The following is a 57,671-nucleotide window of genomic DNA, read 5'->3' as shown; positions in this document are numbered from 1 at the left end:
CCGCCCTGGCTACCCCACTGGAAAGCACGCCGGTCAGCGCCAAACTCGACGAAGGCATCAAGGCCCGCGACGGCGGCAACGCCAGCGCCGCCCCACTGGTGGCGGAAGTCACCGTGCCCGGTCGCTATCGCCTGACCTTCACCGGGGCCGAAGTCAGCTTTGTCGACAACGCACGTGGCGAGCCGGAGCCGGTGCTGATGTTCAGCAGCTCCAGCGCCGTGGCCGACGAAACCATTGCCGGTAAGGTCCAGGCCTGGTTGCTGCCGGAAAAAGCCCAGGACGACACGCGTCCCTACGACAGCAACGACATTGATGACGCCCTGCTCGCCCGCAGCACCAAGGTCAACCTGACCCACGTGCCCAGCGTCGAACCGCTGAATACCTTGCACGCCTTCAAGTTCAAGGCCCCGGCAGGCCGTGCGGTGTATGTACGCGTGCCCGCCAACCTGGAAGCCATCGGCGGCTATCTGGCGAAGAATCCTACGGCGTCGCTGATCAGCATGCCGGCGTACCCGCGCACCCTTCAGTTCCTGTCTGACGGCGCCTTGCTCAGCCTCAACGGTGAAAAACGCCTGGGCTTTATGGCCCGTGGTGTACCCGGCGCCCATGTAGAAATCGCCCGCTTGCTGCCCAACCAGCTGCAACACCTGGTGGACCAGAGCAGCGGCAGCTTTGCCCGGCCGAATTTCGGCAATGAGTATTTCGATCGCATGGTCGAGCGTCAGTCGTTGGATATCCCGCTGTCATCCAATGACCCGGCGAAAACCGTCTACGACAATGTCGACCTCAGCCGCTACCTCACCGCCAATGGCGGCCGGCGCGGCATTTTCGTGCTCAAGCTCAGCCCGCAGGATGACCCGGCCCCGCGCACGTTCGAGTACGACCGCAGCAGCACCAGCGACCTGCGTTTTATCGTGGTGACGGACTTGGGCATCATCGCCAAGCGTTCCAGCGATGGCAGCCACGATGTGTATGTGCAGTCCATCGGCAATGGTTCGCCAGTCGCCGACGCGCAAGTCGACATCATCGGCCGCAACGGTTTGCCGGTGAGCAGCGGCCACACTGACGGCGAAGGCCACGCGCATTTCGCCAAGCTCGATGAACTGCGCCGTGAGAACACGCCGCTGATGTATGTGGTCACTCGCGGCAATGACCAGTCGTTCCTGCCGATCGCCCGCCAGTCCCAGCAGTTGGATTTGTCGCGTTTCGACGTAGGCGGTTTGGAAGAGGACGGCGCGATTGATCGCCTCAGCGCCTACCTGTTTACCGACCGTGGCCTGTACCGGCCGGGCGAAACGGCACATCTGGGCATGATTGTGCGCAGCGGCAACTGGAAGGGCGCACTGCAAGGCTTGCCGGTGGAGCTGCAAATCACCGACCCGCGCGGGCTGGAGGTGATTCGCCAGCCGCTGAAGCTGTCCGCCAGCGGTTTTGAGACCTTTGATTTCCCCAGCAGCGAAGTCGCCCCCGCCGGGGAGTACACCGCGACCCTGCAGTTGATTGGCGAAAAGCAAACCCGCACCGACCTGGGCAGCGTCAACTTCAAGGTCCGCGACTTCGAGCCGGACCGCATGAAGGTCAGCTTGAGCCTGCATGACACGCCTGTTCAGGGTTGGATTCCACCGGACCAGGTGGTGGCCAAGGTCACCGCCATGCACCTGTTCGGCGCTCCGGCATCAGGGCGTCGTGTCACCGCGAAGATGTCCCTGAGCCCGACGCTCGCAGCGTTTGACCGTTACCCGGATTACCGTTTCCGCCTCAACGATGCCCTGGAAGAGGCCAGCACCGAAGACCTGGCCGAAACCACCGTCGACGACAACGGCCAGGCCGTGCTCGACCTCAACCTGCAACGCTTCGCCAACAGCACCTACCGCCTGCAGGTGATGACCCAGGTGTTCGAGGCCGAAGGCGGCCGTAATGTCGCGGCGCAAAGTGCCTTGCTGGTGTCGTCCGCACCTTATCTGGTCGGTGTGAAAAGTCAGGATTCGCTGTCGTACGTCGCCAAGGATGCGCCGCGCCAGGTGCAATGGCTGGCCGTCGCGCCGGACCTTACGCCGGTGGCGGTGGACGGCCTGACCAGCGAAGTGGTCGAACACCGTTATGTGTCGGTGCTGGTGAAACAGTCCAACGGCACCTACAAGTACGAGTCGCGCATCAAGAACATCAGCCAGCCCGCCTCGCCGCTGGCGATGACGAAAGAAGGCGCCAAGCAGACGTTGAACACGTCAGCGCCGGGCGATTTCACCCTGCAACTGAAAGACGCCAACGGCAACCTGCTCAACCAAATCGACTACAGCGTGGCCGGACGTGGCAACACGTCGCGCTCGCTGGAACGCAATGCCGAACTGCAATTGCGCCTGGATAAACGCAGTTACGCCACCGGTGATGAGATCGCCATCAGCATTCGTGCCCCGTATACCGGTGCCGGCTTGATCACCATCGAACGCGACAAGGTCTACACCCAGCAATGGTTCAAAGCCGACAGCACCAACAGCGTGCAGCACATCCGCGTACCTGCGGGGCTTGAGGGCAATGCCTACGTCAACGTGCAGTTTGTGCGCGATATGGGTTCGGCCGAGGTGTACATGAGCCCGCTGTCCTACGGCGTGGTGCCGTTCAGCATCAACCTGGATGCCCGACGCATGGCATTGAAGGTTGAAGGCCCTGCGAAGATTGAGCCGGGGCAGACGCTGGATATCAAGGTCAACGCTGACCGTCCGGGCCGCGCGGTGGTGTACGCGGTAGACGAAGGCATCCTGCAAGTGGCGCGCTACCAGACGCCGGACCCGCTGGGCTTCTTCTTCCAGAAGCGTGCGCTGGAGGTCGGCACCAGTCAGATCCTTGACCTGATCCTGCCGGAATTCAGCCGCCTGCTCAGTGGGGCAGCGCCCGGTGGCGATACGGAAGGCGCCCTGGCCAATCATCTCAACCCGTTCAAGCGTAAACATCAGCCGCCGGTGGCTTGGTGGTCCGGGCTGGTGGACTTACCGGCCGGTGAAACCGTGCTGCATTACCAGGTGCCGGACAGTTTCAACGGCAAGCTGCACCTGTTCGCGGTGGCAGTGGACAGCGACAGTGTCGGCGTCAGCGAAGCCAATACCGAGGTGCGCGGGCCGATCGTGATCACGCCAAACGTGCCGGCCTTTGTGGCGCCGGGGGATGTGTTCAACGTCAGCGCCGGGGTGTTCAGTAACCTCGACGCGGCGGCGGACGTGAAGTTTGAAGTGCAGACCAGCGCTGGCCTGGTTGTGCAGGGCGACAAGGGCAATACCTTGTCGCTGCAACCGCGCAAGGAAGGCACAGCCGAGTTCAAGATCAAGGTCGGCGACACCCTCGGCTCGGCAGACCTGCGTTTTGTCGCAGTGCTGCCGGACGGCAAACGTATCCAGGTGGCGGAAACCACCTCGATCCGCCCTCTGAGCGAACATCGCGTTGCCCTGAGCCTGGGCCGCTTCGACAGCGCCAGCAAGGAGCTCAAACCCACTCGCGAGCTGTTCAGCCAACTGCGCGACGTGCAACTGGGCGTGGCCGCCTCGCCGCTGGTATGGGCCAACGGCCTCAAGCATTACCTGGATGACTACGGCTACGCCTGCACCGAGCAACTGGTGTCCAAAGCCATGCCGGCATTGATCTGGGGCGGCAATGCACCCGAGGCCGAACAAGCCTTCGGCAGCGCGGTACGCATGCTGCGCCAACGCCAGAACCAGGCCGGCGGCTTTGGTTTGTGGGCGGCCAACCCGGACGTGGCACCGTACGCCAGCCTCTACGCCACCGACTTCCTCATCGAAGCCAAGGAACGCGGGTTGCCAGTGCCGGAGGACCTGCTGGTGCGCTCGAATGCGTATCTGACAGACCTGGCCAATGGTCCTAGCGAAGGCCTGTCGGAATTGCGCAACCGTGCCTACGCCAGTTACCTGTTGAGCCGTCAGGGGATTCTGGTAAGTGGTGCGTTGAGCGATATCCGCGAACGCTACGAAAGCTACTTCAAGGACAGCTGGCAGAACGACTTGGGCGCCGCTTACCTGGCGGCCAGTTACAAGCTGCTCAAGCAGGATCGCCAGGCCGATACGCTGTTCCGCAAAATCCCATGGCGTTCGCTTGTGGATAAGTGGGACAGCGATGGCCTGTATTACGACCCGCTGGTGCACGACGCCGAACACCTGCACCTGCTGGCGCGCCACTTCCCTGAGCTGATGGACGATGTGCCTACGGCGTTGCTGGATAAACTCGGCAAGCGCCTCAACGAACAGCGTTACAACTCGCTGTCGGCGGCCCTGTTGCTGCGCGCGCTGGACAACTACGGCCAGCGTGCGCAAAACGACATGACCCTCAAGGCCACCGCTTGGCTGGGTGACAAGCAACAGCAATTGCTGGAGATGGCCGGTCAGCCGCCGCGCGCCGCCGTGCCGGGCAACACGCAAAAACTGGTGATGGAAAAATCTGACGGTCCGGCCGCGTTCTACATGCTCAGCGAAGCCGGTTTCGACAAGGGCGCCAAGCTCAAGCCGATCAATAACGGGCTGGAAATCATCCACGAATACCTCGACCTCAAGGGCGAGCCGGTGAGCAAGGTCGCCGTGGGTGATGAGTTCCTGGTGCGCCTGCGCCTGCGGGCTACCGACCGCGATCAGGTGCAGCAAGTGGCCGTGGTCGACCTGCTGCCCGGTGGCGTCGAGCCTGTGTATAACTTGCCGCCGGAGCCGGAAGCCGCCAGCAGCGAGGAAAGTGAGGGTGAAGAGTCCGAGTACGTCGAAGAAGACAGCCAGGAAGAACAAAGCTGGCAAGCGCCCATCGGTGAAACCGAACTGAGCAACTGGCAGCCGGAGTATGTGGACGTGCGTGATGATCGGGTGGTGTTGTACGGCACCGCACTGCGTGATGTCGGCACGTTCGTGTACCGCGTGCGCGCCACCAACGCCGGTACCTTCAACACGCCACCGGCCTACGCCGAAGGCATGTACGAAACCACCCTGCAAGGGCGCGGCAAAGTAGGCCAGCTTGAAATTACCAAGCCTTAAACACCTGACGCCGCCGCTGCTCGCAGCGGTGGTGGTGCTGGCGGGGTTGCGGCTGTGGCCCCATGCCCCGCTCGAGCAGACTGTGACCTCATCGCGGGTGGTACTGGCCGACGACGGTTCGCTGCTGCGCATGACGTTGGCGGATGACGGGCAATACCGCTTATGGCTACCGCTGGAGCGGATCTCTCCTTCACTGGTCGAAGCCTTGTTGCTCAAGGAAGACCGCAATTTCTACTGGCACCCGGGGATCAATCCCCCGGCATTGCTGCGCGCCGCCATGGCCACCTACAGCGGTGGCCAGCGCCAGGGCGGCTCGACCTTGAGCATGCAATTGGCACGGCGCTTGTGGGACCTGAACACACGCCAGGTGCCAGGCAAATTGCAGCAGATGGCGTTGGCGCTGTGGCTGGAAGCACGCTACAGCAAGCACGACATCCTGGAGGCCTACCTGAACCTGGCGCCCATGGGCGGCAATATCGAAGGGGCCGAGGCGGCGAGTCGTATCTATTTCGGCAAGTCGGCGGCGCAGCTGTCGTTGTCCGAGGCGCTGGCGCTGGCGGTGATTCCCCAGCAGCCAGGCCGGCGCGCACGCTTCGGGCCGTCGCTGCAAAACGCCCGCCTGCGCTTGATGAACGACTGGCGCGAGACTTATCCACAAGACCCGCGTAATGACAGTCTGCTGCAATTGCCCCTCGAAGCGCGCAACCGCCAGCAGATCCCGTTCCTGGCACCGCACCTGAGTGAACAGCTGCTGGCCTCCCAGGTCGGTAATGAACTGAACAGCACCCTCAACCTGCCGTTGCAACAATTGCTCGAACGCCTGATCACCGGCTTTATCGCCGAGCGACGCAGTACGGGTGTGGAAAACGCCACGGCGATCCTGATCGACAGCCGCGACCAGAGCGTCAAAGCGCTGGTGGGTTCGGCGGATTACTTATCCACAGGCATCCACGGGCAGGTCAACGGCGTGCTGTCGCGACGCTCGCCCGGTTCCACGCTCAAACCGTTTCTGTATGGGCTTGCGCTCGATCAAGGGGTGATCCACCCCATGAGCATCCTCAAAGACCTGCCGAGTAACTTCGGCTACTTCCAGCCAGAAAACTTCGACGGCAGTTTTGTCGGCCCGCTGACAGCGCGAGATGCCCTGATCCGTAGTCGCAACATCCCGGCAGTGTGGCTGGCCAGCCAAGTCAAGTCGCCGTCCTTGTACGGGCTGCTGCAACGCGCCGGAATCAAAGGCCTGCGCGACGAAAGCCATTACGGCCTGGCCTTGGCCCTGGGTGGCGGTGAGATGACCCCGGAAGAACTGGCGCAGCTGTATGTGATGCTGGCTGGCGATGGGCACCTGCGCCCGTTGCGCTATGTGCAGGAACAGCCCCAGACCACGGGCGCCCCACTGCTCACGCCCCAGGCGGCCTTTATGGTGCGCGACATGCTGCGGCGCAACCCACGCCCGGATGGCCTGCCGGGCCGTCACTGGCGCACCGCGTGGAAAACCGGCACCTCCTGGGGCTTTCACGATGCGTGGAGCGCCGGCCTGGTCGGCCCCTATGTGTTGGTGGTGTGGGTGGGTAACTTCGACGGCCGACCGAACCCGGCGTTTATCGGTGCCAAGACCGCTGCGCCGCTGTTCTTCCGCATCGCCGACGCCCTGCCCCTGGCCTTACCCACGGTGGTGATCAAGCCTGACAAGCCGCCCGCTGGACTGGTGCGCATCGACGTCTGCGCCGCCTCCGGTGAACTGCCCAACCGCTGGTGCCCGCAAACCCGCAAGACCTGGTACATCCCGGGCGTGTCGCCGATTCGCGTGTCCAACCTGCACCGCCCGGTGCTGATCGACACCCGCACCGGCAAGGCCGCATGCCCGCCGTTCGAGGCGCAATACACCCGCGAAGAAGTCTTCGAATTCTGGCCCAGCGACGTGCAACGCCTGTACCGCGCCGCCGGACTGCCAAGGCGCACACCGCCCAACGTGATGAAAAACTGCCAGCCCAACCGCGTCAGTGATTCAAGCGAAGCACCGCAGATCCGTTCGCCGTTGACCCAGGTGAGCTATCAGTTGCGCCTGTCCCAGCCGCAGGAAAGCATCCCGCTGAATGCCAACGCCGCCAGCGATGCGGCGATGCTGTATTGGTTTGCTGATCAAACCTTGATCGGCCAAGGCCCGCCGCAAACCACGCTGAACTGGCGGCCGGGCAAGTCGGGGGAATATAGGTTGCGGGTTACGGATGATCAGGGGCGCAGTGCGGGTCGGGGGTTGAAGGTGGAGTTTGTGCCGTGATGAGGCGCCCCGCTTTTGCGAATGCTCTTTCATGACTGCTACCGGATGCCCCGTACCGTCCTTTTAAAGGCTAGTCTGTTCGAAGAGACTTACAAAAGGACTTATCAATGTCGCCTGATATAGCCATCAGTGCCGAAGGGCTGAGCAAGTGCTATCAGATTTATGATGCGCCGAAGGACCGCCTGCTCCAGATGGTGATGCGCGGCAGGAAACGGTATTACCGAGAGTTTTGGGCCCTTGACGATGTTTCGCTGACGGTCGCCAGAGGTGAGACCGTCGGGATCATCGGTCGCAATGGAAGTGGCAAATCTACGTTGCTGCAACTCATTTGCGGAACCCTGATGCCAACCCGTGGCACGGTTCGCGGGCAGGGGCGAATTGCCGCGTTGCTTGAGCTGGGGGCAGGCTTCAACCCGGAGTTTACCGGCAGGGAAAACGTCTATATGAACGCGGCCGTGCTGGGCCTGAGCCGTGCCGAGATCGACACCCGTTTCGCCGAAATTGCCGCTTTCGCCAATATTGGCGACTTTATCGACCAACCTATCAAAATCTACTCCAGCGGGATGATGGTGCGGTTAGCCTTCGCGGTTTCGGTCTGTGTAGAGCCCGATATTCTGATCGTCGATGAAGCACTCTCGGTAGGCGATGCGTCTTTCCAGTTCAAATGCCTGAACCGCCTGGAAGATTTGACCGCGAAGGGCACCACACTGTTGTTCGTGTCCCATGACATGAGCATGGTCAAACGCTTTTGTCATCGCGTCATTTATTTACGCCAAGGCCGAGTCATTGCCAGCGGGGCACCCGACGAAATGGCGGAGTTGTATCTGCTCGACATGCGCGACGAGCAACGCCAATGGGCCAGCGGCGGCGAAATCCCGGTAACGCGAAAACTATTTATGGGAGCCCATGAGGGCATTGCCTTCGGTACCAAAGAAGGGCACATCCTTTCTGCCTGCTTTACCAACACGCAGGAGATGTCATCGAGTTACATGCACGGCGACGAAATCGAGATGCATGTCGAGGTATTGCTCCATGAGGCCATCACCCGTCCCAACATCAGTTTCACCATCCAGGAAGCGAAATTGCTGGTAATCGGAGGGGAAAACTTCGCACTACAGCCGGGCCCCGCCGAAAACGGATGGCGCCATGCAGCGATCACTGTGCGCTTTGCGGCCAACCTTTGTGCCGGACGCTACCATGTCACCCTGAAACTGCTGCAGGGCGAAGCTGAGCACACCTCGCAACTCATAGAGAAGCAGGTAGCACCGTTGGCATTTGACATGCTGCCGAATCAGAAGAGCTTTCTGGGTTTGGTTGACCTTGGCCTGGAACGTGCCAGGCATAACGTCAATGAATGACTAAGCTCCGTAATGGACTAAGCAGTAGCGGAATCATGGAGAAAGGACTTTGGCAGTGTTCATAAAAGATCCCGCTTGGCAGGTCGCGATATTCGGTACCTTCGATGTAGAGAACTACGGCGATCTATTGTTTCCCGTTATCGCGCAAGCGCAACTGACCCAACGATTAGGCGCGGTCGAGTTGCACCGTTTTTCATACAATGCGAAAAGCCCCCCCCATTGGCCTTACACCGTCACCTCGGTAAACGATCTTCCTGAGGTGGCCGCGCAACTCGACGGCGTTCTTATCGGCGGTGGCTTCATTATCCGTTTCGATAAGGTGGTCGCCCACGGCTACATGCCTCCGAATTCAGGTATCCATCATCCCACGGGCTACTGGCTATCGCCGGCGCTGATTGCCCATCAGCATGGAGTCCCGGTGATCTGGAACGCCCCGGGGATGCATTGCAACGATATTCCCGAGTGGGGCAAGCCGTTGCTCAAAATGGCGTTGGAGTACAGCCCATGCATACGAGTGCGCGACGAACCTTCACGGAAAAGCCTGAACGGCCTCAGCCCTGCCGCCGATATCCAAGTGCTGCCGGACACAGCCTTCGGCCTGCCGGACTTGATCGACGAGCAACATCCCAGTAAGGCTTTCGCCGAGTTGCGTGAAGCTTATGGGCTAGATAAACCGTATATCGTGATCCAGCCGATTCATGTGGTCGAGCCACTGTTGCAGCTGTTCGAGAAACATCCGCAGGTGCTTTCCGGCTATCGGCTGCTGGTTCTTCCAATAGGCCCGGTATTGGGCGACCACCCACTGTTAGTGTCCAGCCGTATTCCCGGCACGCTCACCCTGCCCTTCTGGCCAGCCCCATTATTGCTGGCAGAAATCCTCGGCCACGCTCAAGCAGTCATAGGCCATAGCTACCACTTGGCTATCAGTGCATTGGTATTTGGCGTTCCGGTGTTTTCCACTGCTGACCTGGGTACTGGCAAATACACCGCGTTGGCGAATATGGCTCAGATGCACGCCCTTCCACAGGCAGAGGAACTGACGGAGCACTGGTTCCGCTCGCGCTTAGGCAAACGTGAGCCAAGCGCTGCGATAACGGCGATGAGGGTCGAGCTGGCCAGCTATTGGGACCACGTTGCGACCATCATCACCCAAGGGAAGACCACGGCTTGCGAAGGTCTCAATCGATTCTGGCAGTATCTGCCTACTCTGCTGGAAAACGGCAATCCCTCCCCTGCGCCATCGATCGCCGCGTCAACACCTACGCTCGATTTCTTGAACATCGAGCTCAACGCCCGGCAACAACAGATCTACCAGCTCACCGAGCAGCTCACCGCAATGCAGAACTCGAACAGCTATAAACTCACAGCACCACTGCGCTCACTGCGACGTGGTCTCAGCAAATGGAGGGCCCAATAAGTGCGACCTATCCTGAACTTGTCGGCGCTCAGAATGGGCTCGCTGGAAACCGCCCCCTATTCCTGGGCCGAAATAACCAATCTGTATTCCGCAGAGGATGCCGCCGCGCTCGCGGCTACTTATCCCCATGATCACTTCAAGACTGTCACCGGTTATGGCGGCGAAAAGAACTATGACTACGAGGCCCGTGCCCTGCTGCCCATGGGTGGCGACGCTATTGCCTACGAGTCGGAACTGAGCGAAGCCTGGCGGCGCCTGGCCAGGGACCTGTGCAGTGCAGCCTACCGCGACGCTCTTGGCGCCCTGACTGATCAGGATCTGAGGCAGGCCCCCATGGAGGTCAACGTGTTTCACTACGGCGCAGGGGCGAGCTTAGGCCCGCATCCCGACTTACCGGATAAACGCGTTACCCATATTCTCTATTTCAACGAGTCCTGGGATCCCGCCTATGGTGGGTGCCTGAACATTCTGCGCGGCAAGGACCCCGAGGCAGTGGTGGCACTGGTCGAGCCTCTGGTGGGAAATTCTGCCGTGCTGGTACGTTCGGACCACTCCTGGCACGCAGTCTCACCCGTCGTACCCAGCCAGACCGTCTCACGCAGAAGCGTGACGGTCACCTTTTACCAGCAAGGCTCCCGGAGCTCGATGTGGCCTGAGGGTGACAACACACCCCTGCACCGCTACCCGGTCGACTGATCAGGAAGGGGCTTGAGGGATAGCGAAGTCTATAAACACCTAAAAGCCCCGCACCTGCGACGCCGTCTCGGGACGCAGGTGCTGCTGACGGTGCCCTTACTGCAGTTGTGTCACGAGGGAACGTCCGATGCGGTCCGCGTTCGCCATGATTGTCAACGTGTGAGATTTTTCGGTAAGGCTGGGCAGGCAGGCGCCGTCCACAACATGTACGCCAGGCAGCCCCTCCACTTGGCCCAAAACATCCGTTTGACCGATCCTAGGGTTCGAATGCATGGGGAGGGTTCCAGCGTAGTGGATGTCCGCTCCGGGTTTGGCGCAGGTAAAGCTCATGGGCATCAGAACCGCCCCCATTTTCCAGTAGATGCGACGCAGCTTCGCCTCTGCAGCGCTCATAAGCGCCGGCACCTCTGGCTGGAAGTCTCCACTGATCTTCAATGAACCATCAGCATTCAAGACTGCCGTGTTTTTGGACAAATGACCGGGCAGAAAGACATTGCCGACAAGACAGGCACTCAGCAGATTGTTCAATAACTCAATGCTGTATCGCTTGCCCATTGGCATTCGGTTGACAAATTCGGTCATGGGCAAGCCCGTCGTACTGAACGTTGAGCCAAAAGCCGTAGCGCTCTCCGTCAGCTTGAGCGCAAACGATAGCTGACCCAATCCGAATGCTGGCACTCTAGGGGCACCGAGCAATTTCGGTAGCCATAGCAAAAACGCTGCTGTCGGCGACGAGAGCAAAGGCAATGGGCCTGAATGATTCAAATGCTTAAGGGCTATCCGGGTCGTGGCCAGTGTGCCAGCGGCTAGCAATAAACGTGTACCCGAGTAGCGTTGCAAGGAACAGGGGTCGGTAACGGTCCAGGCCCCATCGTGTTTCAGCAAATCATCGACCAAAAAACCTTGAACGTGCCGAAAGCCTGGGTACTGCTTGAGTTTCGAGAGCTCTTGCGACGCACTGTACAGCGCCTGATTTTGACAGTTCCACAAACAGTTTCCCGATAGATCACAGGCTTGACGCTCTCCAATAGGCTGGCTCAAAACCGCCACTCTGGAACGACCTAGTCGAAACCCCAGATCAGGAAAAGTGTGCGACTGGCGAGTGTAGTTATCCAGCAGTCGCTGGTGCAGCCTGTCCAATGGCAAGGGCGGCTGCGACCATTCATCCAGACCAAAGTAGCTGGAAAGATCATCCTCGACCTGACCGCTGATACCCATCCGGCGCGAGACTGTTTCATAAGACTTCTCCAGCTCGCGGTAGTCGATGGGAAGGCTGGAAAACTCACTGGCGGGCAGCCGCGCGACCCCGCAGCCCCAGGCATTCGAAAGCCCGCCGGTTGCCAATGATCCTACACCGATGAAATTATCGGTTTTAATGCGATTGCCCGCGCTGAACCCCTTGAAGACATGAGCATGAGCAGGCGTTTTGAGCTTGGGGGAGATTGCGTCCAACTGATTCAACGCATGGAAATCTTCGCCGATCATCCATTTCCACTGATGCTCATCGTTCATTCTGCTCGCCAGAAATGGACGCTGCGGTACTGCCGATGAGCCTGCATCGCGCTGAGCATCCACCATGAGGACCTTCAGGCCCGCTTTAACCAACGGATAGGCTGCCGAGGTACCTGCGGGCCCACTGCCGACAATGATCACATCAAACTCAGACGTCACGTGCAGGCTCACTGTTCAGAAACAGCCGACAAACGAAGGGGCGGACCACCAGCTTCGGGATATGCCACGCAAGCTCTTTAACCAAGGTAAATCCCAATGCTGCTATCGCGCAGGCAAAGCTGCGAGGCTGCACCGTGCCGATAAAGGTCGTGGCTCCCTGGGTGCTGGCTTCGGCGATGCTGAGCGCAACCTGGAGGCGCCAGGACAGCTCCTTACCCTGAGGCGTCTTCAAGATATTCGGATTATCCAAGAGGGTCAGTAGTATCGGCCAGCGCACCAACAAGCGTGACGCCATGATTGAGCACGTTTTGTTCGCCCGCTCCAGTACCCTCACGTACCGACTGATCAAGCTGATGCGAGCTGGTTTTTTTAGTAAGTAACTCAACAGTACAACCGCTTCCTGAATGAGCAATCGCCGTTGGCCATGACCAGAGCGATGCATACCATGACTAATGGGCCGCAACTCAATGCCCAGTTTCGTCAGGGAACTCTCAGTATTTATGAGTGGCAGATTGATCAGTGAAAAAATTCGCTCCAGCCCCAACCGGGTACTGATTGTTTGCCCGAGCAGCAATACAAGCGCCCTGAGTAAGACCACGGGCACCGGAAATGGAAAGCGGATGGCTTGAACCCGATAAAGAGCTATCGATTTGAGAAAGTGGGTGAAGGTAATAGGTTGTACCGCGCCGACATTGAAAATTTCGCCGTTGATATCGTCGCGATCCACTACAGCCAAAATCGACGCTGCCAGATCGTCGACATGAATAGGCTGGATGCGAGGCGCCGGCATAAAAACCGGAAAAAATGGGAACTGGCGTACCGACTTTGCCAACACCCCAAAGAGCCCGAACTCCGGGCCGCCATACACCTGCCCAGGACGAATCACGCTGCCTCCGGCAGCCAACACAGCCTGCTCGATACGCCATTTTGTTAAGCCATAAACGCTGGACGCCGCAGGATCAGCCGTCTGGCTAGAGATAAAAATAAACTTGGCTGAGGCTTGATGGGCACTTTGGATCAGTGCTTGAGCCGCCTGTACCTCATCATCTGCACTCATGTGAGCACCCGTAGAGGTGTCGGCCGCCAGATGAATAATAGCTTTTGCACCTGAAGGGCAATCAGGGGCGGGGCCGAGTAAGTCATAGGGGACCCATGAATAGGCCGTAGAGCAGGGTCGACGCGTAGCGCAGATAACGTCGAACCCGCGTGTGGACGCCAAAGCTGTCAATTGCTGTCCGATATAGCCTGTCGCCCCGGTAATGAGTAGCTTCATTGCTATAGGCCTTTGGCTTGATCAGAGGAGGCAGGATCATGCTTGTCGGAATGAAATACGAACAACTTACTCACCCAGTAAGTCATCAGCACGCACGCCACGTCAGAGATAAATTTCAACGAGGTCGGGCTATCAACAAAATGCATTCCCACGCCCAGCAATGCCGATGCCATTGGAATATTGATAGCGAGCAGCGAAAAATAGCGTAACGCCTGGGACTGACGACTGCGGTGGGTCGACTGGAACGTGAAGTGACGATGCAGAAAAAACGCAAAGACCCCAGCTATCACTTTACCGGCAACATTGGAGAGCACCGGTTGATCGTTGAATAGCGACAGTAGCAACAAAAAAGAGCCCATATCCAGCGCGTAAGCCATGACTTGAATGGCGCCATACCGAATAAAGGTCAAGACTTTCTCCTGATAACCACGATGTGATGAAGCCCGAGCAAGCGTCTCACCGGATAAAGCAATTTTTCAGTCAATTTTATCAAGGGGATCAAGAGGTCAGGCAGCAATTGCCGGAAATTTAGTCCTCCCGAAATAAGGTATCGGGGATAATTGCTGCACACTTCTTCAGCGACGATCTCCAAGTCCGGGTACTTGAGCTCAAAGACGTCTCTGTCACGAACAAAAACGATATAGCTAAGCGCTTGGTTGGCGCCGTTCATGGGCCCTGCTGACGGGGTTTCCCAAGTAGGGAAACGCTTGTCGAACCCTTCGGACGTGAACAGACGCTTATAGATGAAAGACGCCAGACACCCGTGGTAAGGCTCGATCAAAATAGCCCCACCACCTGGCTTGAGCGTTCTTTGAAGCTCCGCGAAAAACCGATCAGGGTGCGGAAAATGATGAAAACAATTTTGACCATAAAAAGCCCTGACCGAACCGTCCTCCAGGCTCATTGCCTCAGCGTTCAATGCCCTGTCCAATTGCTCGGTAAAAACGATATCCGTAGCAAGCACTTCAGGATACGAATTACGCATCGGAGCAATACCCGCGCCTAACTCAATCTCCAAGCCTTCGACGTTGAAGTAACGATCTGCCAAACGATGAAACGAGTGATGAAACTCGAAAAAAACCTCCCGAAGCATTCGCTTGCGCTCCAGTATTTTCTCGTGCAATTCAAGACGTTCGAGGCCGTCTACATCAAATTCATTAAGCGATGGCTCCGATAAAAGCTCTCTCAGTGTCTTCACTGTTTTATTCTCGCAATGGTATTTCTTTTACGACCGAAAAATCCCGGACTGCAATACAGAACGAGCACTTATAGACGCTTTAATCAATGCGCTTTTTTTCCCCACGCGCAAGACGCTCTCGGCGTTTCCTATGACGAGGGCGAGTGGGTACAGTCGCGATATCGTATCCTAGAAACGCCAGGATTAGCTGTATGCCCGCGAGTATCGGAAGAGCACTCAGCATGACTGTCCCGGCAGGGGTTGGAATTCCACTGTTCATTGATTGCAACCAGTGATACCCACCAAAAACAATACCAAAAACAATCATAATTATGCCGCTCGGCAACTCTAAAGATGCCAGGGACATATTTCTTAAATAATAATTATAAAACAGCCTTTTAATGAAGTTCCTAGCATGTTTGATCAGAAACTCGCCGACGATACTGGATATTTTTAGATTACTGACTTCCTCGGCATATTTCGCTTCCATTGGAACATCCACCACAACCGCTCTTAGCGTATTCAATCGGAACAATATATCTGTTTCAAAAAAATAGCGCTGACTTATTCTATCAAGCGGTAACAACTTTGCTACATCTCGGTGAATGGCCGTATAGCCGTTAGTGGGATCAAAAAGATCCCAGTAACCCGTTGAAAGTTTTGCCATTAATGACAAGATAGCGTTACCAAAAACACGCAGTCTCGGCATCGACCGCACCTGCTCCAAATCAAAAAAACGATTGCCCTTCGTATAATCTGCCTCTCCCGCCAAAATCGGGTAGACAAATAACGGGATCAAGCCGGGATCCATCTGACCGTCCCCGTCAACTTTGACGATGATGCTCGCACCATCGGTAATGGCTGCTTTATAGCCGGTCATTACCGCACCGCCGACCCCTTTATTCGACTCATGCCTCAGCACAATGACGCGAGGATCAGTAAGGTGGGCTTGCACATAGTTGCCGGAACCGTCTGGGCAGGCGTCATCCACGACATAAATGCGCCAGACGTCAGCACCTATGTCGTTGATGACCTCCAGAATGTGCGCCGTCACCTTGTAGCAAGGAATAACAACCGCAATAAGGTCTTCGTCTTCTTCGCTGCATGGTTCTACTTGTGAGTTCACGTAGGTCACCGTTTATTGCTTGAACGAAACAGACTTGAACACCAGCGGTTCTTCTGTGTGGCCCGAAGCATATATGATTGCCGTCGTCGCCTGTGCTGGAGCGGTCACGGTCATTTCATGACTCTGCCAATCACTGCTGCAGGTGTAGACCTGTATGTTTGTACTGATAAACGCACCTTGAGCGTCGTGCCAGTTGACCTGAATACGCCCTTGCGTAACCCCTGCGGAACAGCGGACAGACACACTATTCTTGTAACTTCGGCCCGCCTCTACTGTTACAGCTTGGGTCGCGGGTTCCTTTACATTCACGCTGAATATTTTTTGCGAATCATCATAAGTTAAAGGCGAAGCTAAACTCCACCCTTCCGCCGATAACAGCTCACTGTTCTTCAACATTTCCAGAGTGTACCGAGTGGTATCATTGTATCGTCGCAACTCTATCCCGCTCAGCGTAACGACCGGAAGTGAAATATGCAGGAGTAACTGTAGCTTTTCTGCTGTCAATCGAGTCGGATCTATAATCAACCAGTCGACTTTTCTTTGCCGAAAAAGCTCAGATAATTGACGCTCTGTTTTTACTGAATCAACGTCAGCCAGCCATCGCATGTTGTACCAAGACGCATAAAGCGCGTCGCTTTTAAGCCCCGCGACAAGCGGGCTGGCAAAAACTGCAACAGGACGCTGTGATGAGTTTAAAATATTTAAAATTTCCACCAGCTTTAGAATCGGCATATGATCATTTAAATAATCGTCACGCCCTTGCTTGCTAAGTACTGCATCCGGTAAAAGCTGCCCATAATAAGTGGACGATTGAATAAACCATATATTAAAGAAAACTAAAAGACCTCCAAGTGTTCCTCCCAATATCTTTATCAATTTTGGTGTATTTGAGAAAGGTAAAACAATCACTGCACACACGATCGCAAAAGAGGGAAATACGTAGCGTAGATAGGCAGTAGAGTAATAGGTGGCGATCATCGCGCCGATGCCGATTAATAAAATACCCAGCGCCCTACGATGATTTCGAAATAAAAGAATAACCGCTACCGCGGGAATGAGCAGCCACTGAAAACCAGCGGAGCCTGCCCTGCCTTCAATAAAGCGTTCAGACGCAAACGTCATCGCATATAGGGTTTTCCACGAAAAGCCCTTATCAAAAAGCGCCGGCGCTTGAAAGTCAGAGAGAGGAAACCTTGACGAGTGAAAAACCGTGTTAAAAAAAGGAAATATCGGATTTCCCGTTATGTACCAAGAAAACGCATACGGTATAGCGCCGGCGATCAAAAAGAGTAGCGTGCCCACGAGCAGCCAAGGAACCAGCCCACGCTTTGCCCAGGCCTTGTGTTGGAATAACATTGAAATTAACAGAACCGGGAGAATGCTGAGTGTTACCGCCTTGGTAGCGATGGCAAAGCCTAACAAGGTGCCCGCCAACACTAGGTTAACAAACCCCTCTCGATGATTCTGTGTGCCGTCCGACATTCTCAAAATCGAAAAGATCGCCGCTAGCGTGAACGCCGTCCACACCGACTCGATGAATAGGCTGGTTGCTTCGGAAAACACTAATGGGGTCGACAGGAAAATCAGTACTGCCCAACGGGACTGACCGCGGCTTCCCCCGGCCCAGATTACAAACTCACGAATTTGCCAGGCAACAATGAGTATAAAAAACGTATTGGTCAGGCGTGCCGCTGTTTCCCCGGCCAGCATATATACCAGGCTGTAAATCCAATCGCCGAGCATTGGCCACAGTGCCCAAATATAGGTATCTACATCAAACCCCCACTGATGGCGTTCCAGGAGATGAGCAGGGATAAACAAATGCATGGCCAGAGCGTCATGGCCCACTTCGGGCATGAAAGCGATGACCACGTACAGGGCAGCCAGGCTGCAAACAGCCAGATCGAGAGTACGGGCAACAATTGAAGGTGATTGATCGGTCGCGACTGCTTGGCAGAGCTGGAGGATAAGCGATCGCACATGCTGCCAATTGATGAGGAAGGGCAGTGACAACAACGCCGTATATGACGCCGGGTAGTTAATGGGGAAATGGGCCGCAAGCCCGACCATCGTTCCCAATATCCCGGCCCCGAGGAGTAGGTGCAGGGACCATTCGCCGGGTTTCCAGCGCCCAAGAATCTTATGGCCTAACAACGTCGATGACACGCTGAATAAAAGAACTGTCAGTAACGGCCACACTTGGCCACACGCGACGGTGACCGTCACAATCAAACCCGCCCCCACTATCAGAGGGGACATCTTGCACACTGTCGAAATGACCGCAGCGCCTATTGCAAATAACGCGATAAACTTGATGCTATTGTCCACAATCGGAAAGTTAAGGGACAAAAAGCCTGGCAGGCTAACGACCACGGTGGCTAATACAACAACTGCTATGATGAGTAACTGGACGGGTTTTCTAAACAACATGAAGCCTCTCTTATAAATCGTAGATTCAACAGAGCTCACCGGAGTATTGTTTAAACATCACGGTATCGATGGGGTGTCCAGGCCCCCCACTTACTCTCATAAATTGCTTTGTTTTTTTCAAAAAGCAGTTGTTTTTTTTCAGCCCCCAACTTATTGAATGACGCTGATAAGTGATGGTGCACAAACACATCTTCAGCGCACACCACCCGCATGCCGTTCAGTTGAACCCTACGGCAATAGTCATCGTCCTCAAAAAAACCTAATCCGTAGTCTTCACACAACCCGCCGATTTGCTCATAGCATTGACGCGTCAGCATCACGCAGAAGAATGCCAAGGTATTTATTTCGAACCATTGGCCCATCTGGTTACGCGTAATACGCCTTGCTTCAGCGTGCATTTCGCCAAGCTGGGTATAGTGTGTAGCAATGCGAGCTTCATTACCGATGTTATTGGTCACCGGGCCGATAATACCAATATCGTCGTTATCTAACAGATGGCGCATCAGGCCTTTTACCCAGCCTGCAGTGACCACCGTATCGTTGTTCAGCATCACCAGATAGTCTCCGGTCGCCGCCGCCAGCCCCACGTTATTGCCAGCCGCGAACCCCTTATTATCCTTATTGAGAATAATGGTGCGGCCTGGACCAGCAGTAACCCAGCCCGTCAGAAAAGCCGGTGTATCGTCACTGGAGTTATTGTCGACGACAATTATCTCCAGGTTGGAGTAACCACTTTTATTGACTAGGCTATCCAGACACGCCTTGGTAAGTTCCAGATTGTTATACGTCAACACGATGACGCTGACTTTCGGCATGGGCAAATTGTCAATGGCCTCACGTAAGGCGACAGCTCGATGTGTCCAGGTTTGGTTCTGGGCGAATTGTTGGCGAGACTGACGCGCCGAGTCATGCTCAGCAGGCTGCTTGAGTGCATCTCTAATGGCGGTAACAAAGTCCGTGGGATTTTCAGCAGTCTTGACCAAGCCATCGAAATGATCCAACTCTGGTAACTTTACCGACACCACAGGCTTACCTGCACTTAGATACTCGTAGGCCTTCACGGGATTTGTTGCCAATGTCAGGGGAATGACTTTGAACGGCAGAAGGCATACATCCATTGCATGAAGATAGTAGGGTAGCGACGTATATAGAACTTCCCCTGGCAGAAGTACATTCGGACAACCTTTGAAGTATTTCTTCGCGTTAACCGTATCGCAACCGATCAGCAAGACCAAACAGTGGGGAAATGCCTCGGCCACTTGCTTGACCAGTTCAAGGTCAAACCATTCAGCAATCGCACCATAGTAACCAATGATTTTTCGGCTCTGAGCATCTCGGTAAATGTGGTCAGGTGGGGTACAGAAAGCACTGTACTCTGCGGCATTGCGGATCACCGTGACGTTTTTGTTCTCCCGTTTGCCGTGATTCTCAATCCAAGTTGACGTGGCGACCAATAGATCAGCTCGGCGCATCAACGTTTTTTCAAGGTCCAGCAATTCTTGAGCAACATTTCCAAACCCCTCGTGATGGTCCATGCAGTCGTAAACCAAGGTGGAGCTGGGAATACATCGTGCGACCGGGAACCAATAGGCGTGCTGCACAATACTGTGCAGCGCCGAGACATTCGCCCACTGCAGCAACTTCGACACACCTTCGCGCAGTTGTTTTATTGCGTCAGTACTGGGAGGCGCATGGTAGATGGGCGGGGCCCCAGCCACATTCAACCGGACCTGAAATAATCCGTTCACCCCTTCGAGGGGCTCGACTTCGAAGCCCGGGATGTCGCTATCAATGAAGTTGTTCGAAATGTAGAACGTCGCCTGGCCGCTGCGGGCCAGCTCTTTGGCCAAGTTCTGTGGGCGCTGGATACGGAAATGCCAGTCGATGACGCCAAAGATGAACGCGGCGTCCTGATTTTCAAAGTCGAGGCCTACGCTGTCCGCTGGCATTGCCATTAACTCTGACAATGGCTGGCTATCCACTAACATACTGTTGCCTTTGAGCCAGCCACGAACCCTATGGGCCCACCTGCGCTTGCGGTTGGGCGCAAACGGAAGACGCGCGTAAATATAACGAGCCGAATTGAACAGAAATTTGCGTACCAGATAGCGCAGAGGTGCTCGATCCATCGCGGTTGCCCAATCGGAAAGACTCAATAGCTCGGCTTGTTTTGAGGCGAGCTGGACTTGTTGACTTTCATTTTTTTCTGACAGAACCTCTATTTCGGATATCTGCGCCTGCAGGGCCATCTCCGTTTCGTGGAGTTTGTGCGATAAGACTTGAATCTGTTGCAGGTCGCGGGCCATCTTCTCGACTAACTGGTTTAACTCGACATTACGGGCCGATAGGCGCTCATTCGACCTTTCTTTCTCCGCGTGCAATAAACCAATAATCTGGTCTCTACTTTCAATATCCCTGAGCAATTGCACGCTTTCGTTCGACTTGAGCTCTACAGCGAAGGTCAGCTTGTCCATACGCTCAAGCAAGCGATCAATCTGTTCCATTCGTTCATATCCCTTTGGCGAAACGGTTGGCCCCGAGCTCCGTGAATAAGGTCAATCAGCGCGATGATTTTGTCACATGTACATTCTGCCAATTTCTGGGCTAGGGTATCCCACTGGCGCTGACCCGCGAATTGAAACAGGTCAGCGGGAAGATATCATGTCAGCTTACGCCCAAGTTGATGACACTGACTATACGGTCAGTAACAATAGTCCGTTATATTCATCAGGTTTCATGAAATAGCCACTTTTTGTGACTCTCAATCTTGGCACTTTGCCATCATGCAGCAGGTCGACTGGATAAGTTACAGTTTGAATTGAAATTAATGTGCTTTGCTGGCGAATGCGGTCATTGTACTGCCCTAAATGGCTCGGAACGGGAATTCTAAATGATGGCGAAAATAACGGATAAAGAGTTCAATGCAGCATTACCCGTGATGCAAAAGCTTCTATGGGCAGATCCACAGGACAGGGAAAGGCTTCAAAATCAAGGCCTTAACATTACTCCCAGCAACTTTTATTCCAGCACCCCCTCGATTTCTGAAATTAAAACCTCTTATGAATATTACGAGCCGGAACCGCCTTATTTAGACTGCGGCCTCTTCGATAATGAAGCATTGCAGGCCAACCTTATCGAGCTGATTCCCTATTCGGATGAATTCGCCCCTGCTGAAATGGGAGACCAAGATACCTGCACCTCCTATTTCTGGAAAAATGGTCAATTCACTTGCACCGATGCCACCGCCTATTACGCTTTTGTAAGAAGTATCCGACCGAAAAATATTGTTGAAATCGGAAGCGGATTTTCATCGTTGATTGCCTTGGAAGCATTGAATAAAAATAAAGTCGGTCGACTGCGCTGTATCGAACCATTTCCAAGACCGTTCATCACCTCCCTTGCCGATAAAGGAACACTTGATTTACAGGCAATACGCGCTCAAGACTTGACCGCCGAAATGTTGAATTCCTGCCTGGAAGATGGCGATATCCTATTTATCGATTCGACACATACCGTAAAAACAGGCAGTGATTGTCTGCATATTTACCTTCGGCTGCTGCCGAAAATAACCAAGAAAATCTATGTGCATGTTCACGATGTTTTTCTGCCCTTCGGCCTTCCACAACGGTGGTTGATCGATCATCAAATCTATTGGACGGAGCAATATCTTCTCTTGGCGTTGATGATCGATAACCCGCGCACCAGGCTTTTGTTCGGAAGTGCATATCACCAGCACTTCAGCAATGACCTGTTGACCGAACTCATGCGAGGTCGAGCGGCCAATGGCGGTGCCAGTTTTTGGTTTGAATTCGATGGCCGCCTGCAAACACCTGAGTATTAAGCCTGGGTGATGCTTTCCCTGCACAATCGACGAACAGGGTTAACACCTGAACCACTGCCCGAGCGCTCTGAGTGGCAGCGTCCAGCGCCACGACCGACTGTCGAGCAGTGAACGGGTAGCTCGTTCATTCACTTCCAACTGCGTATCCCGCTCTGCCAGTGCGACGCGAAACCGCCCGAGTTGTTGCGTGATATCCGCCACCAGCACCTGAGCCGCCCTAAGCTCCTGCTCTTTCTGCTGGATCGTATCTGACAACTGCAGCAGTACGGAAAGCTCCGGCTGGGGGTCAATGATCAGATTGAGTCTGCCGTTCTGGTTTTTCAGTTCTTGGATCTGTTCATCTCGTTTATTGATCATCTGTCGATAATCAAGGGCTGCACGCTGGCTGACACCCGCGAGGATCGAAGGGAGCGCCTTTATATCGTCAGTGGCCAGAACTGAATAGATTTCCGCTATCGGGAGCGCCATGCGCCCCAACTCCTCCCAGCTTTGAAGGTCCAGCGCCACCAGATTTGCATTACCAAGGGAGCTGCATTCGATGTTTCGCGAACGGCTCAAGCCTATGTAGAGGACGTTGCCCTGGATGCAGATGCCCCGTGTGTAGCCGTCTAATCGCTTGCTTCGTAACAAGGTGGCGCTGCTGTCGTATTCCCGTAACTCCATGAGCTCGGAGTTGGCGAGCAGGAGATTGTCGCCAAACGGGACCAGGCTATGGGGTTGTGACAACCCATCAATCAAGCGCTCTCCGGTATGCAAATCCCGAACAAACCCGGATCGGGCGGTGCGACCCTTGTATTCACGGTGCAGGCAGAAGTCACCAAAGGCACTGAAAATGATGCGCCGCCCCCAAAGCGCAAGACAGTTAATGTGTTGCGCGTCAGTTTCGCCCGGGAATGTCCAACGATTCACGATGGCTGAGTGTTCATCCAATTGCAGAATTTCGTTCGCACTCGTCCCCACGGCATAACAAGAAGAATCGACGATCAATACGTCATGAATATCGTGAATGGATTCCCCTGTTTTCTCCGAAGTCTGGCTCCCCTTGTAGTAAACCAGGCCCTCGGGTTGAAAACCTCTTAAAAACCTTCCGTCCTTCAGACTGATACCGGTGGTGTTGAGGTCGTCCAGACGGAACACCTGACGATGGTGAATAAATAGCAACCCCCCACCATTGGGCGAAGAAACGAGCAGGTTTTCGAACAGTGCATCAGGCATGCTTAATATGTCCCTGGGCCGGGCAGTGGTTCGTTCATGAGGAGGCGTAACCGGGGTCTATTAGAACGAGCAACTGATTGATCGCCTCAACCAGCTTCGATTTGTTCGTATCAATACTCAGATCAGGACGCTCCGGCGCTTCATAAGGTGACGAGATGCCTGTGAACTCCGGTAGCAGTCCCGCTCTCGCCTTGCCATACATCCCTTTTGGGTCGCGGGCCTCGCATACGGCCAGCGAAGTGCTGACATACACCTCACGAAAGTTGCCAGCCCCTATGATTTCGCGTGCCCGCTGACGGTCATGATTAAACGGTGATATCAAGGCCGCGATAATGATCATGCCGGAAGCGTTCATCAGCTTGGCCACTTCCGCGACCCTACGGATGTTTTCCGCCCGATCCTGTGGACTGAAGCCAATATCGTTACAGAGCCCATGACGCACGTTGTCGCCATCCAGCACGAAGCACAGACGCCCCCTATCCATCAATGCCCGTTCGAGTGCATAGGCCAGGGTCGACTTCCCGGAAGCGCTTAGCCCTGTGAGCCAAATTGTCAGAGGCTTCTGGCCTAACAGTTGGCCGCGCTCTTCAGCACAAACCTGGCTGCCATGCGGTACCAGGAGGTTCGGTAGTTCATTTTTCATGAAATTACTCAATCCCGTTGCAGTGCGTAAACAGTTTAGGAGGTGTGCAATCACGTCCGAGAGGTGCCACGGAGGCTCATTGCGACTGTAGGTCGGACAGGGTTGGAGCACTCCGGGCTTTCCTCAGCAGCTGGGTCGCAGAAAAACGGGTGCCCCACAGGTTGTCCTGCCGAAATTGCTGAATGCTTGAAAGATCACTTCGGCAGGCGAGGGCCTCTTGGGCGGTTTGACGCAAGTCGGCACCCTGGTCCACTACCCAGACACCAGGCTCCTGCCCGCGATGAGCCATTTCGCCGAATCGCGTTGAAATGACGGGCAATCCAAGCGCTCGGTATTCGTAGTATTTGATAGGGTCGACAGACGCAGTTAACCGACTGAGCTTGAATGGGATTAATCCGACGGAAAACGCCGCCATGGCGGCTATGGCGTCGGCATGGGCATGCTCGGGGCATAGTTCGATATTCTCAGGCAACGCACCCGGCATGGTCGTGAACAGGGGGCCGATCAAGCGAACCTGGTTTCCCGGATTGGCACGGGCCAGCGCGATGACCAAATCCCAATCGAACCACTGACCTATTGTGCCGACATAGCCCAATACTTGTTGCTTTACCCCAAGATCAAGGCTCTCGAACGGCGCCAGGCTCTGAATGTCGCAGGCATTGCGGGCCAACTCCAAGTCGCCTGTCATGCCCTTGAGCTTGTCGTGCAGCGCCGTTGAAGACACTAGAACTCTGGATACCCGGCGAACAAGCTGCTCTTGACGGCGCTCCATAGATCGCCGTGAGATGCCTTGATAAAACGCAGGGAAATCGTCCATTGCGTCATAGATAGCATCGCTATCCGGAAACTGCGCCAGCAGTTGCAGAGCCAACTCTGAGGGCTTTCCCACCACAAACATGCAAGGCGCGCCTGCGCAAAAACCTGCCGTTTGTTTGAACACGCTACGCCACAGGTGCTTGAGTAAGAGTGTGGAACCGGGAATAGGCTCGATCGGTAGGGTACGAGGCCTACAAACGGTCAGCCAGGATGGCGTCATAACGCTGTCCTGATCAGTCACGATGGACCTGCGCCTGATGTCGCTAAACGAAGGCAAACGTGTAGGGTAAGGATCAATCCAGAGTACGGGTTCGCCAGTCTGGTCATGGTACCAATTGACGAAATGATGGGCGCGCTGGCTGAAGCTGGCCCACGGCACCGGTGACAGATAGATTAATCGCATTGTTGGAAGTATTGCCGTAACACACCAACGATACGCGCAGCAGAGTTGCCGTCACCGTAGGGCGAAACCCCACGAGCCATGCGCTGGTAAGCCTGGGGATCATCCAACAAATGTTGTGCCTCTTCAATGATAGTGTCCCGGTTGGCGCCCACGAGCTTGACCACACCAAGATCCACCGCTTCCGGCCGTTCGGTCTCCTCCCTGAGCACAAGGACCGGCTTGCCCAGCGCCGGAGCTTCCTCTTGCACACCACCGGAATCACTGATGATCAAGTAAGAGCGCTTCATAGCGGCGATAAATGGCGCGTAATCCAGGGGTGCGCACAATAGGATGTTTTGCGTCTGACCGAGCAGCCGGTACGCGACATCCTTGACGTTAGGGTTAGGGTGGACCGGGTAGAGGATCTGGATATCCGCATTCCGGTCGGCAAGAATCTTGAGCGCCTGGCAGATATTCTGGAATGGCTCGCCGAAGTTTTCACGACGATGGGCAGTCACCAGTATGAGGCGCTTGCTCGCGTCCAGCTCGATATCCAACGGTAAGGTTTGCGCAGCGGTTATCAGCAACGCATCAATCACGGTATTGCCGCTCATCGTGATATGGGATGCGGGGATGCCTTCGCGCAAAAGGTTATCTACGGCCCCTTGTGTTGGGGCAAAATGCCATCGAGTTAATTTGCCGGCAATGACCCGGTTGGCTTCCTCCGGGAACGGGTTGTGAATATCCCCGGTACGAAGGCCCGCTTCGACATGACCAAACGCGATACGTCTATAAAAACAGGCCAACGCAGCACTCATTACGGTGGTCGTGTCGCCCTGCGCCAGGACGACATCCGGTTTCTCGGACTCCAAAACCTTGTCGAGCTCAACCAAGAGCCGTGCGGTCAATGCCGTCAAGGATTGGTTGGGTCGCATGATGTCCAAATCGAGATCGGGAACAATTTTAAAGAACTTGAGTACTTGATCGAGCATGCCTCGGTGTTGGGCGGTGGCCAGCACGCGGCACTCGATATTCTTTTCTGCCCGCAAAGCAGTGATGACAGGTGCCATCTTGATAGCTTCGGGACGTGTACCAACGATGCAAAGTACCTTGCGGGTCATGCTTTTGATTCCCTATCGTTGTATCGCAAGTAACACCCTAACGGGTCCCTGACGACCCGACTAGCCAGACAGCATGTAGGACTTATCTGTTTGTTTTGACAGACAATTCCTACCGATAAACTCAACGTGCCCGATGAAGGCTGAAGTTAGTGTCAAAATAAATCATTGTGCTGATATCTTTCTGACACGTAACACCGAAAACGATGGCATTGATGATTCGATCTGCCTGCGTCAACTGCGACGCTCCTTCCTGCACATAGGACGCTCCGACACTGAAGGAGTATTGTCCTGGATGAAGGAAAGGGATCTGAACCCTCGCTTCAACCGTAATACGCTCACCTGCGTACATGAATTGCTCGGCAGTCATGCCTTCAAGTCGAGTATTGGTTGCAGCGATTTCTTCGCCCTTGAAGTTTCTGACGATGTAGCCGAATACCAATCGATCAGTCGAAGTAAGGTCGGTGTTGGAAACGGTGAATCGCAGGATGACCTCAGACCCACCCTGCACTTCCTCGATCGGCACCCTGTGCTTGTCATACAAGCGTGCGCCGATGACCTGACAGCGCTGGTCTCCGAGACGCCTGTCGATGTTGGCAATTGTCTCCTCGTCGTCGGAAGCCAAACTAGGCGCATGAACCGGCGTATTGGCCGGGACGGCAAGCACAACGGGTAACTCAAACAGCCAGTGCAAATAGTCATCGACGACTTCCTGCGAGCTACCAATACGGCGAATCCGGCCTTGATCGAGCCATATGGCCCGGTCACAGAAACGCTTAACCAGCGTACTGTCATGGGTCACCAGCAATATCGAGGTACCACGCTCCTGCAACTGGTGCAGACGGTCCATACATCGATGGACGAAATAAGCATCCCCCACTGCCAGCGCCTCATCAACGATGAGTATTTCCGGATCGATGTTAGCTTGGATCGCAAAAGCCAGCCGTACAAACATTCCACTGGAATAACTTTTTACAGGCTGGTCAATATACTCGCCAATTTCAGCAAATGCTTCGATTGCCGCATATCGATCATCTATTTCAGCCGTACTCAGCCCAAGTAATGCACCATTGAGATAAATGTTCTCACGGCCAGTAAATTCAGGGTTGAATCCAGAGCCCAACTCCAATAATGCAGCAATACGTCCATGGGTAACAATATGGCCGCTGGTCGGATTAAGTGTGCCGCAGATCATCTGCAAAAGTGTCGATTTGCCACTACCGTTACGCCCAATGATACCTACAGTTTCACCCTTTTTTATTTCGAAGCTGATGTTATCGAGCACCGGAAATATCTTGAAGTACTGTTTACGCGCCCCAGAAAAGATTTGCCACAATCGATGGGCTGGCTTTTCATAAATATGGTAGCGTTTGCTGAGTTGTTCAACTCGAATGCTGACTTCAGACGACATCGGCAAATCCCTTGCGTGTTTTCTGAAACCAGGCAAATCCCGCCCAGGCAACTATCATTGATATGGCGGTGTAAATGACCAGGCTGCTCCAATGGGGGACATGACCCCAAAACAGTACGCTACGGGCCATCTCCACAGGCAATGTTAAAGGGTTCAGTTGTAAAACAGCGGCATAACCTTCAGGGAGCGCGGAAAGAGGATAGAAAATCGGGGATAAGAAGAGCATGGCAGTGGTAATTATGCCAACCACTTGGCCAATATCGCGCAAGTACACGCTTAACGATGCAAGAAACCAGCTGATGCCCAGCGTCAGCAGACCAAGGGGCAGCAGCACCAGTGGAAGCAGTAAAACCGTCACATGAGGGATCCCAAATAAGGCGACGTAGAACACCAGCCATGCCAATAGGCTCACCGCCGTGTGAAATAAGGCTGCCCCCAGCGAAACAATGGGCAGTATTTCCAGGGGGAAAACAATTTTTTTGACGTAATTGGTATTCGCCAATATCAGGCCAGGTGCCCGATTCACGCACTCGGAAAAAAGATTGAATGTCAAAAGACCTGCGAATAATACCAGTGCGAACTCACTTTTGGAGTCAGAGCCACCGGACCAGCGGGCTTTAAATACGACACTGAAGACGAAGGTATAAACCAGAAGCATGAATACAGGGATGAAGAATGACCAGAAGATACCTAACATCGACCCTTTGTAGCGTCCCACAATTTCTCTGTGAATCAACGCTTTAGTCAAATGTCGGTGGACGAAAAGGCTTCTTATCATTGCTGCTGGAGATAAGCTGAACGACTGCATCTTTTATTCAATCCTTGATCTAGTTCGATTGCATGCCCTAGTTCGGGACGCTTATGAAGAATGGATCGATATAAGTTTTCTGATGTTACATTGATATCAAAGGGCCAGACATCTATTGAAAAAGTCCCAGAGCGTAGCATTGTCTGACGAGTTAATCACATGCATAGGCAAGGATGATTGTGATGTGATTATCGTCAACTATAACGCCGGCGTATTTCTCGTGAGCTGTGTGGACTCCGCATTTGCGGCCGGCGCTTCAAAAGTGATTGTCGTGGACAACAACTCCCACGATGACAGCCTGAAATCCATCGAAGAGCCGCAGCGCGCTGATAATTCATTATTGATTATTCGAAACTCAGCCAATCTCGGTTTTGCCGCAGGGTGCAATATCGGAACTCACTACTCCACCGCACCCAATATTTTTTTCCTGAACCCCGACTGTGTACTGGCAAACGACGCGCTGGGCTGCCTGCTCAAGGCTTTAAACAGCTCGACTTCTGTTGGCATGGTAGGCGGTTTTTTATGTAACCCCGATGGCAGTGAACAAGCTGGAGGGCGCCGAGTTTTCCCTACACCTCAACGGGCGCTACTGCGGGCGTTCGGAATGTCGAGACTGACTCGGTTTTTCCCCGCAGCATTTGCAGACTTCTTGCTGCACGAGGATCCCATCCCTTGTGCGCCCATAGAGGTCGAAGCGATTTCCGGTGCCTGTATGCTCGTCAAGCGTGAGGCAATGGAGCGCGTAGGCCTGTGGGATGAAGCCTACTTCTTGCATTGCGAGGATCTTGACTGGTGCATGCGATTTAATCGCAGTGGCTGGAAGGTGTTGTTTGTACCGTCCGCTCAGGTAATGCATGCCTACGGAGCCTGCAGTAAAGATCACCCCTACTTCATTGAATGGCACAAACACCGTGGGATGCTGATCTTCTATCGCAAATTTTTCCGCCACCAATACCCGGTGTCCCTATGGGCTGGAGTCGTTGTTGGGGTCTGGGCGCGATTCAGCATGGTCATCGCTCGCCAGGCATTCATCCATCTACGTCATTTCATAACGGCGAAAAAGAATGCCTGATTCATTGGTAGGAATACTGGGCGGCACCAGTTTGCTGGGCGAACGCATGCTTCCTTTGCTGACACAAGCAGGTTGTACCGTCAGCGCGTTGACACGCGGCAAGCTTCCGGCCTCGTCCTCTCATATTGAATGGTGTCATGCAGAACACTGGCGAGGGCTTGAACTGGATGCATTGCTATCGTTCGCGCCTATTTGGGTACTGTCCGGGTATCTGGAGCGACTTGCCATCGGCAAGCTCAAGCGTATTGTTGTCTTGTCCTCTACCAGTCGATACACCAAGGGGCAGTCGTCTGACCCGCAGGAACGCGTGTTGGTGCAACGCTTGATAGTTGCGGAAAATCACGTCCAGGCTTGGGCAAAGGAGCGAGGGATAGACTGGGTCATTCTTCGGCCCACTATGATTTATGGTTTTGGCCAAGATAAAAACGTCGCCGAAATAGCAAAGTTCATTCGCACACTGCGCTTCTTTCCACTGATAGGCGGTGGCATGGGCTTGCGACAACCCGTTCACGCAGACGATGTGGTTCAAGCATGCGTGGCAGCATTGGCACCTGCGGCCAGGTGTGGCGACTATAACCTGTCGGGTAGCGAGACCCTTCCCTACCGCGACATGGTCATCCGGATATTCCAGGCCCAGGAACTACCGGTGCGCATGCTGCCTGTGCCGGCGTTTTTTTTACGCCTGGCTATCAACCTGATGCGGGGTCTTCCACGTTACCGTCATTTGTCCAGCACCCTGGTGATGCGCATGAATCAGGATCTTGTGTTCGACCATACGGATGCAGCTGTCCACTTGGGATTTTCGCCGCGCGCCTTCCACTTGAGCGATCAAGACCTGCCGAAACATTGATGTGCCCGCCACTTCTGAAAAGGCGATTTTCCGGTTCATGGGCAATGCCCCTGCATGGCACATGCTTCAACAACAATCGCGAACACGCATTACTGCTTTATGTGCGAGGCGCCATCTCGACGTAAAAAGACTCTCCTCCTCCCGTTGCGCCCGACAACCATGCCCATTGGAAGCCCAACGTGGTAAACCCAGCGTGATCAACACCCACCGTGCCACGCGACCAGCCCGCCAGCAATTGCCCGTCCAGCGTCAGGCAGTGATAAAGCAGCTCAATGGAATGGGAACCGGTCACTCGCCCCACTTGCGTACCCAGGCGAATCCGCCCGCCCTGGTAAGTGCCGGAAATGGCATCACCTTCAACAAGGTAATGAAACACCGTACCCGCGCCAGATAGTCCTTGGGCGTTGTTGGCGACGGTGAATCGGCGGTTGTTCAGACGTTGGTGGATCAGGGAGGGGGTTTGCATCGAGGTCGCGTCCTTTCGCGGTAGCCTGGAGACCCGGGCGGGTCTCCAGGGCGTAGCGGGTTACTCCACCGTCACCGACTTCGCCAGGTTGCGCGGCTGGTCCACGTCGGTGCCCTTGAGCACGGCAACGTAGTACGACAGCAGTTGCAGCGGGATGGTGTAGAGGATCGGCGACAGGGTGTCATTGATGTGCGGCATGTTGATGACGTGGGTGCCTTCACCGTTGGTCATGCCGGCTTTCTCATCGGCGAACACCACCAGCTGGCCACCACGGGCGCGGACTTCCTGCAGGTTGGATTTGAGTTTTTCCAACAGTTCGTTGTTCGGCGCCACGGTGACCACCGGCATGTCGTCATCCACCAGGGCCAATGGGCCGTGTTTGAGCTCACCGGCCGGGTAGGCTTCGGCGTGGATGTACGAAATTTCCTTGAGCTTGAGTGAGCCTTCCATCGCCACTGGGTATTGCGCGCCACGGCCAAGGAACAGGGTGTGGTTCTTGTCGGCGAACAGTTCGGCGACTTTTTCCACGGTGCTGTCCATTGCCAGGGCTTCACCCAGGCGGGTTGGCAGGCGACGCAGTTCTTCGACCAGGGTCGCTTCGACGCCTTCGGCCAGGGTGCCGCGAACCTGGCCCAAGGACAGGGTGAGCAACAACAGGCCAACCAGTTGGGTGGTGAAGGCTTTGGTGGAGGCCACGCCGATTTCGCGACCGGCCTGGGTCAGCAGGGTCAGGTCGGATTCGCGCACCAGGGAGCTGATGCTGACGTTGCAGATGGCCAGGCTGGCCAGGAAGCCCAGCTCCTTGGCATTGCGCAGGGCCGCCAGGGTGTCGGCGGTTTCGCCGGACTGGGAGATGGTCACGAACAGGGTGTCGGGTTGCACCACCACCTTGCGGTAGCGGAACTCACTGGCGACTTCCACCTGGCACGGGATGCCGGCCAGTTCTTCCAGCCAGTAACGGGCAACCATGCCGGCGTGGTAGCTGGTACCGCAGGCCACGATCTGCACGTTGCGCACTTTGGCGAACAGTTCGGCAGCCTGCGGACCGAAGGCGTTGACCAGTACCTGGTTCTGGCTCAGGCGACCTTCCAGGGTGCGTTGCACCACGGCTGGCTGCTCGTGGATTTCCTTGAGCATGAAGTGGCGGTATTCACCTTTGTCGGCGGCTTCGGCACCGTCGCGGTATTGCACGGCTTCGCGCTCGACGGATTGACCGTTAACGTCCCAGATCTGCACGCTTTCACGGCGGATGTCGGCGATATCGCCTTCTTCCAGGTACATGAAGCGGTCGGTGACTTGGCGCAGGGCCAGTTGGTCGGAGGCGAGGAAGTTTTCACCCAGGCCCAGGCCGATCACCAACGGGCTGCCACTGCGGGCGGCAACCACGCGGTCGGGCTGGCTGGCGCTGACCACGGCCAGGCCATAGGCGCCGTGCAGTTCCTTGACCGTGGCCTTCAGGGCGACGGTCAGGTCGCCAAGGTCCTTGAGTTTATGGTTGAGCAGGTGAGCGATGACTTCGGTGTCGGTGTCCGAGGTGAACACATAACCCAAGCCTTTGAGTTGTTCACGCAGCACTTCGTGGTTTTCGATGATGCCGTTATGGACCACCGCCAGGTCACCGGAGAAGTGCGGGTGGGCATTGCGTTCGCACGGCGCACCGTGGGTCGCCCAACGGGTGTGGGCAATCCCCAGGCGACCGACCAGCGGCTCGCCAAGCAGGGCTTGCTCCAACTCGCTGACCTTGCCCGGGCGGCGCATGCGCTCGAGCTTGCCGGCATTGGTGAAGACGGCCACACCGGCGCTGTCATAGCCACGGTATTCCAGGCGCTTGAGGCCTTCGAGCAGGATGGCGGTTACGTTACGTTCAGCGACTGCGCCTACGATGCCACACATGGTGTTTCTCCTAGATGATTGCCGCGCATATCAGCGTAATGCCGCGGGCTTGGATCTGGTCGCGGGCCTCAAGCGGCAGGCGATCATCGGTGATAAGGGTATGGACGCTGCTCCAGGGCAGTTCCAGGTTGGGAATCTTGCGGCCGATCTTGTCCGATTCGACCATCACCACCACTTCACGGGCGACCTCGGCCATGACACGGCTCAGGCCCAGCAATTCGTTGAAGGTGGTGGTACCACGCTGCAAATCGATGCCGTCGGCGCCGATGAACAGTTGATCAAAGTCGTAGGATCGCAGCACTTGCTCGGCGACCTGGCCCTGAAACGAATCCGAATGCGGGTCCCAGGTGCCGCCGGTCATCAACAACACCGGCTCGTGTTCCAGTTCGCTCAAGGCGCTGGCCACGTGCAGGGAGTTGGTCATCACCACCAGGCCGGGCTGGTGGCCCAGCTCGGGGATCATCGCGGCGGTGGTGCTGCCGCTGTCGATAATGATGCGTGCGTGTTCGCGCAGGCGCATGACCGCAGCACGCGCAATCGCACGCTTGTAGACCGACACAGGTTGAGTGGCATCGCCCACCAGCTCCTGAGGCATGGTGATTGCGCCACCGTAGCGGCGCAGCAACAGGCCGTTGCTTTCCAGCGCGGCCAGGTCCTTGCGGATGGTAACTTCCGAGGTTTCGAAACGCTTGGCCAATTCGTCCACGCTGACTTCGCCCTGTTCATTGAGCAAGGTCAGGATGTTGTGGCGCCGTTGGGGTGTATTTCGTTTCGACATGGCGATGATAAGTTTCGTTTCGAAAGATAACGAAGGCAATCAAAACCTATCGGCGAAAGATCGTCAAGCAGCAAACCTCATTTTTTCAAGCTATACAAAACAAATGTGGGAGGGGGCTTGCTCCCGATCGCGGCAGATCAGTCAACTTTGCATCGACTGAACCACCGCCATCGGGAGCAAGCCCCCTTCCATATTGGCGTTATGCTGCCTGTGAAATTGTGGATAACTCAGGTCTTTTTGATTTTGACCGGGCGTTTCCAGCCGTCGATATTGCGTTGGCGGGCGCGGGCTACGGCCAGTTGGGACTTATCCACATCCTGGTTGATGGTTGAGCCCGCGGCAGTGTTCGAACCATCACCGATAGTCACTGGCGCAATCAACGAGTTATTCGAGCCGATAAATACGTCCTCACCAATAGTGGTCTGGTACTTGTTGGCACCGTCGTAGTTGCAGGTGATTGCGCCAGCGCCGATGTTGCTGCGAGCACCGATCACGGCATCACCGAGATAGGCCAAGTGGCCGGCCTTCGCATCGTCACCCATTTTCGCGTTTTTCAGCTCGACGAAATTGCCAACGTGCGCCCTGGCGCCCATCACTGTCCCCGGACGCAGCCGCGCAAACGGGCCGGCATCGCTGCCCTCCCCCATTACGGCGCCATCGATATGGCTGTTGGCCTTGATCACCGCCCCCTTGCGCAGGGTACTGTCCTTGATCACACAGTTAGGGCCGATCACCACGTCGTCTTCGATGATCACACGGCCTTCGAGGATCACGTTGATATCGATCAGCACATCGCGACCCACGCTGACTTCTCCGCGCACATCGAAGCGTGCCGGGTCGCGCAGGGTCACACCCTGGGCCATCAGGCGACGACCTTCGCGCAACTGATAGTGGCGTTCAAGCTCTGCAAGCTGCTTACGGTCGTTGGCGCCCTGCACTTCCATCGGGTCGTGGGGTTGTTCGGTGGCGACCAGCAGGCCATCGCTCACGGCCATCTCGATGACGTCGGTGAGGTAGTACTCGCCTTGGGCATTGTTGTTGGACAGACGGCTCATCCAGTCAGCGAGCTTATTGGCCGGTACTGCAAGAATGCCGGTGTTGCCTTCGGTGATCGCGCGTTGGGCCTCGCTTGCGTCCTTGTGCTCCACGATAGCCGCGACCTTGCCGTCGGCATTACGCACGATGCGCCCATAGCCGGTAGGGTCGTCCAGTTCGACGGTCAGCAGGCCCATCTGGCCAGGCACGACGTGCTTGAGGAGGCGTTGCAGGGTTTCCACTTCGATCAACGGTACGTCGCCGTAGAGGATCAACACCGTATCGGCGGTGATGAACGGCACCGCCTGCGCAGTGGCGTGGCCGGTACCCAATTGCTTGTCTTGGAGAACGAAATTCAAGTCGTCTGCGGCGAGGCGTTCACGCACCACGTCCGCACCGTGACCGATCACCACGTGAATGCGCTGTGGGTCGAGTTGTCGAGCGCTGTGGATAACATGACCAAGCATGGAGTTGCCGGCAACCGGGTGCAGCACCTTGGGCAGGGCCGAACGCATACGGGTGCCCTGGCCTGCGGCGAGAATGACGATTTCAAGAGACATGAATGGCTACCAATCCTGGGCGGTCCGGCGTCAGACCAACGAAGTGTTTTGCTGAAAAAGAAAAAGGGTAGCCGAGGCTACCCTTTTTAATCAATCGCGCATGAAGCATGACGGCGTGGCCGCTTACTTCTTACGGATCTGCTGGAGCGTGCGCAGCTGAGCTGCAGCCTCAGCCAGACGTACAGCAGCAGCGCTGTAGTCGAAGTCCGCACCCTTTTCGTTCAGGGCTTTCTCGGCAGCCTTGACGGCTTCCTGAGCGGAGGCTTCATCCAGGTCGCCAGCACGTTGCACAGTGTCGGCAAGTACCTTGACCATGTTCGGCTGAACCTCGAGGAAACCACCAGAGATGTAAAACACCTCTTTTTCCCCGCCTTGCTTGGTCAGCGTGATCGGACCTGGCTTCAAGCTGGTGATCAACGGCGCGTGGCCCATGGCAATACCCAGGTCACCCAGGTCGCCGTGTGCAATCACCATTTCTACCAGACCGGAGAAGATTTCCCCTTCCGCGCTGACGATATCGCAATGGACTGTCATAGCCATCTGATTGCCTCAACCTGATGAGCGCCCGTTGCCGGGCGCTTGGATTACAGTTTCTTGGCTTTCTCGATCGCTTCTTCGATGCCGCCGACCATGTAGAACGCTTGTTCTGGCAGGTGGTCGTAGTCACCGTTGAGGATGCCTTTGAAGCCAGCAATGGTGTCTTTCAGGGAAACGTATTTACCCGAGGCACCGGTGAAGACTTCAGCCACGAAGAACGGCTGCGACAAGAAGCGCTGGATCTTACGAGCGCGAGATACCAACTGCTTGTCGGTTTCCGACAGCTCGTCCATACCCAGGATCGCAATGATGTCCTTCAGTTCTTTGTAACGCTGCAGCACGTACTGAACGCCGCGAGCGGTGTCGTAGTGCTCCTGGCCGATCACGTTCGGGTCCAGCTGGCGCGAAGTCGAGTCGAGTGGATCAACCGCTGGGTAGATACCCAGGGAAGCGATGTCACGGGACAGTACGACGGTGGCGTCCAAGTGGGCGAAGGTGGTCGCAGGCGACGGGTCGGTCAAGTCATCCGCAGGTACGTATACCGCTTGGATCGAAGTGATCGAACCTTCCTTGGTCGAAGTGATACGTTCTTGCAGAACGCCCATCTCTTCAGCCAGGGTCGGCTGGTAACCTACTGCCGAAGGCATACGGCCCAGCAGTGCGGATACTTCAGTACCGGCCAGGGTGTAACGGTAGATGTTGTCGACGAACAGCAGAACGTCGTTACCTTCGTCACGGAACTTCTCGGCCATGGTCAGGCCAGTCAGTGCTACGCGCAGACGGTTTCCCGGCGGCTCGTTCATCTGACCGTAAACCAGTGCCACTTTGTCCAGAACGTTGGAGTCCTTCATCTCGTGGTAGAAGTCGTTACCCTCACGAGTACGCTCACCCACACCAGCGAACACGGAATAACCGCTGTGCTCGATGGCGATGTTACGGATCAGTTCCATCATGTTTACGGTCTTGCCTACACCGGCACCACCGAACAGACCGACTTTACCGCCCTTGGCGAACGGGCAAACCAGGTCGATAACCTTGATGCCGGTTTCCAGCAGGTCGTTGCCGCCAGCTTGTTCGGCGAACGAAGGTGCTGGACGGTGAATGCCCCAGCGCTCTTCGGTGTCGATCGGGCCAGCTTCGTCAATCGGGTTGCCCAGTACGTCCATGATCCGGCCCAGGGTCGCTTTACCGACTGGTACGGAGATGGCAGCGCCAGTGTCGACAACGTCCAGACCGCGCTTCAAGCCTTCGGTGGAACCCATCGCAATGGTACGAACTACGCCGTCGCCCAGCTGCTGCTGAACTTCCAGAGTAGTTTCCGCGCCTTGTACTTTCAGCGCGTTGTAGATGCTCGGTACGCTGTCGCGTGGAAATTCCACGTCGATAACGGCGCCGATGATTTGAACGATACGTCCGCTACTCATAGCTGGATCCTCTGAATATTTGAACCGTTAAACCGCGGCAGCGCCGCCGACGATTTCCGAGATCTCTTGGGTGATCGCAGCCTGACGCGCCTTGTTGTAGATCAACTGCAAATCGCTGATCAGATCACCGGCGTTATCGGTAGCGTTTTTCATCGCGATCATCCGCGCCGCTTGTTCAGCTGCGTTGTTCTCGACCACCGCCTGGTACACCTGCGACTCCACGTAGCGCACCATCAAGCCGTCAAGCAGCTCTTTGGCGTCTGGTTCGTAGAGGTAGTCCCAGTGGTGCTTGAGTTCCTGATCCGGAGTCGCCACCAGTGGAATCAATTGCTCCACGGTTGGCTGCTGGGTCATGGTGTTGATGAACTTGTTGGATACCACGGACAGGCGGTCAATCCGGCCTTCCAGGTACGCATCCAGCATCACCTTCACACTGCCGATCAAATCATTGATCGACGGCTCTTCACCCAGGTGGCTGATAGCTGCAACGACGTTACCGCCGAAGTTACGGAAAAAGGCCGCACCCTTGCTACCAACAACACACAGATCGATCTCGACGCCGTTTTCGCGGTTTACCGCCATGTCCTTGACCAGGGCCTTGAACAGGTTGGTATTCAAACCACCGCACAAACCACGGTCACTGCTCACTACCACATAACCCACACGCTTGACGGCGCGTTCGATCATGAACGGGTGGCGGTATTCCGGGTTGGCGTTGGCCAGATGCCCAATTACCTGGCGGATACGTTCCGCATAAGGACGGCTAGCAGCCATGCGCATTTGTGCCTTGCGCATTTTGCTGACCGCCACTTTTTCCATGGCGCTGGTAATTTTTTGCGTGCTTTTGATGCTCGCAATCTTACTGCGAATCTCTTTTGCGCCTGCCATGTAACACCTATCAGGTTAGCAAGCGGGAGCCTTGCGGCTCCCGCTGCGGCTTACCAGGTTTGGGTGGCCTTGAACTTCTCGATACCGGCTTTCATGCCAGCGTCGATATCGTCATTGAAGTCACCCTTCACGTTGATCTTCGCCATCAATTCGGCGTGATCGCGGTTGAAGTAAGCAATCAGCGCTTGTTCAAAGCTGCCGACCTTGGCGATTTCAACGTCGGTCAGGAACCCACGCTCAGCGGCATACAGCGACAACGCCATGTCAGCGATCGACATTGGGGCGTATTGCTTCTGCTTCATCAGCTCGGTAACGCGCTGACCATGCTCAAGTTGCTTACGGGTCGCTTCGTCCAGGTCAGAAGCGAACTGGGCGAATGCCGCCAGTTCACGGTACTGAGCCAGAGCGGTACGGATACCACCGGAGAGCTTCTTGATGATCTTGGTCTGAGCGGCACCACCCACACGGGATACCGAAACACCGGCGTTCACTGCAGGGCGGATGCCCGAGTTGAACATGGCCGATTCCAGGAAGATCTGACCGTCGGTGATGGAAATCACGTTGGTCGGAACGAACGCGGAAACGTCGCCAGCCTGGGTTTCGATGATCGGCAGTGCGGTCAGGGAACCGGTTTTGCCGGTCACTGCGCCGTTGGTGAACTTCTCTACGTATTCTTCCGAAACGCGGGATGCGCGCTCCAGCAGACGGGAGTGGAGATAGAACACGTCGCCTGGGTAGGCTTCACGGCCTGGTGGACGGCGCAGCAGCAGGGAAATCTGGCGGTAAGCCACTGCTTGCTTGGACAGATCGTCATAAACGATCAGCGCGTCTTCACCGCGGTCGCGGAAGAATTCACCCATGGTGCAACCGGAGTACGGTGCCAGGAATTGCAGCGCAGGAGATTCCGAAGCACTGGCAGCCACGATGATCGTGTTGGCCAGGGCGCCGTTTTCTTCCAGCTTGCGAACCACGTTGGCGATGGTCGATTGCTTCTGACCGATGGCTACGTAGACGCAGAAAATGCCGCTGTTCTTCTGGTTGATGATCGCGTCGATCGCCAGAGCGGTTTTACCGATCTGACGGTCACCGATGATCAGCTCACGCTGGCCACGGCCGACAGGGATCATGGCATCGACAGCCTTGTAGCCAGTCTGTACAGGCTGGTCTACCGACTTACGCCAGATCACGCCTGGAGCAACTTTCTCGACCGCGTCGGTCTCGGTGTTGCCCAGTGGACCTTTACCGTCAACAGGGTTACCCAGTGCGTCGACTACGCGACCCAGCAGTTCCTTACCAACCGGAACCTCCAGGATGCGGCCGGTGCACTTGGCGCTCATGCCTTCAGCCAGACTGGTGTACGCGCCCAATACAACGGCACCTACGGAGTCTTGCTCCAGGTTGAGGGCCATACCGTAGACGCCGCCCGGAAACTCGATCATCTCGCCGTACATAACGTCGGCCAGACCGTGAATCCGCACGATGCCGTCAGATACGCTGACGACAGTGCCTTCGTTACGGGCTTGGGAGGTCACATCGAGCTTGTCGATGCGGCCCTTGATAATTTCACTTATTTCGGAAGGATTGAGTTGCTGCATTGCTCTGCTGCCCCTTCAAACTCAAGATTTCAATGCTTCGGCAAGTTTCGCGATTTTGCCGCGAATCGAGCCATCGATAACCAGGTCGCCGGCACGGATAACAACACCACCAATCAGGGATGCGTCCTCCGAAGCTTGCAGGCGCACTTCCCGATTGAGTCGTGCACTGAGAACCTTGGCGAGTTTGTCTTGCTGTTCTTGGTTCAATGCAAAAGCACTGGTCACTTCAACGTCTACCGATTTCTCTGCTTCGGCCTTGTACAGGTCGAACAGAGCGGCAATCTCCGGCAAAAGCGGGAGACGGTCGTTTTCGGCAACGACGTGGACGAAGTTCTGCACTTTCACATCAAACTTGTCGCCGCACACTTCAATAAAAGTGGCGGCCTTGTCTGCGCTCGTCAGGCGCGGGGCCTTGAGCACGCGCTGCATGGTGTCGTCTTGCGACACTGCTGCAGCCAGGCCGAGCATGGCTGACCAAGAGGCCAGCTGCTGGTGGGCCTGGGCGTGCTCGAAGGCTGCCTTAGCGTAAGGTCGGGCCAACGTGGTCAGTTCTGCCATGATCGCCCTCGCTTAAATTTCAGCAGCCAGTTTGTTAACCAGCTCCGCGTGCGCGTTTTGATCGATTGTGGCACCGAGGATCTTCTCAGCACCGCCGACCGCCAGAGCACCCAGTTGGGCACGCAGCGCGTCTTTGACGCCGTTCAGTTCCTGTTCGATCTCGGCATGAGCCGAAGCCTTCACACGGTCAGCTTCGACGCGGGCTTTTTCAACAGCCTCTTCGACGATCTGGTTACCGCGCTTCTTGGCTTGCTCAATGATTTCAGCTGCCTGTGCTTTAGCATCGCGCAGTTGATGACCCACTTTCTCTTGGGCCAACTCCAGGTCGCGAGCTGCACGGCTGGCAGCGTCCAAGCCATCAGCGATCTTCTTCTGACGTTCGTGCAAAGCCGCGATGACCGGAGGCCACACGAACTTCATGCAAAACACTACAAAAATGAAGAACGCAACGGATTGGCCAATCAGGGTTGCATTAATGTTCACGCCAACACCTCGCTCATTCGTTGTCCATCACTCCAATCAACTCGAAAATTCGAGTGATTAGCCAGCGAGTTGACCAACGAAGGGGTTCGCGAAGGTGAAGAACAGAGCGATACCAACGCCGATCATGGTCACGGCGTCGAGCAGGCCGGCGACGATGAACATTTTAACTTGCAGCATTGGAACCATTTCTGGTTGACGCGCTGCGCCTTCCAGGAATTTGCCGCCCAGCAGGCCGAAACCAATGGCAGTACCCAGGGCGCCCAGGCCGATCAACAGTGCAACAGCGATAGCGGTTAGACCAACTACAGTTTCCATCTTTCCTCCCGACTTTTACGTCGTATGGTTTAGGTTTTTTAGATTTTAAAGCGGTAAAACAAATCGTTTCATAGCCCTGGTGGGCCACCTTCCCGTTTCACCGGGAAGGACATCAGACTAGTCGAGACTGGTCTTAATGGTTCTCTTCGTGTGCCATCGACAGGTAGACGATGGTCAGCATCATGAAGATGAAGGCCTGCAGGGTAATGATCAGGATGTGGAACACAGCCCACGCCCACTGCAGAACCACGCCCAGGCCGCTAAGCCAGAGCAGACCACTGCCGAACATCACAGCGATCAGAATGAACACCAGCTCGCCGGCATACATGTTGCCGAACAGTCGCAGCGCCAGGGAAATCGGCTTGGCGATCAGGGTCACGAATTCCAGCAGGAAGTTCACCGGAATCAGCAGGGCTTGAACGAAGATGTTCTTGCTGCCGAACGGGTGCAGGGTCAGTTCGCCGATAAAGCCGCCGATGCCCTTGACCTTGATGCTGTAGAAAATGATCAACGCAAACACCGACAGGGCCATGCCCAGGGTGGCGTTAGGGTCAGTCGTCGATACGGCACGGAATGGAATGTGCGCATCGCCCGTAATCAGGATGGCCAGCTGAGGAATCCAGTCGACCGGGATCAGGTCGACGGCGTTCATCAGGAACACCCAGACGAAGATGGTCAGTGCCAACGGTGCAATCACCGGGCTACGGCCATGGAAGCTGTCTTTCACGCTGCCATCGACGAATTCGACCAGTACTTCAACGAAGTTCTGCAAAGCACCTGGCTGACCGGACGTTGCCTTCTTTGCCGCCATGCGGAAAATCAGGACGAAGATCAGACCCAATGCGACCGACCAGCCCAGAGTGTCCAGGTGGAAAGCCCAAAAGCCCATTTCTTTGGCCTCTGCTGCGGAGTGGGCAAAGCCCCAGCCGCCATTAGGAAGCTGACCGAAGGTCAGGTTCTGCAAGTGGTGCTGGATATAGCCCGAAGCGGTTGTTTCTGCCATGGTTGCCTCAAACGCCCTAAGGTTTCGAAAGTCTTGTTTTCATTAGCAGGGGAGCGAACCAGCTGACCAGTTGGGTCAACACGAAGACGCCGAATACAGCCAGCGGCGCCAATGGCTTCACACCTGCAAAGGTCAGTGCAAACAGCACTGCCGTCAAAATCAGTTTCCCCGCCTCGCCGGCATAAAAAGACCGGACGATAGCCTGGGCTGCTCGGGCGCCGGAAAACCGAAAGGCCCTGTGAGCAAAATACATATTGGGCAGCAAGGCTATCAGGCCTCCGCAGAGTCCTGAATATCCGGCTACGACTCCATGCCAATACCAAAGCGCCAATGCGGCGATCAGCAAAACGACAAATTGAGCCAATAAAACCGGAAAAACGGCCAAGCGATGGAACGGCAACGTGTTTGGCGTGCGGGTTTCCATCACTCTTGCTCCTCAATGGTCGGCTGCCGGAAATCAATAACTTGGCATAATTTGTGCCGACAAAATGCGCGCAGAGTATAGGGGCGGTTCTGCCCCTATTCAACTGCCGGGTAGTGATTTCCGATCACGCGCTACATAAGCAAATGTTTCAGCGGATGTGAGCAAGGACGCCCTGAAGCTCATCAAGGGAGTTATATCCGATGACCAATTGTCCTTTGCCTTTCTTACCGTGGCGAATTTGCACCGCAGAGCCTAGGCGCTCGGCCAGGCGCTGCTCGAGACGTGCGATATCCGGATCAGGTTTGGCCGTTTCGACCGGTGCAGGTTTGCCGCTGAGCCATTGGCGAACCAGGGCCTCGGTCTGACGAACGGTGAGACCTCGTGCGACAACGTGTCGCGCCCCTTCAACCTGTTGATTTTCCGGCAAACCGAGCAAAGCACGGGCGTGACCCATCTCCAGATCGCCGTGGGAAAGCATGGTCTTGATGACTTCCGGCAGTGCGATCAGGCGCAGCAAGTTCGAAACGGTAACGCGGGATTTCCCCACCGCCTCGGCCACTTGTTGTTGGGTCAGCTGGAATTCCTGCTGCAAACGTTGCAGCGCGATGGCTTCTTCAATCGGGTTGAGGTCTTCGCGCTGGATGTTCTCGATCAACGCCATGGCGATGGCGGTTTCATCCGGCACATCGCGCACCATCGCCGGGATGGTGTCCTTGCCGGCCTGCTGGCTCGCGCGCCAGCGGCGTTCACCGGCGATGATTTCAAAGCGGCCACCCCCAATCGGACGCACCACGATCGGCTGCATCACGCCCTGAGCCTTGATCGAATTGGCCAGCTCTTCCAGCGCCTGCGGGTCCATGTCCCGGCGAGGCTGGTATTTGCCGCGCTGGATAAGGTCCAGGGGCAGGTGTTGCAGCTCGCGTTCGTCGGCCTGCACCGCCTGTTCTTCAAGCGATGTGACGGTCGGACCACTCAACAGTGCATCCAGTCCACGTCCGAGACCTCGTTTCTTGACGGCCATGGGGATTCCTTAAGTTGGCTGGGCTGCAGCGGTGCGTGAGTTGCGGCGTTGGCGACGAACCATCTCGCCGGCCAGCGCCAAGTAGGCAATGGCACCACGCGAAGTCTTGTCATATGCCAGCGCAGGCATGCCATAGCTGGGTGCTTCGGCCAGGCGGATGTTGCGCGGAATCACGGTGTCGTACAACTGCTCGCCGAAGTGTTCCTTGAGCTGGGCCGACACATCATTCATCAGGCTCAGGCGCGGATCGAACATGGTACGCAGCAAGCCTTCGATCTGCAGGTTCGGGTTGAGCAGCTCGGCAATACGCTTGATGTTATCCACAAGGTCACTCAAGCCTTCCAGTGCGTAGTACTCGCACTGCATGGGGATAATCACGCCGTCGGCGGCCACCAGCGCGTTCAATGTCAGCATCGACAATGACGGTGGGCAGTCGATCAAAATGTAGTCGTAGTTCTCGCGGATCGGCGCCAATGCGCTGCGCAGACGGCTTTCTTTCATCTGCATTTCCAGCAGCACAACTTCCGCCGCGGTCAAATCGCGGTTGGCCGGCAGCAGTTGGTAACCGCCGTGTTCGGAGTAGTGCATGGCTTGGGCCAGGTCGCACTCACCAATCAGCAGGTCGTAGACCGAGTTTTCCAGGCCGTGTTTATCCACACCGCTACCCATGGTGGCGTTGCCCTGTGGATCGAGATCGATCAGCAGCACCCGACGCTTGGTGGCGACCAGGGATGCTGCGAGGTTGATGCAGGTGGTGGTTTTGCCCACGCCACCTTTCTGGTTCGCTATCGCGAATACCTTAGCCATTCTTGCTTGTGTTCCCAATCATGCCGTGCGGCGCAGTATCAGCAGATGGCGTTGGCCTTGGCAACCGGGTACGGCCAAGGCGTGTTCGCTATCGAGGTGGAAGTCTGCCGGCAATGCTAACAGCTCGTCGCTTGGATGAACGCCCTTCATTGCCAGCCAACGGGTGTCACGATCGCCCAGATGGCGGGTCCAGTTGCTGAAGTTCTCCATGCTGCTGAATGCCCGGGAAACGATTCCGTTGAAAGGCTGTTCAGGCGTGAAGCCTTCGACCCGGCTGTGGATAACTTGCAGGTTATCCAGTTTGAGTTCGAGTTTGACCTGGGTCAGGAAGCGGGTTTTCTTGCCATTGCTATCAAGGCAGGTCACTTGCGACTCGGGAAACAGGATCGCCAGCGGGATGCCGGGCATGCCGCCGCCACTGCCCACGTCGAGCCAACGACCGTTTTCGATAAACGGCATCACGCTCAAGCTGTCGAGCAGATGGCGGGAGACCATTTCGTCGGGATCACGCACTGCGGTCAGGTTGTAAGCCTTGTTCCATTTGATCAACAGGGCCAGGTAGCCCAACAGCAATTCATGCTGGGCCGGGGTCAGGTCGACGCCCAACTGGCGCGCACCTGTGGATAACTCTTCGGCGTGTTGCGAGGTGACCAACGAACTCAAGCGCTTTGCTCCAACTGACGGCCCGCGCCGCGTTTTTTCAAATGGATCATCAACAGCGAAATCGCTGCCGGGGTGACGCCGGGGATACGTGAAGCCTGGCCCAAAGTCTGCGGCCGAGTTATCCCCAGCTTGCTTTGGATTTCTTTCGACAGCCCGGAAATTCCGGTGTAGTCGATATCCGTAGGCAGCTTGGTGTCTTCACTGGCGCGCAGGCGAGCGATCTCATCCTGCTGGCGGTCAATGTAACCGGCGTATTTGGTCTTGATTTCGACCTGCTCGGCAACCTGTGGGTCTTCTGCGCCCTGGCCAGTCACTTCGACCAGACCCGCGTAGTCGATTTCCGGACGCGACAGCAGGTTCAACAAGTTGTACTCGTGGGTCAGCGGCGTGCCGAATTTTTCCGCAATCGCGTCGCCTTGTTCAGTGCCCGGGCGAACCCAGGTGCTTTTCAGGCGCTGCTCTTCGAGCGTGATGCTTTCGCGTTTTTTGCAGAAGGCTTCCCAGCGTGCGTCATCGACCAGGCCCAGCTCGCGACCTTTTTCGGTCAGGCGCAGGTCGGCGTTGTCTTCCCGCAGGATCAGGCGATATTCCGCCCGGGAAGTGAACATCCGGTACGGTTCCTGGGTACCCAGGGTAATCAGGTCGTCCACCAACACGCCGATGTACGCTTCATCGCGACGCGGGCACCAGCTGTCTTTGCCTTGAGCACGCAGTGCAGCATTGGTCCCGGCCAGCAAACCCTGGGCGCCGGCTTCTTCGTAACCGGTGGTGCCGTTGATTTGCCCAGCGAAGAACAGACCGCCGATCACTTTGGTTTCCAGGCTGTACTTCAGGTCACGCGGGTCGAAGTAGTCGTACTCGATGGCGTAGCCCGGACGCACGATGTGTGCGTTTTCCATACCGCGAATCGATTGCACGATCTGGATTTGCACGTCGAACGGCAGGGAAGTGGAAATCCCGTTCGGGTACAGCTCGTGGGTGGTCAAGCCTTCGGGTTCGATGAAGACCTGGTGGCTTTCCTTGTCGGCAAAGCGATGGATCTTGTCTTCGATCGACGGGCAATAACGCGGGCCAATGCCTTCGATCACCCCGGAATACATCGGCGAACGGTCGAGGTTCGCGGCGATGATCTCGTGGGTACGTGCATTGGTATGGGTAATCCAGCAGCTGACCTGTTTGGGGTGCTGCTCTTTGGAACCCATGAACGACATGACTGGGATCGGCGTATCGCCTGCTTGTTCGGTCATCACCGAGAAGTCCACAGAACGCCCGTCAATACGCGGCGGGGTCCCGGTTTTCAAGCGACCGACGCGCAGCGGCAGTTCACGCAGGCGTTTTGCCAGGGCAATCGATGGCGGATCGCCGGCGCGGCCACCGGAGTAATTCTGCATACCGATGTGGATAAGTCCGCCGAGGAATGTGCCGGTGGTCAACACCACGGATTCTGCCAGGAAGCGCAGGCCCATTTGCGTGACAACACCGCGTACCTGGTCCTGCTCGACGATCAGGTCATCCGCTGCTTGTTGAAATATCCACAGGTTCGGCTGGTTTTCCAGGGTTTCGCGAACGGCAGCCTTGTACAGGATACGGTCAGCCTGTGCCCGAGTGGCACGTACGGCCGGACCTTTGCGGCTGTTGAGCACGCGAAATTGGATGCCACCTTTGTCGGTCGCCATGGCCATCACACCGCCAAGGGCGTCGATTTCCTTGACCAGGTGGCTTTTGCCGATCCCACCGATGGCGGGGTTGCAACTCATGGCACCGAGGGTTTCCACGTTATGCGTCAACAACAGGGTTTTTACGCCCATGCGTGCTGACGCCAGTGCTGCCTCGGTACCGGCATGACCGCCGCCGATGACGATCACTTCAAAACGGGAAGGGAAATCCACCACGCACCTCGTGCCTGCTTATGTAGGTAATTAGGAATTGATTGGTTGAGCTGGTTTTAGAGCTTTGGCGGCAAGTATAGGGACTTAGCCCTTCCTAAAGAACCCTTTGCACAAAATTTAACCAGCTGTGGATGAATCACAGACAATAGAAATTAAAAGAGAGAAATATATTAAAGCTTTGTTTTTATGTTTATTTCTACTGAACAACATTTCTGTGGATAGATCTCTACAGGCCTTAATTTACGTTGTGTACAGCGATTCAAAAGTCTGTGGTCATGTGCCAATGAGGCCGTTGGATAAGTGCGTTAAGCCTGTGGATTAAACAGGTGGTTATCCACAGAGGGGTTTTTGCTCAGGTTTCAGGCCCTGTTATCAACTGGGCACAGGAGCGGTTATTCACAGGGCTTAATCCACAGAAATCAGTGAATCTGGCTGTATTCTGTCCACGACGACGCCAGCGGAAACCTTCCACTCGGTGGTGAGCACGGCAAAAAGAGATCTATTGTGAGAAAACCGCGGGACAGTTAATAATAGCGATTATCATTAACCTGCCTTGTCATGCCCTATGTCCCCTTCCTCACACACGGCTGCGGTCCAGAACATCTATGAGCAGCACCATTCCTGGCTGCATGGGTGGCTCAAAGGTAAGTTGCATAACGCCTGCGATGCGGCCGATGTGGCGCACGATACGTTCGTGCGCATCCTGGGCGGGCGGCATGCGGCGCAGATCGTTGAACCGCGTGACTATTTGGCGACCATCGCCAGAGGCCTGGTGATTGATCGTTACCGTCGGCACGCCATCGAACAGGCTTACAAGCAGACCTTGGCCGAACGGCCTGAAGCGAATGCCATCAGCGAAGAAGATAAAGCCATCATCCTCGAGACGTTAGTGGCTGTGGATAAAGCCTTGTCTGCACTTGGCGAGCGGGCCCGGCGGATTTTCGTGCTGTCGCAGATCGAGGGGCTGACTTATCAACAGATTGCCGATCAGCTCCAGGTGTCACTGACCACGGTGAAAAAGCACATGATCCGTGCATTGACTGAATGCTCGCTGATCATGGCCAGCTTGTAATGGCGGCGCCTGATCGCAAGACCTTCGAGGCCGCTGCCAGTTGGTATGTGCAGTTTCAATCCCAGACACCGACCGCCGCCGAGCGCCATGCCTGGCAACAATGGCTCAACGGCGATCCGTCCCATCAGGCCGCGTGGAACCAGATGGAGCAGTTGCAGCGCAGTCTCGGCGCCCTGCCCCAGGATTTCACCCGCCGCGCATTGTCGACCAGCCAGCAACGTCGCCAGGTGTTGAAGTGGATGCTGGTGTTGGGCGGTACCGGGTACCTTGGCTGGAATGTTCAGCAACACACGCCCCTTGGCAACGTATGGGCCGACTACCGGACCTCCGTGGGTGAGCGCCGACGTGTCGAGCTGGCTGACGGCACGCGAATTGATCTGAACACCCGTACGGCAATTGACGTGGTATTCGATGGGCGTCAGCGTTTGATCCGCCTGCGTGAAGGTGAAGTACTTATCCACACAGGCAAGCGGGGTGGCCAAACGCCCTTTTATGTCGAGACGCGCCAAGGCCGAATCCAGGCCTTGGGCACCATATTCAACGTGCGCCAGTTGCCAGATTCCACACGTGTCGGCGTCCTGGAGGATCGGGTGAGCGTAGCGCCTGGTGACCAACCCAACCATGCGCGGCTACTCAGTGCCGGTGAAAGCGCTGACTTTGATCGCCAACACGTGGGGGTTAACCACGCGTACCGCAGCTCACAGGCGGCCTGGGTCGATGGTCAGTTGATCGTATTGAATGCTCGCCTCGGAGAGGTGATCGAAGACCTCGCCCGCTACCGCCCTGGCGTTCTGCAATGCGACTTGGCGTCGGCACGCCTGCGTGTCTCCGGGACCTTCCGCCTGGATTCCACCGATGCGGTACTGGCCAATCTGCAGGCAACACTGCCGATCCAGGTGAAGTACTTCACCCGCTATTGGGTTTCGGTCAAGCGAATCGGTTGATCGCAAAAAATATCCGCACCAGGGGTTATCTTTTTTTTACCTGACACGGCCCTACAGGTAATCACGACGTCACCTTCAGGGCTTACCCACCTATGCGCCTCCCTTCCAAGCTCCGCCAACGACTTTCCTACCACGGTATGACGTGCAGCCTGCTGCTCGCCACGGCAGCCACCGCCAGTGTTTTGTTATCCACTGATGCCCTGGCCGCCAGCGCGGTGCAGCACTACGTCATTGCAGCCGGTCCCCTGGACAATGCCTTGAGCCAATTTGCGGCCAAAGCGAACGTGATTCTGTCTTTCTCACCCCAGCAAACCGCGCGTTTGAGCACGACCGGGCTTGAGGGCGAGTATTCGGTGGAGCAAGGCTTTGCGCTGTTGCTGCAGAACTCGGGGTTACAAGCGGTATCCCAGGCGCCCGGCAGCTATGTCCTGCAAGTCATTCCCGCAGGGCAACTCACGCTTGCGCCCACCACGGTCAGCACTTATCAACAAAGCGGTTTCAACCAGGAGATCGCCGGGGATGTGGGCTACAAGGCACAAAACAGCCGCATCGGTACCAAGACCAGCACGCCCCTGTCAGAAACACCGCGTTCGGTATCGGTCGTCACCAGCCAGCGTATCAAGGACCAAAAGTCGCAAACCCTGACGGAAGTGTTGGGCTACGTGCCGGGTATCTTCGCGCCACCCTTTGCTGCCGGCGACGGTCTGGCCGGTGACCTGTTCTTCATTCGTGGTTTCAATGCCACGGATTACGGCTACGGTTTGCTGCGAGATGGCCTACGCGTACAAGGCAATCGGTATGACACCACCAGTGAGCCGTATGGCCTGGAGCGCGTCGAAATCTTCCGTGGCCCCTCTTCCCTGCTCTACGGCGAAAACGCACCTGGCGGCTTGGTGAACTTGGTGAGCAAACACCCGACTGCCACGCCGCAAGGTGAAGTCCAGCTGGGGTACGGCTCGAATAATCGGCGTCAGTTGGGTGTGGATATCTCGGGGCCGCTCAATGACAGCGGCAATATCCTTGGGCGGGTTGTGATGCTTGGTCGAAAATCCGACACGCAGACTGACCATGTGCCAGATGATCGCCTGTACATAGCCCCCTCACTGACCCTGAATTTCGACGACTACAACACCCTCACCCTGTTAGCCAATTACCAAAAGGACCACACCAATCTCGAACTTGGCCTACCAGCCGCGGGCACCTTGCTGAAAAATCCCAATGGCAAGCTGTCCAAGCACACCCTGCTCGGCGACCCGGACTGGAACACATTTGAACGTGAAGCCTGGAGCACCGGTTACGAATTCAGCCACAGCTTCAACGATGATTGGCAGTTCCGTCAGAACTCGCGGTATATGCAGTCCCGCATCAACCGTCATGAAACCTGGCCCAGCGCGCTGAATAACCGCGGATTCGGTACGCAACTGAACATGACTGCCTACGACCGCTACAACAAGTCGATGGTGTATTCCCTGGATAACCAGTTGGAAGGCAAATTCCAGGTGGGTGGCCTGGAAAACACCGTGCTGTTGGGTGCCAGCTATGACCGCACCTCTTTCAATCAGGATTGGGATGCCGGTTTCGCCGGCACCATCAATGTATATAACCCCGTGTATCTGCGTGATCCACTTACGCCCGTGGCGGTGCAAAACACCTTGCTCGAGCAGCAGATGAAAGGCGTTTATGCACAGATCCAGAGCAAGTATGACCACTGGCTGTTCCTGCTGGGTGGTCGTCAGGACTGGGTCGACAGCGATTTCCGCGACAAGGTCAACAAGGCCAGCAACACCGGCTCGGAAGACCGCAAGTTCACCTACCAGGGCGGGGTGATGTACCAGTTCGACAACGGCCTGACGCCGTACGTCAGCTACTCCACCGCATTTGTGCCGGTGCAGCAGATCTCCAATGCCGGTTCGCCGCTGAAGCCGATTACCAGCAGCCAGTACGAAGTGGGTGTGAAGTACGAGCCGATCGGCTGGGATACGGCGATGACCCTGTCGGTGTATGACCTGCGCAAGGAAGACGACACCTACCTCGACGCCACCACCAACAGCTATCGCCAGGTGGGCGAAAGCCGGGCTAAAGGTGCGGAAGTCGAGGTGAACAGCAACATCACGCCCAACCTGAATGTGACGGCCGCCTACACCTACACTGACGCTCGGATTACCAAGGATTCGGCTACATCGCTGGTCGAAGGGCACCAGATGACGGGAGTTCCACGCAACCAGGCTTCGGTGTGGGGCAAGTACCGATTCCTTGATGGCCAACTCAAAGGCTTGTCCCTGGGCGGCGGTGTGCGTTATTTCGACAGCACCTTTTCCTACACCGCGCCAACGCTGTACGGGAAGTTGGATGCAGGAAGCGTCACCTTGGTGGACGCAGCCGTTGGCTATCAGATCGACAAACATTGGTCTGTGGACGTGAACGCCAAGAACCTGTTCGACAAGGAATATGTATCTGGTTGCAACGACGCGGGCCGCTGCTATTGGGGTGAAAGCCGTACGCTGCTTGGGACGGTTTCGTATAACTGGTGATGGATGAGGGCCTGAAGAATTCTGCTGTTCTTCAGGCCGCTATCGCTGGCAAGCCAGCGCCTACAGGGGTGTGGATAACTTGGTTATTTGCCGATGCAGAAGCTGGAAAATATCCGCCCCAACAAATCATCGGAGCTGAATGCGCCGGTGATTTCTCCCAGCAGTTGCTGCGCCTGGCGTAAATCCTCAGCCAGCAGCTCTCCTGCCCCCGCCAAGGTCAATTGCGCCCGACCATGCTCCAACGCTGCGCTCGCATGACGCAACGCCTCCAGGTGCCTGCGGCGCGCACTGAAGCTGCTTTCCGACGTCTGCTCGTAACCCATGCAGGCCTTGAGGTGCTCGCGCAGCAATTCCAGACCTTCACCTGCCGATTTCGCGCTCAAGCTTAGAGTGACATGGCCATCCGCGCTGGTTTCCATGGCAATGGCTTCACCCGTCAAGTCGGCTTTGTTGCGAATCAAGGTGACTTTGGCCGGGTCCGGCCGTTGCTCGAGGAATTCCGGCCACAATGCAAAAGGATCCACAGCCTCGGGCGCCGTGGCATCCACCACCAGCAACACCCGATCCGCTTCGCCGATGGCTTTGAGTGCGCGTTCCACGCCGATCTTTTCCACCTGATCGTCGGTATCACGCAAACCTGCGGTATCGACTACATGCAGTGGCATGCCGTCGATGTGGATATGTTCGCGCAGGATATCCCGGGTGGTACCGGCAATCTCGGTGACGATGGCGGCTTCACGCCCCGCCAGCGCATTGAGCAGGCTGGATTTACCCGCATTCGGCCGCCCAGCGATCACCACCGTCATGCCGTCACGCAGCAGCGCGCCTTGCCCCGCTTCGCGCAGGACTGTGGATAACTCATCACGAACTTTATCCAGCATCGCCAATACGTGGCCATCGGCGAGAAAGTCGATTTCTTCCTCGGGAAAATCAATCGCGGCCTCGACGTAAATACGCAGGCTGATCAGTTGCTCGGTCAAGTTATGCACACGCAGGGAGAACGCGCCCTGCAGCGAGCGCAGTGCATTACGTGCAGCCTGTGCAGAACTGGCTTCGATCAAATCAGCAATGGCTTCAGCCTGGGCCAGGTCGAGCTTGTCATTGAGAAAGGCCCGTTCGCTGAATTCACCTGGCCTGGCCAAGCGACAGCCCAGTTGCAGGCAACGTTGCAGCAACATATCCAGGACAACCGGGCCACCGTGCCCCTGTAATTCCAGGACATCTTCCCCGGTAAACGAATTCGGGCCTGGAAAATAGAGGGCCAACCCCTCGTCCAGCACGCTTTGGTCAGCATCCAGGAACGGTCCGTAATGGGCATAACGTGGCTTCAATTCACGGCCGCTGATAGCGTTGGCTGCAACGCTTGCGAGCGGCCCGGAAATTCTAACGATGCCGACACCGCCGCGACCTTGAGCGGTAGCGACGGCAGCGATGGTTTCACGAGGTGCGCTCATCAGCAGATTCCAAAACAAAAGTGACGGAAAGCAAAACGCCCCACTAGGGGGCGTCTTGAGTGGTTATCCACAGAGTAAATTACGCCGCGGCTTTTGCAGTAGCCGCTTCGATTTTACGTGTGATGTACCACTGTTGAGAGATAGACAACACGTTGTTGACCACCCAGTACAGCACCAGACCGGCTGGGAACCACAGGAAGAAGAAGGTGAAGATGATTGGCATCATTTTCATTACCTTGGCCTGCATCGGATCCGGCGGAGTCGGGTTCAAGCGCTGCTGGATGAACATGGTTGCGCCCATGATGATCGGCAGGATAAAGAACGGGTCTTTGATCGACAGGTCAGTTATCCACAGCATGAACGGCGCCTGGCGCATTTCCACGCTTTCCAGGAGTACCCAGTACAGCGACAGGAACACCGGCATCTGCACCAGAATCGGCAAGCATCCACCCAGCGGGTTGATCTTCTCTTTCTTGTACAGCTCCATCATGGCCTGCGACATCTTCTGCCGATCATCGCCATGTTGTTCTTTCAGTGCCGCCAGTTTCGGGGCCACGGCACGCATACGCGCCATCGACTTGTAGCTGGCTGCCGACAGAGGGAAGAAGATCCCCTTGATCAGCATGGTCAGGAAGATGATCGACCAGCCCCAGTTACCGACGATGCTGTGGATATGTTGCAGCAGCCAGAAAATAGGCTGGGCAATGAACCACAGGAAGCCGTAATCCACAGTCAGTTCCAGACCTGGGGACAACTCTTTGAGCACGGCCTGGCTTTTCGGACCGGCGTACAGGGTAGCGCTGGTTTCAGCCTTGGCACCGGGTGCGACGGTCAACGCCGGGCCAGTAAAGCCGATGATGTAGTTACCCTGGCTGTCCTTGCGGGTTTGAACCAGGTTCGCATCACCTTTGTTCGGGATCCAGGCGGTCACGAAGTAGTGTTGCAGCCAAGCAACCCAGCCACCTTGAACGGTTTCTTTCAGCGAGCCCTTGTCGATATCTTTCATCGACACTTTTTTGTACGGCTCGTTACTTGTCCACAGGGCAGCGCCCAGGTAAGTCGCGGTGCCGGTGGCGGTGCTGGAAGAAGGATCGGAGCTCGCGTCACGCTTGAGCTGGGCAAACAGGTTGCCGCTCCACGGTTTGCCGCTTTCGTTGTCGATCAGGTAAGTGACCTTCAAGTCGTACAAACCACGGGTGAAGCTGAAGCGCTTGATGTAGTTGACGCCGTCGAGGCTGAATTTCAGGTCGACGTTCAACTGGTTCTGGCCATCAGCCAGTTGATAAGTCTTCTGCTCGGTCGAATAAACCGGACGACCGGTAGCACGTGCATCCGGACCATTGGTGCCGGTCAGGCCGCTTTGCGCCAGATAAGTACGCTCACCACCGTTATCGAACAGTTGGAACGGAACATCCGGATGGTCTTGGCGACGTGGATACAGCGGCAGTTTCAACTGCGCAATATCACCACCTTGTGGGTCGATAGCCAGGTCGAGCACATCCGTTTTGACGTGGATGAGGTCTTTATTGGTGACCACTGGCGTTTCTAAAGGGGCGCTTGTCTCGCCATTCGCGCTGGGAACATCGGCACTCGCGGACGCATTGTTACCCAGCGGGGTGTCCGGAATAGCCGGCGCAGCCTGGTTGGTAGCAACATTCTGAGTCGGCAGGGCAGCCTGGCCATAGTCCTGGTTCCACTTAAGAACCATGACGTAGGACACGATTGCCAGGGCGACGATCAGGATCGTGCGTTTAATATCCATGATTACTCGGCCATCGAAGAAGAACGGGAGGTAGGGATAGGTGGAACCGGGTCATAACCACCGGGATTCCACGGATGACAGCGACCTAAACGACGAAAGGTCAGCCAGCCACCGCGCAGAAGACCATGGTTTTCTATGGCCTCTAACGCGTAGCAGGAACAACTGGGGTAGAAACGACAGTGGTTGGCCATCAGAGGACTAATGGCATAGCGATAAAACTGGATCGGAACGAGGGCCAGTTTACGCATCAAGGCTGTCTACCCCTACAGTTTCGGTGCTGACTGCTGGTGCTGGCTTGTTGGTACGCGCCAAACGTTTCCAGAGCTTGCCGAAATGCTGAATCAATTCGGGGTTTTCTACGTCCCCCAAGCCTTTGCGCGCGACGATAACAATATCCCAACCAACCAGAGTGTCCTGGTGGAGGCGAAACGATTCGCGCATCAGACGCTTGAGGCGATTGCGCTCAACGGAGAGCTTTACGCTCTTCTTGCCGATCACCAACCCGAGACGGGGGTGATCCAGATCGTTGTTACGCGCAAGGAGCAGGAGATTTTTCCCCGGAACCTTGCCGGTGGGGGAGTCAAAGACTGCCTTGAAATGCCGGGGGGTTAGCAGACGCTTTTCCCGACTGAAGTCCTGACTCACCACCAGTACCGGATTATCAAACTGCCAGACGCGCACGACCTTTGGCGCGACGACGCGACAGGACAGCACGGCCGTTCTTGGTAGCCATGCGAGCACGGAAACCGTGGGTGCGGGCGCGTTTGATGGTGCTTGGTTGGAAAGTACGTTTCATGGCGTTGTTACCTGGTTCGTCCACAACGGGCCGGAATGGCCCCCGTTTTAAGAGACCGGCGATTCTAGTGAAAGCAAGCCTCTAGGTCAATTTCCAACCAGCTTTTCCTTTAATTAGATCTCTGCAGCCGATTTGCCCTTTTGCGTCCGCGCCGCTTCCGCGGGCAATGCCATAGATATAAAAATAAAGAAGGAAGTTATTTAAAGCTTTTCTGTAAAGCTTATAAAAGCTAGGCAGGCGATCATCTGTGGATAACTGCCTTGAGGCCATGTTCTACGTGATGTACAGAGAATGACAACACGGGGGAGAAACGGTGCTCTGCCTGTGCTGCGCTGTCGGATAAGCTGTGTGTGGAATGGCTTGTTATCCACAGGCCAGTTACCCACAGACTTTCTCCCCCACTTGTGCAACGACCTTAGGTGGGCTTATCCACAGAGCTTATGCACAGACCATTGGTCGCCTTTATTACCCTTAAGACGTTGATTTTGGCCGGTCCGTGATCAACCTACATGTGGATAAGTGGGCGGCTCGCCGCTACAATGGCGGCTGTTTTTGCCTCACCGGCTTTCAACTTAGGGGATATCCGTGTCAGTGGAACTTTGGCAGCAGTGCGTGGAGCTTTTGCGCGATGAGCTGCCTGCCCAGCAATTCAACACCTGGATCCGTCCACTACAGGTCGAAGCCGAAGGCGACGAGTTGCGTGTTTACGCGCCTAATCGTTTTGTTCTCGACTGGGTCAACGAGAAGTACCTGAGCCGCGTGCTCGAATTGCTCGATGAACATGGCAACGGCCTCGCACCCGTGCTCTCCTTATTAATAGGCAGCAAACGTAGCTCCGCACCTCGTGCTGCGCCGAACGCGCCATTGGCCGCTGCTGCGTCGCAAGCCCAGGCGGCACCGGTTGCCAGTACACCTGCACCGGCTCCTTCCAAATCGTCTGCGAAGAAAAATGCAGCCGAGAATGAAGAACCGTCGCGCGATAGCTTCGACCCGATGGCCGGTGCCAGCTCCCAGCAAGCCCCGATCCGTGCCGAACAGCGCACCGTTCAGGTTGAAGGCGCGCTCAAGCACACCAGCTACCTGAACCGCACGTTCACGTTCGAGAATTTCGTCGAAGGTAAATCCAACCAGCTGGCTCGTGCAGCCGCCTGGCAGGTCGCCGACAACCCCAAGCACGGTTACAACCCTCTCTTCCTTTATGGTGGCGTCGGCTTGGGTAAGACTCACTTGATGCACGCTGTGGGTAACCACCTATTAAAGAAGAACCCGAATGCCAAGGTCGTGTACCTGCACTCGGAGCGCTTCGTGGCTGACATGGTCAAGGCCCTGCAGCTCAATGCCATCAATGAATTCAAGCGTTTCTACCGCTCGGTTGATGCGTTGCTGATCGATGACATTCAATTCTTTGCCCGTAAAGAGCGTTCCCAGGAAGAGTTTTTCCATACCTTCAACGCCCTGCTCGAAGGTGGCCAGCAGGTCATCTTGACCAGTGACCGTTATCCGAAAGAGATCGAAGGTCTGGAAGAACGCCTGAAATCGCGTTTCGGCTGGGGCCTGACTGTTGCAGTAGAGCCGCCGGAGCTCGAAACCCGCGTCGCGATCCTGATGAAAAAGGCCGACCAGGCGAAAGTCGACCTGCCTCACGATGCTGCGTTTTTCATCGCTCAACGCATCCGCTCCAACGTGCGTGAGCTGGAAGGCGCACTCAAGCGGGTCATCGCGCACTCGCACTTCATGGGCCGCGACATCACCATTGAGCTGATCCGCGAGTCCCTGAAGGACTTGTTGGCACTTCAAGACAAGCTGGTGAGTGTGGATAACATCCAGCGCACCGTGGCCGAGTATTACAAAATCAAGATTTCCGACCTGCTGTCCAAGCGCCGTTCGCGCTCGGTAGCACGTCCCCGTCAGGTGGCCATGGCACTCTCCAAGGAGTTGACCAACCACAGCCTGCCGGAAATCGGCGACGTGTTTGGCGGGCGTGACCACACCACGGTCTTGCACGCGTGCCGCAAGATCAATGAACTTAAGGAATCCGACGCGGATATTCGCGAGGACTACAAGAACCTGCTGCGTACACTGACAACGTGATGACACCAGCGCAGCTTATTAAGGCAAGGGACTAGACCATGCATTTCACCATTCAACGCGAAGCCCTGTTGAAACCCCT

The 57,671-nt window shown here is 56.0% G+C and carries 47 protein-coding genes (1 of these 47 running past the window's edge); 12 read left to right on the top strand and 35 right to left on the bottom strand.

Going from position 1 to position 57,671, the window contains the following annotated elements; all coding sequences use genetic code 11:
- The 5 genes from AC3ZU9_RS13475 to AC3ZU9_RS13455 form a co-directional block, all read left to right on the top strand.
- On the top strand, window positions 1-5,018 hold the 3' portion of the coding sequence (locus tag AC3ZU9_RS13475; protein WP_490090843.1) for an MG2 domain-containing protein. It extends 787 nt beyond the left edge of the window; 5,018 of the gene's 5,805 nt are visible here — the last part of the coding sequence; its start codon lies off the left edge, out of view; it ends in the stop codon at window positions 5,016-5,018.
- Entirely contained in the window at window positions 4,999-7,299 is a 2,301-nt protein-coding gene (gene pbpC / locus AC3ZU9_RS13470) for a penicillin-binding protein 1C (RefSeq protein ID WP_490090842.1), read from the top strand. The genes AC3ZU9_RS13475 and pbpC overlap by 20 nt, the downstream gene beginning before the upstream one ends.
- Window positions 7,300-7,406: 107 nt before the next feature.
- Window positions 7,407-8,657, top strand: coding sequence for an ABC transporter ATP-binding protein (locus tag AC3ZU9_RS13465; RefSeq protein WP_191628105.1), 1,251 nt, complete (start codon window positions 7,407-7,409; stop codon window positions 8,655-8,657).
- A 55-nt stretch (window positions 8,658-8,712) separates the two neighbouring features.
- Window positions 8,713-10,074 carry a polysaccharide pyruvyl transferase family protein gene (locus tag AC3ZU9_RS13460; protein WP_256577197.1) on the top strand — a complete coding sequence of 454 codons (1,362 nt, stop codon included), beginning with the start codon at window positions 8,713-8,715 and terminating at the stop codon, window positions 10,072-10,074.
- A 33-nt stretch (window positions 10,075-10,107) separates the two neighbouring features.
- Entirely contained in the window at window positions 10,108-10,770 is a 663-nt protein-coding gene (locus AC3ZU9_RS13455; protein ID WP_093544906.1) for a 2OG-Fe(II) oxygenase, read from the top strand.
- 96 nt (window positions 10,771-10,866) lie between these two features.
- Here AC3ZU9_RS13455 and AC3ZU9_RS13450 read toward each other — a convergent pair whose 3' ends face one another.
- The 7 genes from AC3ZU9_RS13450 to AC3ZU9_RS13420 form a co-directional block, all read right to left on the bottom strand.
- The gene (locus tag AC3ZU9_RS13450; protein ID WP_093544776.1) at window positions 10,867-12,441 is read right to left on the bottom strand and encodes an FAD-dependent oxidoreductase; all 1,575 of its coding nucleotides are present in this window, start codon (window positions 12,439-12,441) and stop codon (window positions 10,867-10,869) included.
- A complete protein-coding gene (locus AC3ZU9_RS13445; protein ID WP_490090841.1) occupies window positions 12,431-13,714 on the bottom strand; it encodes an NAD-dependent epimerase/dehydratase family protein in 1,284 nt (427 codons plus the stop codon). The genes AC3ZU9_RS13450 and AC3ZU9_RS13445 overlap by 11 nt, the downstream gene beginning before the upstream one ends.
- A 2-nt stretch (window positions 13,715-13,716) precedes the next feature.
- Window positions 13,717-14,124: a GtrA family protein gene (locus AC3ZU9_RS13440; protein WP_490090840.1), complete on the bottom strand. Its 408-nt coding sequence runs from the start codon at window positions 14,122-14,124 to the stop codon at window positions 13,717-13,719.
- A complete protein-coding gene (locus AC3ZU9_RS13435; RefSeq protein WP_224795813.1) occupies window positions 14,121-14,912 on the bottom strand; it encodes a class I SAM-dependent methyltransferase in 792 nt (263 codons plus the stop codon). The genes AC3ZU9_RS13440 and AC3ZU9_RS13435 overlap by 4 nt, the downstream gene beginning before the upstream one ends.
- Before the next feature lie 79 nt (window positions 14,913-14,991).
- The gene (locus tag AC3ZU9_RS13430) at window positions 14,992-16,017 is read right to left on the bottom strand and encodes a glycosyltransferase family 2 protein (RefSeq protein WP_046035899.1); all 1,026 of its coding nucleotides are present in this window, start codon (window positions 16,015-16,017) and stop codon (window positions 14,992-14,994) included.
- A gap of 12 nt (window positions 16,018-16,029) precedes the next feature.
- A complete protein-coding gene (locus AC3ZU9_RS13425) occupies window positions 16,030-18,447 on the bottom strand; it encodes an ArnT family glycosyltransferase (RefSeq protein WP_490090839.1) in 2,418 nt (805 codons plus the stop codon).
- A 50-nt stretch (window positions 18,448-18,497) separates the two neighbouring features.
- A complete protein-coding gene (locus tag AC3ZU9_RS13420; RefSeq protein ID WP_490090838.1) occupies window positions 18,498-20,951 on the bottom strand; it encodes a glycosyltransferase in 2,454 nt (817 codons plus the stop codon).
- Window positions 20,952-21,337: 386 nt separating this feature from the next.
- Between AC3ZU9_RS13420 and AC3ZU9_RS13415 the strand changes: the two genes are divergently transcribed.
- Window positions 21,338-22,288: a class I SAM-dependent methyltransferase gene (locus tag AC3ZU9_RS13415; protein ID WP_093544788.1), complete on the top strand. Its 951-nt coding sequence runs from the start codon at window positions 21,338-21,340 to the stop codon at window positions 22,286-22,288.
- A gap of 39 nt (window positions 22,289-22,327) precedes the next feature.
- Here the strand turns inward: AC3ZU9_RS13415 and AC3ZU9_RS13410 are convergent, their stop codons facing one another.
- From AC3ZU9_RS13410 to AC3ZU9_RS13385, 6 genes are all read right to left on the bottom strand, one after another.
- The gene (locus tag AC3ZU9_RS13410; RefSeq protein ID WP_052958904.1) at window positions 22,328-23,503 is read right to left on the bottom strand and encodes a DUF4915 domain-containing protein; all 1,176 of its coding nucleotides are present in this window, start codon (window positions 23,501-23,503) and stop codon (window positions 22,328-22,330) included.
- Between the two features lie 34 nt (window positions 23,504-23,537).
- Window positions 23,538-24,146, bottom strand: a complete 609-nt coding sequence (gene cysC / locus AC3ZU9_RS13405) for an adenylyl-sulfate kinase (RefSeq protein WP_046035827.1) — start codon at window positions 24,144-24,146, stop codon at window positions 23,538-23,540.
- A gap of 76 nt (window positions 24,147-24,222) precedes the next feature.
- Window positions 24,223-25,182, bottom strand: a complete 960-nt coding sequence (locus tag AC3ZU9_RS13400; RefSeq protein WP_224795814.1) for a glycosyltransferase family protein — start codon at window positions 25,180-25,182, stop codon at window positions 24,223-24,225.
- Between the two features lie 173 nt (window positions 25,183-25,355).
- Window positions 25,356-26,465, bottom strand: coding sequence for a non-hydrolyzing UDP-N-acetylglucosamine 2-epimerase (gene wecB / locus AC3ZU9_RS13395; protein ID WP_046035829.1), 1,110 nt, complete (start codon window positions 26,463-26,465; stop codon window positions 25,356-25,358).
- A gap of 121 nt (window positions 26,466-26,586) precedes the next feature.
- Window positions 26,587-27,873 (bottom strand): ABC transporter ATP-binding protein, encoded by a 1,287-nt coding sequence (locus AC3ZU9_RS13390; protein WP_490090837.1) that lies wholly within the window; start codon window positions 27,871-27,873, stop codon window positions 26,587-26,589.
- Window positions 27,863-28,681 (bottom strand): ABC transporter permease, encoded by an 819-nt coding sequence (locus tag AC3ZU9_RS13385; protein WP_093544797.1) that lies wholly within the window; start codon window positions 28,679-28,681, stop codon window positions 27,863-27,865. The genes AC3ZU9_RS13390 and AC3ZU9_RS13385 overlap by 11 nt, the downstream gene beginning before the upstream one ends.
- A 184-nt stretch (window positions 28,682-28,865) precedes the next feature.
- Between AC3ZU9_RS13385 and AC3ZU9_RS13380 the strand changes: the two genes are divergently transcribed.
- Entirely contained in the window at window positions 28,866-29,753 is an 888-nt protein-coding gene (locus tag AC3ZU9_RS13380; protein ID WP_080943232.1) for a glycosyltransferase family 2 protein, read from the top strand.
- Window positions 29,746-30,603 carry an NAD-dependent epimerase/dehydratase family protein gene (locus AC3ZU9_RS13375; RefSeq protein ID WP_490090836.1) on the top strand — a complete coding sequence of 286 codons (858 nt, stop codon included), beginning with the start codon at window positions 29,746-29,748 and terminating at the stop codon, window positions 30,601-30,603. Before AC3ZU9_RS13380 ends, AC3ZU9_RS13375 begins: the two co-directional genes overlap by 8 nt.
- Before the next feature lie 97 nt (window positions 30,604-30,700).
- On the opposite strand, the gene AC3ZU9_RS13370 is transcribed toward AC3ZU9_RS13375, so the two are convergent.
- From AC3ZU9_RS13370 to mnmG, 17 genes are all read right to left on the bottom strand, one after another.
- Complete coding sequence (locus AC3ZU9_RS13370) at window positions 30,701-31,069, bottom strand: avidin-fold protein (protein WP_046035832.1); 369 nt, start codon at window positions 31,067-31,069, stop codon at window positions 30,701-30,703.
- Window positions 31,070-31,129: 60 nt separating this feature from the next.
- Complete coding sequence (gene glmS, locus AC3ZU9_RS13365; RefSeq protein WP_015886641.1) at window positions 31,130-32,962, bottom strand: glutamine--fructose-6-phosphate transaminase (isomerizing); 1,833 nt, start codon at window positions 32,960-32,962, stop codon at window positions 31,130-31,132.
- A gap of 10 nt (window positions 32,963-32,972) precedes the next feature.
- Window positions 32,973-33,740 carry a DeoR/GlpR family DNA-binding transcription regulator gene (locus tag AC3ZU9_RS13360; RefSeq protein WP_015886642.1) on the bottom strand — a complete coding sequence of 256 codons (768 nt, stop codon included), beginning with the start codon at window positions 33,738-33,740 and terminating at the stop codon, window positions 32,973-32,975.
- Window positions 33,741-33,967: 227 nt separating this feature from the next.
- Window positions 33,968-35,335 carry a bifunctional UDP-N-acetylglucosamine diphosphorylase/glucosamine-1-phosphate N-acetyltransferase GlmU gene (gene glmU / locus AC3ZU9_RS13355; protein WP_015886643.1) on the bottom strand — a complete coding sequence of 456 codons (1,368 nt, stop codon included), beginning with the start codon at window positions 35,333-35,335 and terminating at the stop codon, window positions 33,968-33,970.
- Window positions 35,336-35,458: 123 nt separating this feature from the next.
- Window positions 35,459-35,875 (bottom strand): F0F1 ATP synthase subunit epsilon, encoded by a 417-nt coding sequence (locus AC3ZU9_RS13350; RefSeq protein WP_015886644.1) that lies wholly within the window; start codon window positions 35,873-35,875, stop codon window positions 35,459-35,461.
- A gap of 44 nt (window positions 35,876-35,919) precedes the next feature.
- Window positions 35,920-37,296 carry a F0F1 ATP synthase subunit beta gene (gene atpD / locus AC3ZU9_RS13345; RefSeq protein ID WP_015886645.1) on the bottom strand — a complete coding sequence of 459 codons (1,377 nt, stop codon included), beginning with the start codon at window positions 37,294-37,296 and terminating at the stop codon, window positions 35,920-35,922.
- Window positions 37,297-37,323: 27 nt separating this feature from the next.
- The gene (atpG, locus tag AC3ZU9_RS13340) at window positions 37,324-38,184 is read right to left on the bottom strand and encodes a F0F1 ATP synthase subunit gamma (RefSeq protein ID WP_003195829.1); all 861 of its coding nucleotides are present in this window, start codon (window positions 38,182-38,184) and stop codon (window positions 37,324-37,326) included.
- A 50-nt stretch (window positions 38,185-38,234) separates the two neighbouring features.
- Entirely contained in the window at window positions 38,235-39,779 is a 1,545-nt protein-coding gene (gene atpA, locus AC3ZU9_RS13335; protein WP_003177064.1) for a F0F1 ATP synthase subunit alpha, read from the bottom strand.
- A 21-nt stretch (window positions 39,780-39,800) separates the two neighbouring features.
- Window positions 39,801-40,337, bottom strand: coding sequence for a F0F1 ATP synthase subunit delta (locus tag AC3ZU9_RS13330; protein ID WP_490090835.1), 537 nt, complete (start codon window positions 40,335-40,337; stop codon window positions 39,801-39,803).
- A gap of 12 nt (window positions 40,338-40,349) precedes the next feature.
- Window positions 40,350-40,820, bottom strand: coding sequence for a F0F1 ATP synthase subunit B (locus AC3ZU9_RS13325; protein WP_015886647.1), 471 nt, complete (start codon window positions 40,818-40,820; stop codon window positions 40,350-40,352).
- A 57-nt stretch (window positions 40,821-40,877) separates the two neighbouring features.
- Complete coding sequence (gene atpE, locus AC3ZU9_RS13320; RefSeq protein ID WP_002555987.1) at window positions 40,878-41,135, bottom strand: F0F1 ATP synthase subunit C; 258 nt, start codon at window positions 41,133-41,135, stop codon at window positions 40,878-40,880.
- Between the two features lie 133 nt (window positions 41,136-41,268).
- On the bottom strand, window positions 41,269-42,138 hold the full coding sequence (gene atpB, locus AC3ZU9_RS13315) for a F0F1 ATP synthase subunit A (protein WP_015886648.1): 870 nt from the start codon (window positions 42,136-42,138) through the stop codon (window positions 41,269-41,271).
- Between the two features lie 16 nt (window positions 42,139-42,154).
- Window positions 42,155-42,562: a F0F1 ATP synthase subunit I gene (locus AC3ZU9_RS13310; protein ID WP_015886649.1), complete on the bottom strand. Its 408-nt coding sequence runs from the start codon at window positions 42,560-42,562 to the stop codon at window positions 42,155-42,157.
- A gap of 148 nt (window positions 42,563-42,710) precedes the next feature.
- On the bottom strand, window positions 42,711-43,583 hold the full coding sequence (locus AC3ZU9_RS13305; RefSeq protein WP_015886650.1) for a ParB/RepB/Spo0J family partition protein: 873 nt from the start codon (window positions 43,581-43,583) through the stop codon (window positions 42,711-42,713).
- Window positions 43,584-43,592: 9 nt separating this feature from the next.
- Window positions 43,593-44,390, bottom strand: coding sequence for a ParA family protein (locus AC3ZU9_RS13300; RefSeq protein WP_015886651.1), 798 nt, complete (start codon window positions 44,388-44,390; stop codon window positions 43,593-43,595).
- 18 nt (window positions 44,391-44,408) lie between these two features.
- Window positions 44,409-45,053, bottom strand: a complete 645-nt coding sequence (gene rsmG, locus AC3ZU9_RS13295; RefSeq protein WP_015886652.1) for a 16S rRNA (guanine(527)-N(7))-methyltransferase RsmG — start codon at window positions 45,051-45,053, stop codon at window positions 44,409-44,411.
- Window positions 45,050-46,942, bottom strand: coding sequence for a tRNA uridine-5-carboxymethylaminomethyl(34) synthesis enzyme MnmG (mnmG, locus tag AC3ZU9_RS13290; protein WP_043206345.1), 1,893 nt, complete (start codon window positions 46,940-46,942; stop codon window positions 45,050-45,052). The genes rsmG and mnmG overlap by 4 nt, the downstream gene beginning before the upstream one ends.
- A gap of 565 nt (window positions 46,943-47,507) precedes the next feature.
- Here mnmG and AC3ZU9_RS13285 point away from each other — a divergent pair.
- The 3 genes from AC3ZU9_RS13285 (at window position 47,508) to AC3ZU9_RS13275 (ending at window position 51,489) form a co-directional block, all read left to right on the top strand.
- Entirely contained in the window at window positions 47,508-48,014 is a 507-nt protein-coding gene (locus tag AC3ZU9_RS13285; RefSeq protein ID WP_093544803.1) for a sigma-70 family RNA polymerase sigma factor, read from the top strand.
- A complete protein-coding gene (locus tag AC3ZU9_RS13280; protein WP_102061240.1) occupies window positions 48,014-48,958 on the top strand; it encodes a FecR domain-containing protein in 945 nt (314 codons plus the stop codon). The genes AC3ZU9_RS13285 and AC3ZU9_RS13280 overlap by 1 nt, the downstream gene beginning before the upstream one ends.
- Before the next feature lie 92 nt (window positions 48,959-49,050).
- Entirely contained in the window at window positions 49,051-51,489 is a 2,439-nt protein-coding gene (locus AC3ZU9_RS13275; RefSeq protein ID WP_102061241.1) for a TonB-dependent siderophore receptor, read from the top strand.
- A gap of 83 nt (window positions 51,490-51,572) precedes the next feature.
- On the opposite strand, the gene mnmE is transcribed toward AC3ZU9_RS13275, so the two are convergent.
- From mnmE to rpmH, 5 genes are all read right to left on the bottom strand, one after another.
- Entirely contained in the window at window positions 51,573-52,943 is a 1,371-nt protein-coding gene (mnmE, locus tag AC3ZU9_RS13270; protein WP_046035856.1) for a tRNA uridine-5-carboxymethylaminomethyl(34) synthesis GTPase MnmE, read from the bottom strand.
- Window positions 52,944-53,022: 79 nt separating this feature from the next.
- Window positions 53,023-54,705: a membrane protein insertase YidC gene (gene yidC / locus AC3ZU9_RS13265; protein WP_015886658.1), complete on the bottom strand. Its 1,683-nt coding sequence runs from the start codon at window positions 54,703-54,705 to the stop codon at window positions 53,023-53,025.
- Between the two features lie 2 nt (window positions 54,706-54,707).
- A complete protein-coding gene (gene yidD, locus AC3ZU9_RS13260) occupies window positions 54,708-54,953 on the bottom strand; it encodes a membrane protein insertion efficiency factor YidD (RefSeq protein ID WP_003213574.1) in 246 nt (81 codons plus the stop codon).
- The gene (gene rnpA, locus AC3ZU9_RS13255; RefSeq protein WP_010565857.1) at window positions 54,946-55,350 is read right to left on the bottom strand and encodes a ribonuclease P protein component; all 405 of its coding nucleotides are present in this window, start codon (window positions 55,348-55,350) and stop codon (window positions 54,946-54,948) included. Before rnpA ends, yidD begins: the two co-directional genes overlap by 8 nt.
- Window positions 55,351-55,366: 16 nt before the next feature.
- Complete coding sequence (rpmH, locus tag AC3ZU9_RS13250; protein WP_003213577.1) at window positions 55,367-55,501, bottom strand: 50S ribosomal protein L34; 135 nt, start codon at window positions 55,499-55,501, stop codon at window positions 55,367-55,369.
- A gap of 585 nt (window positions 55,502-56,086) precedes the next feature.
- On the opposite strand from rpmH, the gene dnaA reads away from it, so the two are divergent.
- Window positions 56,087-57,592, top strand: a complete 1,506-nt coding sequence (gene dnaA / locus AC3ZU9_RS13245; protein WP_012721451.1) for a chromosomal replication initiator protein DnaA — start codon at window positions 56,087-56,089, stop codon at window positions 57,590-57,592.
- Window positions 57,593-57,671: the final 79 nt, after the last annotated feature.

This window comes from Pseudomonas sp. A39, from assembly GCF_058145955.1.
The sequence above is the reverse complement of the archived record's forward strand: the minus strand, read 5'-3'. Positions and strand labels throughout refer to the sequence as shown.

Bases quoted from the DNA above. Each gene is read 5' to 3' on its own strand.
- AC3ZU9_RS13465 (WP_191628105.1), top strand. From the start codon at position 7,407: ATGTCGCCTGATATAGCCATCAGTGCCGAAGGGCTGAGCAAGTGCTAT.
- AC3ZU9_RS13455 (WP_093544906.1), top strand. From the start codon at position 10,108: ATGGGCTCGCTGGAAACCGCCCCCTATTCCTGGGCCGAAATAACCAAT.
- AC3ZU9_RS13445 (WP_490090841.1), bottom strand. From the start codon at position 13,714: ATGAAGCTACTCATTACCGGGGCGACAGGCTATATCGGACAGCAATTG.
- AC3ZU9_RS13425 (WP_490090839.1), bottom strand. From the start codon at position 18,447: ATGTTGTTTAGAAAACCCGTCCAGTTACTCATCATAGCAGTTGTTGTA.
- AC3ZU9_RS13420 (WP_490090838.1), bottom strand. From the start codon at position 20,951: ATGGAACAGATTGATCGCTTGCTTGAGCGTATGGACAAGCTGACCTTC.
- AC3ZU9_RS13415 (WP_093544788.1), top strand. From the start codon at position 21,338: ATGATGGCGAAAATAACGGATAAAGAGTTCAATGCAGCATTACCCGTG.
- AC3ZU9_RS13410 (WP_052958904.1), bottom strand. From the start codon at position 23,503: ATGCCTGATGCACTGTTCGAAAACCTGCTCGTTTCTTCGCCCAATGGT.
- cysC (WP_046035827.1), bottom strand. From the start codon at position 24,146: ATGAAAAATGAACTACCGAACCTCCTGGTACCGCATGGCAGCCAGGTT.
- AC3ZU9_RS13400 (WP_224795814.1), bottom strand. From the start codon at position 25,182: ATGACGCCATCCTGGCTGACCGTTTGTAGGCCTCGTACCCTACCGATC.
- wecB (WP_046035829.1), bottom strand. From the start codon at position 26,465: ATGACCCGCAAGGTACTTTGCATCGTTGGTACACGTCCCGAAGCTATC.
- AC3ZU9_RS13390 (WP_490090837.1), bottom strand. From the start codon at position 27,873: ATGTCGTCTGAAGTCAGCATTCGAGTTGAACAACTCAGCAAACGCTAC.
- AC3ZU9_RS13385 (WP_093544797.1), bottom strand. From the start codon at position 28,681: ATGCAGTCGTTCAGCTTATCTCCAGCAGCAATGATAAGAAGCCTTTTC.
- AC3ZU9_RS13375 (WP_490090836.1), top strand. From the start codon at position 29,746: ATGCCTGATTCATTGGTAGGAATACTGGGCGGCACCAGTTTGCTGGGC.
- AC3ZU9_RS13370 (WP_046035832.1), bottom strand. From the start codon at position 31,069: ATGCAAACCCCCTCCCTGATCCACCAACGTCTGAACAACCGCCGATTC.
- glmS (WP_015886641.1), bottom strand. From the start codon at position 32,962: ATGTGTGGCATCGTAGGCGCAGTCGCTGAACGTAACGTAACCGCCATC.
- AC3ZU9_RS13360 (WP_015886642.1), bottom strand. From the start codon at position 33,740: ATGTCGAAACGAAATACACCCCAACGGCGCCACAACATCCTGACCTTG.
- glmU (WP_015886643.1), bottom strand. From the start codon at position 35,335: ATGTCTCTTGAAATCGTCATTCTCGCCGCAGGCCAGGGCACCCGTATG.
- AC3ZU9_RS13350 (WP_015886644.1), bottom strand. From the start codon at position 35,875: ATGGCTATGACAGTCCATTGCGATATCGTCAGCGCGGAAGGGGAAATC.
- atpD (WP_015886645.1), bottom strand. From the start codon at position 37,296: ATGAGTAGCGGACGTATCGTTCAAATCATCGGCGCCGTTATCGACGTG.
- atpG (WP_003195829.1), bottom strand. From the start codon at position 38,184: ATGGCAGGCGCAAAAGAGATTCGCAGTAAGATTGCGAGCATCAAAAGC.
- atpA (WP_003177064.1), bottom strand. From the start codon at position 39,779: ATGCAGCAACTCAATCCTTCCGAAATAAGTGAAATTATCAAGGGCCGC.
- AC3ZU9_RS13330 (WP_490090835.1), bottom strand. From the start codon at position 40,337: ATGGCAGAACTGACCACGTTGGCCCGACCTTACGCTAAGGCAGCCTTC.
- atpE (WP_002555987.1), bottom strand. From the start codon at position 41,135: ATGGAAACTGTAGTTGGTCTAACCGCTATCGCTGTTGCACTGTTGATC.
- atpB (WP_015886648.1), bottom strand. From the start codon at position 42,138: ATGGCAGAAACAACCGCTTCGGGCTATATCCAGCACCACTTGCAGAAC.
- AC3ZU9_RS13310 (WP_015886649.1), bottom strand. From the start codon at position 42,562: ATGGAAACCCGCACGCCAAACACGTTGCCGTTCCATCGCTTGGCCGTT.
- AC3ZU9_RS13305 (WP_015886650.1), bottom strand. From the start codon at position 43,583: ATGGCCGTCAAGAAACGAGGTCTCGGACGTGGACTGGATGCACTGTTG.
- AC3ZU9_RS13300 (WP_015886651.1), bottom strand. From the start codon at position 44,390: ATGGCTAAGGTATTCGCGATAGCGAACCAGAAAGGTGGCGTGGGCAAA.
- AC3ZU9_RS13285 (WP_093544803.1), top strand. From the start codon at position 47,508: ATGTCCCCTTCCTCACACACGGCTGCGGTCCAGAACATCTATGAGCAG.
- AC3ZU9_RS13280 (WP_102061240.1), top strand. From the start codon at position 48,014: ATGGCGGCGCCTGATCGCAAGACCTTCGAGGCCGCTGCCAGTTGGTAT.
- AC3ZU9_RS13275 (WP_102061241.1), top strand. From the start codon at position 49,051: ATGCGCCTCCCTTCCAAGCTCCGCCAACGACTTTCCTACCACGGTATG.
- mnmE (WP_046035856.1), bottom strand. From the start codon at position 52,943: ATGAGCGCACCTCGTGAAACCATCGCTGCCGTCGCTACCGCTCAAGGT.
- yidC (WP_015886658.1), bottom strand. From the start codon at position 54,705: ATGGATATTAAACGCACGATCCTGATCGTCGCCCTGGCAATCGTGTCC.
- yidD (WP_003213574.1), bottom strand. From the start codon at position 54,953: ATGCGTAAACTGGCCCTCGTTCCGATCCAGTTTTATCGCTATGCCATT.
- rpmH (WP_003213577.1), bottom strand. From the start codon at position 55,501: ATGAAACGTACTTTCCAACCAAGCACCATCAAACGCGCCCGCACCCAC.